62 protein-coding genes (1 of these 62 only partly in view) are annotated in these 54,726 nt (G+C 71.8%); 33 read left to right on the top strand and 29 right to left on the bottom strand.

Going from position 1 to position 54,726, the window contains the following annotated elements:
- Positions 1–183 precede the first annotated feature (183 nt).
- Positions 184–720 carry an SWIM zinc finger family protein gene (locus D0Z08_RS17065; RefSeq protein WP_182481358.1) on the top strand — a complete coding sequence of 179 codons (537 nt, stop codon included), beginning with the start codon at positions 184–186 and terminating at the stop codon, positions 718–720.
- A 31-nt stretch (positions 721–751) separates the two neighbouring features.
- Here D0Z08_RS17065 and D0Z08_RS17070 read toward each other — a convergent pair whose 3' ends face one another.
- On the bottom strand, positions 752–1,588 hold the full coding sequence (locus D0Z08_RS17070; protein WP_118926463.1) for an SDR family oxidoreductase: 837 nt from the start codon (positions 1,586–1,588) through the stop codon (positions 752–754).
- A 101-nt stretch (positions 1,589–1,689) separates the two neighbouring features.
- Between D0Z08_RS17070 and D0Z08_RS17075 the strand changes: the two genes are divergently transcribed.
- Entirely contained in the window at positions 1,690–2,421 is a 732-nt protein-coding gene (locus D0Z08_RS17075; protein WP_118926464.1) for a PaaX family transcriptional regulator C-terminal domain-containing protein, read from the top strand.
- A gap of 21 nt (positions 2,422–2,442) precedes the next feature.
- Here the strand turns inward: D0Z08_RS17075 and D0Z08_RS17080 are convergent, their stop codons facing one another.
- Together D0Z08_RS17080 and D0Z08_RS17085 are read right to left on the bottom strand one after the other, a co-directional pair.
- Positions 2,443–3,201, bottom strand: a complete 759-nt coding sequence (locus D0Z08_RS17080) for a DeoR/GlpR family DNA-binding transcription regulator (RefSeq protein WP_118926465.1) — start codon at positions 3,199–3,201, stop codon at positions 2,443–2,445.
- A 17-nt stretch (positions 3,202–3,218) separates the two neighbouring features.
- Positions 3,219–5,162, bottom strand: coding sequence for a PTS mannitol transporter subunit IICBA (locus tag D0Z08_RS17085; RefSeq protein WP_118926466.1), 1,944 nt, complete (start codon positions 5,160–5,162; stop codon positions 3,219–3,221).
- 183 nt (positions 5,163–5,345) lie between these two features.
- On the opposite strand from D0Z08_RS17085, the gene D0Z08_RS17090 reads away from it, so the two are divergent.
- Entirely contained in the window at positions 5,346–6,404 is a 1,059-nt protein-coding gene (locus tag D0Z08_RS17090) for a zinc-dependent dehydrogenase (protein ID WP_118926467.1), read from the top strand.
- A 26-nt stretch (positions 6,405–6,430) separates the two neighbouring features.
- Here D0Z08_RS17090 and D0Z08_RS17095 read toward each other — a convergent pair whose 3' ends face one another.
- A complete protein-coding gene (locus tag D0Z08_RS17095; RefSeq protein ID WP_118926468.1) occupies positions 6,431–7,147 on the bottom strand; it encodes a PaaX family transcriptional regulator C-terminal domain-containing protein in 717 nt (238 codons plus the stop codon).
- 64 nt (positions 7,148–7,211) lie between these two features.
- On the opposite strand from D0Z08_RS17095, the gene D0Z08_RS17100 reads away from it, so the two are divergent.
- From D0Z08_RS17100 to D0Z08_RS17110, 3 genes are read left to right on the top strand one after another with little or no spacing between them, the layout of a single operon-like run.
- Positions 7,212–8,159, top strand: coding sequence for a crotonase/enoyl-CoA hydratase family protein (locus tag D0Z08_RS17100; protein ID WP_118926469.1), 948 nt, complete (start codon positions 7,212–7,214; stop codon positions 8,157–8,159).
- A gap of 6 nt (positions 8,160–8,165) precedes the next feature.
- Positions 8,166–9,818: an acyl-CoA dehydrogenase family protein gene (locus D0Z08_RS17105; protein WP_118926470.1), complete on the top strand. Its 1,653-nt coding sequence runs from the start codon at positions 8,166–8,168 to the stop codon at positions 9,816–9,818.
- Entirely contained in the window at positions 9,818–10,579 is a 762-nt protein-coding gene (locus tag D0Z08_RS17110; RefSeq protein ID WP_118926471.1) for a crotonase/enoyl-CoA hydratase family protein, read from the top strand. Before D0Z08_RS17105 ends, D0Z08_RS17110 begins: the two co-directional genes overlap by 1 nt.
- Positions 10,580–10,719: 140 nt before the next feature.
- On the opposite strand, the gene D0Z08_RS17115 is transcribed toward D0Z08_RS17110, so the two are convergent.
- Complete coding sequence (locus D0Z08_RS17115) at positions 10,720–11,286, bottom strand: TetR/AcrR family transcriptional regulator (protein ID WP_118926472.1); 567 nt, start codon at positions 11,284–11,286, stop codon at positions 10,720–10,722.
- Positions 11,287–11,368: 82 nt separating this feature from the next.
- Positions 11,369–11,875 carry a hypothetical protein gene (locus tag D0Z08_RS17120; RefSeq protein WP_118926473.1) on the bottom strand — a complete coding sequence of 169 codons (507 nt, stop codon included), beginning with the start codon at positions 11,873–11,875 and terminating at the stop codon, positions 11,369–11,371.
- Between the two features lie 108 nt (positions 11,876–11,983).
- Here D0Z08_RS17120 and D0Z08_RS17125 point away from each other — a divergent pair, with 108 nt between their 5' ends.
- The 4 genes from D0Z08_RS17125 to D0Z08_RS17140 are packed head-to-tail and all read left to right on the top strand — an operon-like array spanning position 11,984 to position 17,421.
- Positions 11,984–13,543, top strand: coding sequence for a carboxyl transferase domain-containing protein (locus D0Z08_RS17125; protein WP_118926474.1), 1,560 nt, complete (start codon positions 11,984–11,986; stop codon positions 13,541–13,543).
- A 14-nt stretch (positions 13,544–13,557) separates the two neighbouring features.
- On the top strand, positions 13,558–15,381 hold the full coding sequence (locus D0Z08_RS17130) for an acetyl/propionyl/methylcrotonyl-CoA carboxylase subunit alpha (RefSeq protein ID WP_118926583.1): 1,824 nt from the start codon (positions 13,558–13,560) through the stop codon (positions 15,379–15,381).
- Positions 15,374–16,327: a hydroxymethylglutaryl-CoA lyase gene (locus D0Z08_RS17135; RefSeq protein WP_118926475.1), complete on the top strand. Its 954-nt coding sequence runs from the start codon at positions 15,374–15,376 to the stop codon at positions 16,325–16,327. The genes D0Z08_RS17130 and D0Z08_RS17135 overlap by 8 nt, the downstream gene beginning before the upstream one ends.
- Complete coding sequence (locus tag D0Z08_RS17140) at positions 16,324–17,421, top strand: hypothetical protein (RefSeq protein WP_118926476.1); 1,098 nt, start codon at positions 16,324–16,326, stop codon at positions 17,419–17,421. The genes D0Z08_RS17135 and D0Z08_RS17140 overlap by 4 nt, the downstream gene beginning before the upstream one ends.
- A 94-nt stretch (positions 17,422–17,515) precedes the next feature.
- On the opposite strand, the gene D0Z08_RS17145 is transcribed toward D0Z08_RS17140, so the two are convergent.
- Positions 17,516–18,220 carry an EcsC family protein gene (locus D0Z08_RS17145; protein WP_118926477.1) on the bottom strand — a complete coding sequence of 235 codons (705 nt, stop codon included), beginning with the start codon at positions 18,218–18,220 and terminating at the stop codon, positions 17,516–17,518.
- A 61-nt stretch (positions 18,221–18,281) separates the two neighbouring features.
- On the opposite strand from D0Z08_RS17145, the gene aat reads away from it, so the two are divergent.
- From aat to D0Z08_RS17175, 6 genes are all read left to right on the top strand, one after another.
- Positions 18,282–19,010, top strand: a complete 729-nt coding sequence (gene aat / locus D0Z08_RS17150) for a leucyl/phenylalanyl-tRNA--protein transferase (RefSeq protein WP_118926478.1) — start codon at positions 18,282–18,284, stop codon at positions 19,008–19,010.
- A gap of 11 nt (positions 19,011–19,021) precedes the next feature.
- The gene (locus D0Z08_RS17155) at positions 19,022–19,519 is read left to right on the top strand and encodes a hypothetical protein (protein ID WP_118926479.1); all 498 of its coding nucleotides are present in this window, start codon (positions 19,022–19,024) and stop codon (positions 19,517–19,519) included.
- Positions 19,520–19,659: 140 nt separating this feature from the next.
- Entirely contained in the window at positions 19,660–20,124 is a 465-nt protein-coding gene (locus tag D0Z08_RS17160; RefSeq protein ID WP_118926480.1) for a hypothetical protein, read from the top strand.
- 209 nt (positions 20,125–20,333) lie between these two features.
- Entirely contained in the window at positions 20,334–20,768 is a 435-nt protein-coding gene (locus tag D0Z08_RS17165; protein ID WP_118926481.1) for a hypothetical protein, read from the top strand.
- 52 nt (positions 20,769–20,820) lie between these two features.
- Complete coding sequence (locus D0Z08_RS17170) at positions 20,821–21,261, top strand: hypothetical protein (RefSeq protein WP_118926482.1); 441 nt, start codon at positions 20,821–20,823, stop codon at positions 21,259–21,261.
- A 59-nt stretch (positions 21,262–21,320) separates the two neighbouring features.
- On the top strand, positions 21,321–21,881 hold the full coding sequence (locus tag D0Z08_RS17175) for a hypothetical protein (protein WP_118926483.1): 561 nt from the start codon (positions 21,321–21,323) through the stop codon (positions 21,879–21,881).
- A 10-nt stretch (positions 21,882–21,891) separates the two neighbouring features.
- On the opposite strand, the gene D0Z08_RS17180 is transcribed toward D0Z08_RS17175, so the two are convergent.
- The 3 genes from D0Z08_RS17180 to D0Z08_RS17190 are packed head-to-tail and all read right to left on the bottom strand — an operon-like array spanning position 21,892 to position 25,620.
- The gene (locus tag D0Z08_RS17180) at positions 21,892–22,221 is read right to left on the bottom strand and encodes a rhodanese-like domain-containing protein (RefSeq protein ID WP_118926484.1); all 330 of its coding nucleotides are present in this window, start codon (positions 22,219–22,221) and stop codon (positions 21,892–21,894) included.
- A gap of 14 nt (positions 22,222–22,235) precedes the next feature.
- Positions 22,236–23,114 carry an Fpg/Nei family DNA glycosylase gene (locus D0Z08_RS17185; protein WP_118926485.1) on the bottom strand — a complete coding sequence of 293 codons (879 nt, stop codon included), beginning with the start codon at positions 23,112–23,114 and terminating at the stop codon, positions 22,236–22,238.
- A gap of 4 nt (positions 23,115–23,118) precedes the next feature.
- Complete coding sequence (locus tag D0Z08_RS17190) at positions 23,119–25,620, bottom strand: helix-turn-helix transcriptional regulator (RefSeq protein WP_118926486.1); 2,502 nt, start codon at positions 25,618–25,620, stop codon at positions 23,119–23,121.
- A gap of 115 nt (positions 25,621–25,735) precedes the next feature.
- Between D0Z08_RS17190 and D0Z08_RS17195 the strand changes: the two genes are divergently transcribed.
- A complete protein-coding gene (locus D0Z08_RS17195) occupies positions 25,736–26,005 on the top strand; it encodes a response regulator transcription factor (protein ID WP_118926487.1) in 270 nt (89 codons plus the stop codon).
- Here the strand turns inward: D0Z08_RS17195 and D0Z08_RS17200 are convergent.
- Positions 25,972–26,463, bottom strand: coding sequence for a helix-turn-helix transcriptional regulator (locus tag D0Z08_RS17200; protein WP_147381449.1), 492 nt, complete (start codon positions 26,461–26,463; stop codon positions 25,972–25,974). The genes D0Z08_RS17195 and D0Z08_RS17200 overlap by 34 nt on opposite strands.
- Positions 26,464–26,546: 83 nt before the next feature.
- Between D0Z08_RS17200 and D0Z08_RS17205 the strand changes: the two genes are divergently transcribed.
- The 4 genes from D0Z08_RS17205 to D0Z08_RS17220 all read left to right on the top strand — a co-directional run bounded on the left by D0Z08_RS17205 (position 26,547) and on the right by D0Z08_RS17220 (position 28,722).
- Positions 26,547–26,801, top strand: a complete 255-nt coding sequence (locus D0Z08_RS17205; protein WP_182481359.1) for a response regulator transcription factor — start codon at positions 26,547–26,549, stop codon at positions 26,799–26,801.
- A 31-nt stretch (positions 26,802–26,832) separates the two neighbouring features.
- Positions 26,833–27,087 (top strand): hypothetical protein, encoded by a 255-nt coding sequence (locus tag D0Z08_RS17210; protein ID WP_118926490.1) that lies wholly within the window; start codon positions 26,833–26,835, stop codon positions 27,085–27,087.
- A gap of 83 nt (positions 27,088–27,170) precedes the next feature.
- Positions 27,171–28,364 (top strand): ATP-binding protein, encoded by a 1,194-nt coding sequence (locus D0Z08_RS17215; RefSeq protein WP_245994065.1) that lies wholly within the window; start codon positions 27,171–27,173, stop codon positions 28,362–28,364.
- 16 nt (positions 28,365–28,380) lie between these two features.
- Positions 28,381–28,722: a DUF2784 domain-containing protein gene (locus D0Z08_RS17220; protein WP_182481360.1), complete on the top strand. Its 342-nt coding sequence runs from the start codon at positions 28,381–28,383 to the stop codon at positions 28,720–28,722.
- A gap of 11 nt (positions 28,723–28,733) precedes the next feature.
- Here the strand turns inward: D0Z08_RS17220 and D0Z08_RS17225 are convergent, their stop codons facing one another.
- The 4 genes from D0Z08_RS17225 to D0Z08_RS17240 all read right to left on the bottom strand — a co-directional run bounded on the left by D0Z08_RS17225 (position 28,734) and on the right by D0Z08_RS17240 (position 34,216).
- Entirely contained in the window at positions 28,734–30,029 is a 1,296-nt protein-coding gene (locus D0Z08_RS17225) for a hemolysin family protein (protein WP_245994066.1), read from the bottom strand.
- Between the two features lie 191 nt (positions 30,030–30,220).
- Entirely contained in the window at positions 30,221–32,053 is a 1,833-nt protein-coding gene (locus D0Z08_RS17230) for a PA domain-containing protein (RefSeq protein ID WP_147381450.1), read from the bottom strand.
- 143 nt (positions 32,054–32,196) lie between these two features.
- The gene (locus D0Z08_RS17235; protein ID WP_245994068.1) at positions 32,197–32,994 is read right to left on the bottom strand and encodes a putative protein N(5)-glutamine methyltransferase; all 798 of its coding nucleotides are present in this window, start codon (positions 32,992–32,994) and stop codon (positions 32,197–32,199) included.
- Position 32,995: 1 nt separating this feature from the next.
- Complete coding sequence (locus D0Z08_RS17240; RefSeq protein WP_182481361.1) at positions 32,996–34,216, bottom strand: GNAT family N-acetyltransferase; 1,221 nt, start codon at positions 34,214–34,216, stop codon at positions 32,996–32,998.
- Positions 34,217–34,361: 145 nt separating this feature from the next.
- On the opposite strand from D0Z08_RS17240, the gene D0Z08_RS17245 reads away from it, so the two are divergent.
- Positions 34,362–34,982 carry a ClpP family protease gene (locus D0Z08_RS17245; protein WP_118926494.1) on the top strand — a complete coding sequence of 207 codons (621 nt, stop codon included), beginning with the start codon at positions 34,362–34,364 and terminating at the stop codon, positions 34,980–34,982.
- A complete protein-coding gene (locus tag D0Z08_RS17250) occupies positions 34,979–35,581 on the top strand; it encodes a ClpP family protease (protein ID WP_118926495.1) in 603 nt (200 codons plus the stop codon). The genes D0Z08_RS17245 and D0Z08_RS17250 overlap by 4 nt, the downstream gene beginning before the upstream one ends.
- A gap of 10 nt (positions 35,582–35,591) precedes the next feature.
- Here D0Z08_RS17250 and D0Z08_RS17255 read toward each other — a convergent pair whose 3' ends face one another.
- Together D0Z08_RS17255 and D0Z08_RS17260 are read right to left on the bottom strand one after the other, a co-directional pair.
- On the bottom strand, positions 35,592–35,828 hold the full coding sequence (locus D0Z08_RS17255; protein WP_118926496.1) for a PspC domain-containing protein: 237 nt from the start codon (positions 35,826–35,828) through the stop codon (positions 35,592–35,594).
- Positions 35,829–35,898: 70 nt separating this feature from the next.
- Positions 35,899–36,195 (bottom strand): helix-turn-helix domain-containing protein, encoded by a 297-nt coding sequence (locus tag D0Z08_RS17260; protein ID WP_118926497.1) that lies wholly within the window; start codon positions 36,193–36,195, stop codon positions 35,899–35,901.
- Positions 36,196–36,233: 38 nt separating this feature from the next.
- On the opposite strand from D0Z08_RS17260, the gene D0Z08_RS17265 reads away from it, so the two are divergent.
- Entirely contained in the window at positions 36,234–37,097 is an 864-nt protein-coding gene (locus tag D0Z08_RS17265; RefSeq protein ID WP_245994071.1) for a glycerophosphodiester phosphodiesterase, read from the top strand.
- A gap of 23 nt (positions 37,098–37,120) precedes the next feature.
- Positions 37,121–38,062, top strand: a complete 942-nt coding sequence (locus tag D0Z08_RS17270; protein WP_118926498.1) for a DUF5926 family protein — start codon at positions 37,121–37,123, stop codon at positions 38,060–38,062.
- A gap of 17 nt (positions 38,063–38,079) precedes the next feature.
- On the opposite strand, the gene D0Z08_RS17275 is transcribed toward D0Z08_RS17270, so the two are convergent.
- From D0Z08_RS17275 to D0Z08_RS17290, 4 genes are all read right to left on the bottom strand, one after another.
- A complete protein-coding gene (locus tag D0Z08_RS17275) occupies positions 38,080–39,132 on the bottom strand; it encodes an adenylate/guanylate cyclase domain-containing protein (protein ID WP_118926499.1) in 1,053 nt (350 codons plus the stop codon).
- A gap of 2 nt (positions 39,133–39,134) precedes the next feature.
- Complete coding sequence (locus D0Z08_RS17280; RefSeq protein ID WP_118926500.1) at positions 39,135–39,500, bottom strand: Crp/Fnr family transcriptional regulator; 366 nt, start codon at positions 39,498–39,500, stop codon at positions 39,135–39,137.
- 73 nt (positions 39,501–39,573) lie between these two features.
- On the bottom strand, positions 39,574–40,797 hold the full coding sequence (locus D0Z08_RS17285) for an arginine deiminase (protein WP_118926501.1): 1,224 nt from the start codon (positions 40,795–40,797) through the stop codon (positions 39,574–39,576).
- Between the two features lie 262 nt (positions 40,798–41,059).
- Positions 41,060–41,890: a prephenate dehydratase gene (locus D0Z08_RS17290; protein WP_118926502.1), complete on the bottom strand. Its 831-nt coding sequence runs from the start codon at positions 41,888–41,890 to the stop codon at positions 41,060–41,062.
- Positions 41,891–41,964: 74 nt separating this feature from the next.
- Here D0Z08_RS17290 and D0Z08_RS17295 point away from each other — a divergent pair, with 74 nt between their 5' ends.
- Entirely contained in the window at positions 41,965–42,354 is a 390-nt protein-coding gene (locus D0Z08_RS17295) for a DUF4446 family protein (protein ID WP_245994072.1), read from the top strand.
- A gap of 21 nt (positions 42,355–42,375) precedes the next feature.
- On the opposite strand, the gene D0Z08_RS17300 is transcribed toward D0Z08_RS17295, so the two are convergent.
- Complete coding sequence (locus tag D0Z08_RS17300) at positions 42,376–43,953, bottom strand: bifunctional phosphatase PAP2/diacylglycerol kinase family protein (protein WP_245994074.1); 1,578 nt, start codon at positions 43,951–43,953, stop codon at positions 42,376–42,378.
- 40 nt (positions 43,954–43,993) lie between these two features.
- Between D0Z08_RS17300 and D0Z08_RS17305 the strand changes: the two genes are divergently transcribed.
- From D0Z08_RS17305 to D0Z08_RS17320, 4 genes are read left to right on the top strand one after another with little or no spacing between them, the layout of a single operon-like run.
- Entirely contained in the window at positions 43,994–44,998 is a 1,005-nt protein-coding gene (locus D0Z08_RS17305) for an aldo/keto reductase (RefSeq protein ID WP_245994076.1), read from the top strand.
- 49 nt (positions 44,999–45,047) lie between these two features.
- Positions 45,048–46,319, top strand: a complete 1,272-nt coding sequence (gene serS, locus D0Z08_RS17310; protein WP_118926504.1) for a serine--tRNA ligase — start codon at positions 45,048–45,050, stop codon at positions 46,317–46,319.
- Positions 46,319–47,155, top strand: a complete 837-nt coding sequence (locus D0Z08_RS17315; protein WP_118926505.1) for an HAD family hydrolase — start codon at positions 46,319–46,321, stop codon at positions 47,153–47,155. Before serS ends, D0Z08_RS17315 begins: the two co-directional genes overlap by 1 nt.
- Positions 47,156–47,184: 29 nt before the next feature.
- Positions 47,185–47,904, top strand: a complete 720-nt coding sequence (locus D0Z08_RS17320; protein ID WP_118926506.1) for a hypothetical protein — start codon at positions 47,185–47,187, stop codon at positions 47,902–47,904.
- Positions 47,905–47,958: 54 nt separating this feature from the next.
- On the opposite strand, the gene D0Z08_RS17325 is transcribed toward D0Z08_RS17320, so the two are convergent.
- From D0Z08_RS17325 to mobA, 4 genes are read right to left on the bottom strand one after another with little or no spacing between them, the layout of a single operon-like run.
- Positions 47,959–48,561 (bottom strand): bacterial proteasome activator family protein, encoded by a 603-nt coding sequence (locus D0Z08_RS17325; RefSeq protein WP_118926507.1) that lies wholly within the window; start codon positions 48,559–48,561, stop codon positions 47,959–47,961.
- Positions 48,562–48,594: 33 nt separating this feature from the next.
- Positions 48,595–49,572, bottom strand: a complete 978-nt coding sequence (locus tag D0Z08_RS17330) for an NAD(P)H-quinone oxidoreductase (protein ID WP_118926508.1) — start codon at positions 49,570–49,572, stop codon at positions 48,595–48,597.
- Between the two features lie 30 nt (positions 49,573–49,602).
- Positions 49,603–49,980 carry a DUF6457 domain-containing protein gene (locus tag D0Z08_RS17335; protein ID WP_118926509.1) on the bottom strand — a complete coding sequence of 126 codons (378 nt, stop codon included), beginning with the start codon at positions 49,978–49,980 and terminating at the stop codon, positions 49,603–49,605.
- 50 nt (positions 49,981–50,030) lie between these two features.
- Positions 50,031–50,615: a molybdenum cofactor guanylyltransferase gene (mobA, locus tag D0Z08_RS17340; RefSeq protein ID WP_245994078.1), complete on the bottom strand. Its 585-nt coding sequence runs from the start codon at positions 50,613–50,615 to the stop codon at positions 50,031–50,033.
- Between the two features lie 63 nt (positions 50,616–50,678).
- Here mobA and D0Z08_RS17345 point away from each other — a divergent pair, with 63 nt between their 5' ends.
- The 3 genes from D0Z08_RS17345 (at position 50,679) to D0Z08_RS17355 (ending at position 52,816) form a co-directional block, all read left to right on the top strand.
- On the top strand, positions 50,679–51,461 hold the full coding sequence (locus D0Z08_RS17345) for a carbon-nitrogen hydrolase family protein (protein WP_118926510.1): 783 nt from the start codon (positions 50,679–50,681) through the stop codon (positions 51,459–51,461).
- 22 nt (positions 51,462–51,483) lie between these two features.
- Entirely contained in the window at positions 51,484–52,524 is a 1,041-nt protein-coding gene (locus tag D0Z08_RS17350) for a hypothetical protein (protein ID WP_118926511.1), read from the top strand.
- Positions 52,525–52,591: 67 nt separating this feature from the next.
- Positions 52,592–52,816, top strand: coding sequence for a biotin/lipoyl-binding carrier protein (locus D0Z08_RS17355; RefSeq protein ID WP_118926512.1), 225 nt, complete (start codon positions 52,592–52,594; stop codon positions 52,814–52,816).
- 80 nt (positions 52,817–52,896) lie between these two features.
- On the opposite strand, the gene D0Z08_RS17360 is transcribed toward D0Z08_RS17355, so the two are convergent.
- The 3 genes in view from D0Z08_RS17360 to D0Z08_RS17370 are tightly spaced (each overlapping or abutting the next) and all read right to left on the bottom strand, a layout consistent with a single transcriptional unit that may run on beyond the window.
- Complete coding sequence (locus tag D0Z08_RS17360; protein ID WP_118926513.1) at positions 52,897–53,448, bottom strand: hypothetical protein; 552 nt, start codon at positions 53,446–53,448, stop codon at positions 52,897–52,899.
- Complete coding sequence (locus D0Z08_RS17365; protein WP_118926514.1) at positions 53,445–54,716, bottom strand: DUF7224 domain-containing protein; 1,272 nt, start codon at positions 54,714–54,716, stop codon at positions 53,445–53,447. The genes D0Z08_RS17360 and D0Z08_RS17365 overlap by 4 nt, the downstream gene beginning before the upstream one ends.
- Positions 54,713–54,726 carry the 3' portion of an ATP-binding cassette domain-containing protein gene (locus tag D0Z08_RS17370; RefSeq protein WP_182481362.1) on the bottom strand. 715 nt of this gene lie beyond the right edge of the window, so 14 of the gene's 729 nt are visible here — the last part of the coding sequence; its start codon lies beyond the right edge, outside the window; the stop codon is at positions 54,713–54,715. The genes D0Z08_RS17365 and D0Z08_RS17370 overlap by 4 nt, the downstream gene beginning before the upstream one ends.

The raw sequence follows: 54,726 nt of genomic DNA on the forward strand, positions 1-54,726 counted from the left end.
GAGGTGGCCGAGGAACTCAACGACCGCCCCCGCGCATGCCTCGATGACCGGTCCCCATCGCAGCTCATGCGACGATGGCGGCAACAACTCATCACTATCTGATTCGCGACGATCGCTGGAAACCGCCCGGCGTACGTCGACCAGGACCTGCGCGCCGGCCGCACCATCGCCCGGCGCGGCGAGGTGGGCGGCATCAGCGTCGCGGCCGGCTCGCTGCTGGCCGCGGTGCGCGAGGGGGACGACGCGTGGACGGTCGAGGTCCGGGTGCCGGTGCTGGCCGACGAGGAACGGCGCTCGTTGGTCGACGTGGTCGCTGCAGAGACCGGACGGATCGCGGCGCTGTTCGCCGGCGAGCTGCCCTACGACCTGGTCGAGCACGCCGAGGAGCTCGGCGTCGAGCTGCTGCCGTACGGCGGGGAGCTGGCCGCGACCTGCACCTGCGACGCCTACCTCGACCCGTGCCGCCACGCGCTCGCGGTGCTCATCCAGACCGGCTGGCTGGTCGACGCCGACCCGCTGGTGCTGCTCGCCGTGCGGGGGCTCGACCGGGAGGCGCTGCTGTCGGAGCTGCACGAGCGGTCGACCGGTCCAGCGGCTGCAGCCGGCGGCGTCACCGACCTCGCCGACGACGTCGAGGTCGCCGCCGATGCCGTCCTCCGGGCTCGACGGCTGGTCGAGCTGATGGAGGCCGGAGCGGAGCTTCCCGAAGGGCTGCTGTGACTGGCGATGGGCCGGGCGTTCGACGAGGAGGTCAGGCCGGCGGGTCGACGAAGATGTCGTACTCGAGGGTGCCGGTGCCGCCGTACTGCCTGAGGTCGGTGACGCCGGCCTCCCGCAGCACGTCGACGTCGACGAAGGTGTTGCCCGTGCACTCGCGTGCGGGTCGGCCGAGGATCGCGACCGCAGCGTCCGCGACGATCTCGGGCGTCCGCGCCTTCTCGATGGCGGCGTCACCACCGAGCAGGTTCTGCACGGCCGCGGTGGCGATCAGGGTCTCCGGCCACAGGCAGTTCGCGGCGATGCCGTGCTCGGCGTACTCCGCTGCCCAGCCGAGGGTCAGCAGGGACATGCCGTACTTGGCGAGGGTGTACGCCGGGTGCGCGCCGAGCCACTGCGGCGACAGGTTCAGCGGCGGCGACAGCGACAGGATGTGCGGGTTGGTGCCCTCGCGCAGGTGCGGCAGGCAGGCCCGGGTCAGCAGGTAGGTGCCGCGGAGCTGGATCGACGTCATCAGGTCGAACCGCTTCACCGGCAGCTCCTCGGTCGACGCCAGTGCGATCGCGGAGGCGTTGTTCACGCAGATGTCGATGCCCCCGAACCGCTCGACCGCCTGCTCGACCGCACGCGCCACCGACTCCTCGTCGCGGACGTCGCCGACGACGGCGAGTGCCTGCCCGCCGGCCTCCTCGATCTCCGCGGCCGCAGTGTGGATCGTGCCGGGCAGGCGGGGGTCGGGAAGGTCCGTCTTCGCCAGGAGTACGACGTTCGCCCCCTGCCGCGCGGCGGCGATGCCGATCGCGAGGCCGATGCCGCGGCTGCCGCCCGACATGATCATGGTGCGGCCGGCAAGTGCCTGTTCAGTGGTCATGCCGCTGGACGTTACAGATGCGCGACGGCCGCGCCAATAGCGTTAGACATAGATCACAACGAACAGGCGACGACTGTCGGCATCGCGTAATATCCCTCCCGATGTCCAAGCCGCTGCTCAAGCCCGTCTCCACCCGCTCCGCCCTGCTGACCGTGCTGCTGGGCGCTGAGGTCGCGACCTTGTCCGCCCGGGAGCTGGTGACGGTCGGCTCCCTGCTCGGCTTCGCCGAACCGACGGTCCGGGTCGCGCTCTCGCGGATGACGGCGGCCGGCGACCTGGTCCGCGGCGACGATGCGGACTACCGGCTGTCCGACCGGCTGCTCGAGCGCCAGCGTCGACAGGACCAGGCGGTCCACCCGCGCACCAAGGCCTGGCGCGGCCAGTGGGAGGTCGTCGTCGTGACCGCGACCGGTCGCTCCGCCGCCGAGCGCGCCGAGCTGCGCGCCGAGCTGACCGGCCTGCGGCTGGCCGAGCTGCGGGAGGGTGTGTGGACCCGGCCGGCGAACCTCCGCCTCGACTGGCCGGCGTCGGTCGACGACGTCGTCACGCGGTTCACGGGCCGCCCGGTCGACGAGCCGGCCGCCCTTGCTGCGGAGCTGTGGGACCTCGATGCCTGGGCCGCCACCGCCCGGGCGCTGCTCGACGCCACCGACACCGCCGACCCGGTGCTGCGCTTCACCGCCTGTGCCACGTCCGGCCGCCACCTGCTCGCCGATCCGGTGCTGCCGTCCGAGCTGCTCCCTGCCGACTGGCCGGGCGACGCCCTGCGTGAGTCGCATCTCGCCTACCGCCAGTGGCTGATCGAGATGCGCCAGGGCCTCGCCGCCGCTTGACCCGGCCGGAGCCTCGACGGGTCAGGCCCGCACGACCTTGGGCCCCAGCGCCTCGAACTCGCGCGCCTGCGCCGACGGCAGCTCGGTGCCGGTCACGATCGTCTCGAAGTCGGCCACCTCGGCGAACCGGCAGAAGTTGGTGATCCCGAACTTGGAGTGGGCGGCGAGGAGGACCGACCGGCGCGACCGTCTGATCGCCGCGTGCTTGACAGCAGCGACAGCCGGGTCGGGCGTCGTCAGCCCGTCGTCGGTCGTGATCCCGTTGGTCCCGATGTAGGCCACGTCGATCACCAGGTCGTGAAGCATGTCGAGAGCCCAGTGGTCGACCGTCGCGAGGGTTCGACCCCGCATCCGGCCGCCGAGGAGCAGGACCGTGACGCTGTCGCTGTCGGCCAGCGCCTCGGCCGCGAGCAGCGACGAGGTCACCACCGTCAGCTCCCTGTCGGCGAGTCGCTCCGCGACGAGGCGCGGGGTGAAGCCCTCGTCGATGTAGGCGGTCTCCGCACCGTGGAGGAGGTCGGCCGCCGCGCCGGCGATCCGGTGCTTCTGGGCGAGGTCCACCCGGCTGCGGTACTCGACGCCGGACTCGAACGCGGCACTCTCGAGCGGGACCGCCCCGCCGTGGACCCGCTTGACGAGGCGACGGGACGCGAGGACCTTGAGGTCCCGTCGGATCGTCTCGGTGGCCACGCCGAGCTCGTCGGCCAGCGGCACCACCTCGACCCGCCCCCGTGCGCGGGTGAACTCGAGGATCTGCGACTGCCTGCTCTCCGAGTCCACGGAGTCATTGTGACGGGTCATCCGCGCACGGAGTCCAACACCGCCTTCACATCCGCCGGGGAGGACGCCGTGCGGAGCCGACCGACCGCCTCGTCGTCGAGGAAGACCTTCGCGATCCGGCCCAGCAGGTCGAGGTGGTCGTTGCCGGCACCGGCGATGCCGACCACGAACTCGGTGGGCTTGCCGTTCCAGTCGATCGTCTCGGGGTAGCGCACGAACGAGATGCCGGTGTGGTTGATCGCGGCCTTCGCCTCGTTGGTGCCGTGCGGGATGGCGAGCAGCTTGCCCATGTGGGTCGACACCGAACGCTCGCGCTCGTGCATCGCGTCGACGTACGACGACTCGACGGCGCCGGTCGACACGAGAAGGGCGCCGGCCTCGGTGATGGCGTCGTCGCGGGTCGTGGCGGTGCCGTCCAGGACGATGGCGTCGAGCGGGAGCACGTCCGCGCCGCCGTCCGCGCCGCCGTCCGCGTTGGTCTGCGTGAGGAGGTCGACGATCTCGTCGTACCGCGGGCTCGCCATGAAGTCGTCCACCGAGACGTGGACCGCCGACGGCGTCTTCTGCCGGGCCCGGTCGGTGAGGTCGCGGTGGGTCACCACGACGCCATGGCTGTCGGTGAGGTTGGCGATGGCCTGGTTGACGACGGTGACGTCGTCGAAGCCGGCGCTCTGGATCTTGCGCCGCAGCACCGAGGCGCCCATCGCGGACGACCCCATGCCGGCGTCGCAGGCGAACACGATGCTGGTGACCCGGTCCCGGACGGCTGTGCCCGTGCCCGTGCCCGTGAGGGCGGACGAGGCGATCGATCGCTTGCCCTTCATCGCCTCCATGCTCGCGGTGGCGTGGACGAGCTCGTCGTCGGCCTCCTCGGCCTTGTCGGTCTTGAGCAGGAACGCAGCCACGAGGAAGGTCACGGCGGCGGCGGCCAGCATCGAGAGGGTGACGCCGACGAAGTTGGCCGTCTGCGCGTAGACCGCGAAGACCGAGCCCGGGGCGGCCGGCGCGCGCAGGCCGACGTCGAACAGCACGTTGACGAAGACACCGGTCATGCCACCGGCGATCATCGCGAGGATCAGCTTCGGCTTCATCAGCACGTAGGGGAAGTAGATCTCGTGGATGCCGCCGAGGAAGTGGATGATCGCGGCGCCGGGCGCGGAGGCCTTGGCCAGGCCCCGGCCGAAGACGGAGTAGGCGAGCAGCAGCCCGAGGCCGGGACCGGGGTTGGCCTCGAGCAGGAACAGCACCGACTTGCCGTGCTCCAGCGCCTCGGTGCCGCCGAGCGGCGTCAGCACGCCGTGGTTGATGGCGTTGTTGAGGAAGAGCACCTTGGCCGGCTCGATGATGAGCGAGGTGAGCGGCAGCAGGTCGTTCTCGACGAGGAAGTCGACCCCGTCGCCGAGGCGGTCGCTGATGAAGGTGACGATCGGGCTCATCACGAAGAACCCGAAGGTGGCGAGGATGCCGCCCCAGATGCCGGCGGAGAAGTTGTTGACGAGCATCTCGAAGCCCGGCCGGATCTTGCCGTCCCACAGGGCGTCGATGTGCTTCATCGTCCAGCCGCCGAGGGGGCCCATGACCATGGCGCCCATGAACATCGGGATCTCGGTGCCGGCGATGACACCCATCGTGGCGATCGCGCCGACCACGCCGCCGCGGGTCTCGTAGACCATCTTGCCGCCGGTGTAGCCGATCAGGATCGGCAGCAGGAACCTGATCATCGGGCCGACGATCCCGCCGCCGTCGAACTCGCCCCAGCCGCCGATCTCGGCGACCCAGCTGCCCGGGTCCTCGCCGACGCCGAGCTTGGTCAGCCAGCCGACCTCGATGAAGAGGGCCGTGATCAGGCCCCACGCGATGAACGCGCCGATGTTCGGCATGACCATGTTCGACAGGAAGGTGCCGAACTTCTGCACGCGTACTCGCACGCCGACTCGCTCGGGCGCTTGGGTGATGGACATCTCGGACTCCTCGGGTTCGGCCGGTGGTGACGCCAGTCACATCGACATGCCCAGTAGAGGCCAAACCGGGCAGAAAAGCAAGAGATCGGGCAGAAATGGGCGGAGAAGAGTGTGGCTTTGTGCCCGAATGGGGTTTACGGTGGGTGCAGCCACCCACGACCTCGCCCCGGAAGGAACCCACCGATGAAGGCCCTGCGCTTCTACGCACCCGACGACGTCCGCCTCGAGGACGTCCCCGAGCCGGAGTGCGGGCCCGACGAGGTCAAGCTGCGGGTCCGCAACTGCTCGACCTGCGGAACTGACGTCAAGATCCTCCACAACGGTCACCAGAACCTCACGCCGCCCCGCACTATCGGGCACGAGATCGCGGGTGAGGTCGTCGAGGTCGGCGCCGAGGTCAACGCGTCGTACGGCAGCGACTGGAAGGTCGGCGACCGCACCCAGGTGATCGCCGCCGTCCCGTGCGGCGACTGCCACGAGTGCCGGAAGGGCTGGATGGCGGTCTGCCAGAACCAGACCTCGATGGGCTACCAGTACGACGGCGGGTTCGCCGAGTACATGATCGTCCCGCGCCAGGTGCTCAAGGTCGACGGGCTGAACCGGATCCCGGACAACGTCGGGTACGACGAGGCCTCCGCGGCCGAGCCGTTCGCGTGCGCCATCAACGCCCAGGAGCTGCTCGGCATCGAGGAGGGCGACACGGTCGTCGTCTTCGGCGCCGGCCCCATCGGCTGCATGCACATCCGGATCGCCCGCGGCGTGCACCGCAGTGGCCCGGTCTACCTCGTCGACGTCAACGCCGACCGGCTCAAGCTGTCGGCGGAGGCCGTCCAGCCGGACGAGGTCATCAACGCGGCGGAGGTCGACGTCGTCGAGCGGGTGATGGAGCTGACCGGTGGGCGCGGCGCCGACGTCGTGATCACGGCAACCGCCGCCAACGTCAGCCAGGAGCAGGCGATCGCGATGGCCGCCCGCAACGGCCGGATCTCGTTCTTCGGCGGGCTGCCCAAGACCGACCCCACCATCACCTGCGACTCCAACGTCGTCCACTACCGCCAGCTGCACATCCACGGCGCCAACGGCTCGGCGCCCGAGCACAACAAGCGCGCGCTCGAGTACATCTCGACCGGCCAGGTGCCGGTCAAGGACCTCATCACCCGGCACATCCCGCTGGCGGACGCGATGACCGCGTTCGAGATCGTCAAGAACGGCGAGGCCATCAAGGTCACCGTCGAGCCCTGACGGCCGCTGATTCCGCCCGGGCCTCGTCACCCGAGCGCGAGAGACCTCAGCTCGTCCTGATAGCTGGCGTACGCCTTGCGCAGCTCCTCGCCCGGCCAGTCGGCCGGGCGCAGCTCGGCGGGCAGCAGCGGATCGTCCAAGAGGTGGCGGACCAGGTGTGCCGCGACGGCCAGCCGGCTCGCGGGCTCGTCGGTGTCGTCGAGGAGCGCGACCAGGCGGCGGCCGTCGGCGGCCCACCCAATGAGGTCCCACAGCTCGGCCGCGAGCGCCGCGGGATCGGCGTCCGGCCGGCTGACGAAGGTCGAGAGGACCGGCTCGTCGGCGTACTCACGAGGCCGGCTGAGGTTCGCCGGCCTCGCCCAGACGCCCTCGCGGAGCTCGGCCAGTCGGTACGACGTCAGCAGGTCCCGCAGCGCTGCCCGGTCGGACGCGGAGCGCCCGGACACGACGACGACGGCCATCTCCCAGGTGCCGTCCCAGGAGGTCTCGGCATCCTCGACCGCCTCGTCCTGCCGCTGCTGACGCCGGACCAGGCGGTCTCCGAGCATGTAGTCACCGACGACGCGACGGAGGTCGCCCGCGGCCACGGCCCGGGTCAGCGCCACCCGGAGGGTCGGCGCGGGGATGCCGAAGTACTCGCCTGCTCGGGCCAGCTCGGCCGGGCTCATCCGGTCGGGATGCCGCCCCAGCAGGAGGCTGAGCACGACCGAGCGGGCCGGGAGCGGTGTGACCTCGACCGACATGGGCTGCACTCTCTCACGCTACATCTCTGGACACAACTGTCGATGAAACTGTAACGTCGCCGGCATGGCAGACGAAGCGCCGTGGAGGCGTCCCGCGCACGAGGGGCCCGACTCGCCGTACGCCGGGGTGCCGATCGACGACTCAGGCGACTCAGCGCCGACGTACCGGACGCTCACCTACGAGGTGGACGGTCGGGTCGCCCGGCTCACGTTCAACCGTCCCGACCATGGCAACGCGATCACCCTCGACACCCCGGTCGAGCTGGCCGCCGCCGTCGAGCGCGCCGACCTCGACCCGCGCGTACACGTGCTCGTGGTCAGCGGCCGCGGCAAGGGGTTCTGCGGCGGCTACGACCTGGGGGCTTTCGCCGAGCAGGCGATCCCCAACCACGACCCGTCGAAGACGTGGGACCCGATGGTCGACTACGCGATGATGAGCCGCTTCACCAAGGGCTACGCGTCGTTGCTGCACGCGAACAAGCCGACGGTCGCCAAGATCCACGGCTTCTGCGTCGCCGGCGGCACCGACATCGCCCTGCACTGCGACCAGATCGTCATCGCCGCGGACGCGAAGATCGGCTACCCGCCGACCCGGGTCTGGGGCGTGCCGAGCGCCGGCCTCTGGGCGCACCGGCTCGGCGACCAGCGCGCCAAGCGGCTGCTGCTGACCGGCGACTGCCTGTCCGGTCGCGAGGCCGCCGAGTGGGGGCTGGCGATCGAGGCTCCCGAGCCCGAGGACCTCGACGCCCGCACCGAGAACCTCGTGCAGCGGATCGCCGCGATGCCGCTCAACCAGCTGATGATGGTCAAGCTCGCGCTCAACTCCGCGCTGCTCGCGCAGGGCGTCCAGAACAGCCAGATGATCTCGACCGTCTTCGACGGCATCTCCCGCCACACCCGCGAGGGCTACTCGTTCGCGGCCCGCGCCGCCGAGGTGGGCTTCAAGAACGCGGTGCGCGAGCGCGACGCGGCGCCGTACGACGACTTCGGGCCTTCCACCAACAAGGGGTGACTGCAAATGACAAGCACGCACGAGGTCTTCAACCAGGTCCCGCCGCTGACCGGGCACAACACCGCCCACGACCCCGCCCTGCGCGAGGGGCTGGAGCGGGAGGGCGCCGGCTGGGCGCTGCCCGAGGTCGACGAGCTGGGGCAGCTCGCCGGCACCGCCGAGGCGCAGGGGTGGGGCCGGCTCGCCGAGCGCGTGCCGCCGCGGCTGCACACCCACGACCGCTACGGCCACCGGGTGGACGAGGTCGAGTACGTCCCGGCGTACCACCAGCTGATGGAGACCGCGATCGGGCACGGCCTGCACGCCGCCCCGTGGGCCGACGACCGGCCGGGGGCGCACGTCGCGCGTGCCGCGAAGTTCATGGTCTGGTCGGTCGACGCGGGTCACGGCTGCCCGATCTCGATGACGTACGCCGTCGTGCCGGCGCTGCGCGCGAACCCCGAGCTCGCCGCGCAGTTCGAGCCGCTGCTCACCAACCGGGAGTACGACCCCGGCCTCCGCGACCCCGCGACCAAGCGCGGCCTGATCGCCGGGATGTCGATGACCGAGAAGCAGGGCGGGTCCGACGTACGGGCCAACACGACGACGGCCACTCCCCAAGGATCGGCAGGGTCCGAGGGCGCGTATGAGCTCGTCGGTCACAAGTGGTTCACGTCGGCGCCGATGTCCGACATGTTCCTGACCCTCGCCCAGGCGCCGGGGGGTCTCTCGTGCTTCCTGGTGCCGCGGGTGCTGCCGGGTGGCGACCGCAACGCGATGCGGTTCCTGCGGCTCAAGGACAAGCTCGGCAACAAGTCGAACGCCTCGTCGGAGATCGAGTACGACGGCGCGACCGGCTGGCTCGTCGGCGAGGAGGGGCGCGGCGTACGGACCATCGTCGAGATGGTCAACATGACCCGGCTCGACTGCGTCATCGGCTCCGCCGCCGGCATGCGCACGTCGCTGGTGATGGCCGCGCACCACGCCCGGCACCGGTCGGCCTTCGGCAAGCCGCTCCTCGAGCAGCCGGCGATGCGCAACGTGCTCGCCGACCTCGCCGTCGAGTCCGAGGCCGCGACGACCGCGATGGTGCGGCTGGCCGGGGCGAACGACCGGGCGATCCGCGGCGACGAGGGCGAGGCCGCCGTACGCCGGCTGGCCCTGGCCGCGACCAAGTACTACGTCTGCAAGCGCGGCCCGATCCACGCCGCGGAGGCGCTCGAGTGCCTGGGCGGCAACGGCTACATCGAGGACTTCGATGCGGCCCGCATCTACCGCGAGCTGCCGCTGCTCTCGATCTGGGAGGGCTCGGGCAACGTCGCTGCGCTCGACGCGCTGCGGGCCATCGCCCGCGAGCCGCAAACGCTGGACGCCTACTTCGAGGAGGTCGGCCTCGCTGCCGGTGCCGACGCCCGCTTCGACGAGGCGCTGGCCCGGCTCCAGAAGGAGTTCACGTCGTTCGACGACATCGAGCTCCGGGCCCGCCGGATCGTCGAGCAGATCGCGTTGGTCTTCCAGGGGTCGCTGCTCCTGCGTCACGCGCCTGCCGCCGTCGCCGACGCGTTCTGCGCCTCGCGGCTCGGCCGCGACTGGGGCGGGGCGCTCGGCACCCTGCCGACCGGGCTCGACCTCGGTCCGATCATCGACCGGGCCCTGGTCGACACCGCGGAGATCGCCTGATGGCAGTCGACGTCGAGCGCCGCGGGCCGGTCACCGTCGTCACGATCGACCGCCCGGAGGTCCGCAACGCCGTCGACACCGAGCACGCGCAGGCGCTGTACGACGCGTTCCTTGCCTTCGACGCCGACCCGGACGCGAGCGTCGCCGTCCTCACCGGTGCCGGGGGCACGTTCTGCGCCGGCGCCGACCTGAAGGCGGTCAGCTCCGGGACGATGAAGGCCGATCCCCCGGGGACCGACGGTCCCGGTCCGATGGGGCCGTCGCGGCTGCTCCTGTCGAAGCCGGTCGTCGCCGCGGTCGAGGGTCATGCCGTCGCCGGCGGGCTGGAGCTCGCGCTGTGGTGCGACCTGCGGGTCGCCGACCCGGACGCCGTCTTCGGGGTCTTCTGCCGCCGCTGGGGCGTGCCGCTGATCGACGGCGGGACCATCCGGTTGCCTCGCTTGATCGGGCAGTCGCACGCGCTGGACCTGATCCTCACCGGTCGCCCGGTCGGTGCCGAGGAGGCGCTGCGGATGGGTCTCGCCAACCGGGTCAGCGCGCCCGGCGCCGCCCTCGACGAGGCGGTCGCGCTGGCCGAGCAGATCGCCGCCTTCCCGCAGACCTGCCTGCAGCAGGACCGCCTGTCGTCGTACGAACAGCACGGCCTGTCCCTCGATCGCGCCCTCGACGTGGAGTGGGTCCACGGCGGCCGGTCGCTCCTCGAGGCGATGACCGGCGCCGCCCGGTTCCGCGACGGCGAAGGCCGCGGCGGGGCGTTCTAACCCCGCCGAAGTGTCACGGTTGGTCGCACGAAATGTCAGGTTTGGCGGCTCGAGGTGCGACACGTCGCGCGACCAAGCTTGATACTTCGCGCGACCAAGAGTGATACCTCGCGCGACCAAGCCTGACACTTCGCGCGCGGCTAGGCGCGGAGGGCGGCGACAGCCATGTCGGCCAGCAGGGTCCGCAGGGCGTCGTCGGAGATCGCGTGCCCGGCGCGCGGCGTGGAGTTGAGCAGGCCGAAGGCGGCCTGAGCGGCGGCGTGGGCGGTGGGCCTGGTGAGGTGCGGCTGCAGCAGCCGGAGCTGGCCGGCGAGCAGGTCGACGTACGACCGCTGCAGCGCGCGGACCTGCTCGCGCGCCTGCTCCGGCAGCGACTCCCAGTCGCGGTCCTGGACGATGATGAGCGGCCGGTGGCCGAGGGCGAACTCGACGTGCCAGTCGACCAGCGCCCGTACGGCGGCGGCGGGCCCGTCGGCCGCCGCCACCCGCTCGCGCCCCACCGCGAGCAGCTGTTCGCTGATCGACACCAGCATCTCGGCGAGCATCGCCTGCTTGTTGGAGAAGTGCTTGTAGAGCGCCGGCCCGGAGATGCCGCAAGCGGCGCCGAGCTCGGCCACCGACACGCCGTGGAAGCCGCGGGCGGCGAAGAGCTCGGCCGCGGTCGCGAGGATCTGCTCGCGGCGGGTGGGCTCCTCGGTGGCGGTCACCCGCCCAGGTTAATGCTCGTTCACCCGCTTCGCGTCAGCCTGTCTCGAACACGTTGCCGTCGTCGAGCCCGCCGAGCGCGCGCTACTGGTCCTTGTCCCGATCGGCTGCGCGGCTCATGGTCTCGCTCTCCGAGCGCACCGTCTTCGCGGCAGAGGGGTCAAGCAGCGGCTCGTCGTCGCCGACCTGGTCGGTGTTCGGCAGCCCGGTGGCAGGGTTGATGCCGATGTCAGGGGCATCGTCGAGCTCGTCGTGCCAATCGTCGGTCGGGTCGGCGCCGCGACCGTGGTGCGCGCTCTCCCGCGAGGCAGCCTTCGGCTCGGTGGTCGACGGCTCCACCGACTCGGCGGGCTGCACCGGCTCCGCCGGCTCGACGTTGCGGTGAGCGCTCTCGTAGAACGTCGTCTTCGAGGACGCGGCCCCGGCGTCGGTCGGGCTTGGTGTCTTCTGGTCGCCGCCAGTGACGGTGGCCGCCAGGTCCCGTGCGTGGCCGGTGACGGCGGTGACGGTCTTGCGCGGATGGATCACCGCGTGGGCCGCCCGCCCGACGACCTCCGAAGCGAGCTTGGTGATGGTGCCGACCGTGGACATGATCTGCTGGCTCCTCTCGTGGACTCCCTTGTCCTCCCGGTACCCGCAGGGACCGGTGCCAGCCCCGACCAGTGGACAGCCGAGGTTAATGATCGTTAACCTCGTGTCATGACCAGCCTCGAGGACCTCACCATCGAGCTGCGCGAGCGGCTCGCGCGGGTGCGGCAGGGCGGCAGCGAGTCCGCGCGCAAGAAGCACACCGACCGCGGCAAGCTGCTCCCGCGCGACCGCGTGGACGGCCTGCTCGACCCGGGCAGCCCGTTCCTGGAGATCGCGCCGCTGGCGGCGTACGGCATGTACGGCGCGCCCGGTGACGACTACGCCGTACCGTCGGCGGGCGTCGTCGCGGGCGTCGGCCGGGTCGGGGGTCGCGACTGCATGGTCGTCGCCAACGACGCGACCGTGAAGGGTGGGACCTACTACCCGATCTCGGTGAAGAAGCACCTGCGGGCACAGACGATCGCGGCCCAGAACAACCTGCCCTGCATCTACCTGGTCGACTCCGGCGGCGCCTTCCTACCGATGCAGGACGAGGTGTTCCCCGACAAGGAGCACTTCGGCCGGATCTTCTTCAACCAGGCCAACATGAGCGCCCGCGGCATCCCGCAGCTGTCCGCAGTCATGGGGTCCTGCACGGCCGGCGGCGCCTACGTCCCGGCGATGTCGGACGAGACCGTGATCGTCCGCAACCAGGGCACGATCTTCCTCGGCGGACCGCCGCTGGTGAAGGCCGCGACCGGCGAGGTCGTCACGGCCGAAGAGCTCGGCGGCGGTGACGTGCACGCCCGTACCTCCGGGGTCGTCGACCACCTGGCCGAGGACGACGCGCATGCCCTCCAGATCCTGCGCGGCATCGTCGACACCCTCCCGGACGCTCGCCGAGCCGGTCGGGGCGCCTCGACAACCTCGGCGGGCGAAGTCGACGAGCCTCACGAGTCGCCGGAGTCCATCTACTCCGTGGTGCCGGCCAGCACGCGGACGCCGTACGACGTGCGCGAGGTGATCCGCCGCCTGGTCGACGGCTCGCGGTTCCAGGAGTTCAAGCAGCTGTACGCCGAGACCCTGGTCTGCGGCTTCGCGCGGATCCACGGCCATCCCGTCGGCATCGTCGCCAACAACGGGATCCTGTTCAGCGAGTCGGCGCTGAAGGGCGCGCACTTCGTCGAGCTCTGCAACCAGCGCGGCATCCCGCTGCTCTTCCTCCAGAACATCAGCGGCTTCATGGTCGGCAAGGACTACGAGAACCGCGGCATCGCCCGCGACGGCGCCAAGCTGGTCACGGCGGTGGCCTGCAGCGTCGTACCCAAGCTCACCGTGGTCATCGGCGGCTCGTTCGGCGCCGGCAACTACGGCATGTGCGGCCGCGCCTACGATCCGCGGTTCCTCTGGATGTGGCCGAACGCCCGGATCTCGGTGATGGGCGGTGACCAGGCGGCCAACGTGCTGGCAACGGTCGCCGGCCGCGAGGACGACCCGGATGTCGCAGCGTTCAAGGCACCCATTCTTGAGCAGTACGAGACGCAGGGCTCGCCGTACTACGCCACCGCCCGGGTCTGGGACGACGGCGTCATCGACCCCGCGGACACCCGGCGGGTGCTCGGGATGGCGCTCGCCGTCACCGCGCACGCACCCGTGCCGGAGCCCTCCTACGGCATCTTCAGAATGTGATCGGGGCGACCGACATGAACATCCAGACCCTGCTGGTCGCCAACCGCGGCGAGATCGCGCTCCGTGTCTTCCGCACCTGCGAGGCCCACGGCATCAGGACCGTCGCCGTCTACACCGATGCCGACGCCACCGCGCCGCACGTCCGCGAGGCCGACGTCGCCGTCCGGGTGCCGTCGTACCTCGACAGCGACGCCGTCGTCGCGGCGGCGAAGGAGGCGGGTGCCGACGCGATCCACCCGGGCTACGGCTTCCTCTCCGAGAACGCCGGCTTCGCGCGCGCCGTCGGTGCCGCCGGCATCACCTGGGTGGGTCCGACCCCCGAGGTGATCGAGCGGATGGGCCGCAAGGACGCCGCCCGCGAGATCGCGGTCGAGGCCGGAGTGCCGGTCGTGCCGTCGTTCCCGCTGGTCGAGGCGCGAGGTGCGCTGGCACCGAGCCTCGAGACCAAGGACTTCCCCCTCCTCGTCAAGGCTGCCGCCGGCGGCGGCGGCAAGGGCATGCGGATCGTCCGCTCCGCGGCCGATCTCGACGACGCCATCGCCGCGGCGAAGCGTGAGTCGGCGAGCGCGTTCGGCGACGACACCATGCTGCTGGAGAAGTACGTCGAACGCGGCCGCCACATCGAGGTCCAGGTGCTCGGCGACACCCACGGCGACGTGATCCACCTGCTCACCCGCGAGTGCTCGGTGCAGCGGCGCCACCAGAAGGTGATCGAGGAGGCGCCCGCACCCCGGCTGCCCGACGACGTCCGCGAGCGGATCCACGCCGCAGCCGTCGAGCTCGCCCGCGCGGTCGGCTACACCAACGCCGGCACGGTCGAGTTCCTCCTCGACGCCGACACGGGCGACTTCTACTTCCTCGAGATGAACACCCGGCTCCAGGTCGAGCACCCGGTGACCGAGGAGGTGACCGGTGTCGACCTGGTCGAGGCCCAGCTGCACGTCGCGGTCGGCGATCCGCTGCGCCACCGGCAGGTCGAGATCGTGCCGCTCGGCCACGCGATCGAGGCCCGCATCTACGCCGAGGACCCCTACGCCGGCTTCCTCCCGCAGGCCGGCACGGCCACGGCCGTCCACTGGTCGTTCCGGGCGCGCGTCGACCACGCGCTCGAGCCCGGCCAGGTCGTGAGCACGTCGTACGACCCCATGCTCGGGAAGGTCGTCGTCTTCGCGCCGGACCGTGAGCGCGCCCGCCGTACCCTCGTCCGCGCGCTCGACGACACCGTCATCCTCGGCCTCACCACCAACACCGGCTTCCTGCGGAGCCTGGCCGCAGGGCAGGAGTTCGAGGACGCCGCGATCGACACCGCCTGGCTCGACCGGGTGGAGATCGCGCCGCCGGACCCGGAGCCCGCCCGGGTCCTGGCCGCCCACGCCTGGCAGCAGGCGCACGCGACGCCCGCCGGCCCGTTCGCGTCCGACGGCTTCCGGCTGGGCGGCCCGCCCGCGCCGGTCCGCGTCGACTTCGAGGACGGGTCGGTCGTGCTGGGAACGCCGCCGAACGAGCACCCGATCTCGATCGTCACGCCGTACGGCGTCGAGCTCGCCCACCAGGGCCAGCGCTATGTCTTCCACCGGCCCGACGCGGCCGCGGACCACGGCGTCGAGGTCGGCAGCGGCACCGTCGTCGCGCCGATGCCCGGCACCGTGCTCGACGTCCGGGTCGCCGAGGGCGCCACCGTGGCGGCTGGTGATGTGCTCGGTGTGGTCGAGGCGATGAAGATGGAGCTCGCGCTCAAGGCGCCGTACGACGGCGTTGTCACCGCCGTCTCCGCCGTCACCGGCGCTCAGGTCGCGCTCGGCGACGCACTGTTCACCGTGGAGGCGTCCGATGAGTGACCTCGCCCTCCCGATGGTGGTCCCCGAACCCGGCCTCCCGCCGAAGGTGACGATCTACGAGGTCGGTCCGCGCGACGGCCTGCAGAACGAGCAGGCGCTGGTGCCGACCGAGGTGAAGGCCGCGTTCGTCCGCCGCCTGCTCGCGGCCGGCCTGCCGATCGTCGAGGCGACCAGCTTCGTGCACCCGAAGTGGGTGCCCCAGCTGGCCGACGCTGCTGAGCTGATGACCGGGCTGACCGCCGAGATCGGCGACACGGCGCGCGACCTTCCCGTCCTGGTTCCCAACGACCGCGGCCTCGACCGGGCGCTCGAGCTGGGGCTGCGCCACGTGGCGGTGTTCGCTTCCGCGACCGAGACGTTCGCGGCCAAGAACCTGAACCGCACGCTCGAGACGCAGTTCGCGATGTTCGAGCCGACCGTCGCACGGGCGGTTGCCTCCGGCGTCGACGTCCGCGGCTACGTCTCGATGTGCTTCGGCGACCCGTGGGAGGGGCCGGTGCCGGTCGACCAGGTGGTCGCCGTCGGCAGGCGGTTGCTCGACCTGGGCTGCCACCAGCTCAGCCTGGGCGACACGATCGGCGTCGCCACCGCCGGCCAGGTCAGGGCGCTCGTCGCGGGCTTCGCCGCCGCCGGAGTGGCCGCCGACCGGCTCGCACTGCACTTCCACGACACCTACGGCCAGGCCCTGACCAACGTGCACGCGGGCCTGCAGGCGGGCGTGACGACGTACGACGCCTCAGCGGGGGGCCTGGGCGGCTGTCCCTACGCGAAGAGCGCCACCGGCAATCTCGCGACCGAGGACCTGGTGTGGTTCCTGACCGGTCTCGGCATCGAGCACGGGGTCGACCTGCGCGCGGTCGTCGACGCCAGCACCTGGATGGCCGGCCACCTCGGGCGGCCCAGCCCGTCGGCCGTGGTGCGCGCGCTGGCACAATCACCTGCATGACCAGGGTCGTTCACCTGCACATCGGTGCGCCGAAGACGGGGACGACCTACATCCAGACGCGGCTGGGGCGCAACACCAAGACCCTCGCGGACCATGGCGTCCACTTCCCGTCGACGTCGCGGCTCTCGCGGCCTGAGCTCTCGCAGTTCCGGGCGGCGCTCGACCTCACCGAGCAGGACTGGGGCGGCGCTCCTGGTCACGCCGACGGCGCCTGGGACGCGCTGATGCGTCGTACCCGCCGGCTCGACGGCAACGTGATCATCAGCCACGAGATCCTCGCGCCCGCACCGGCGAAGGTGATCGAGCGCGCGATGAAGGACCTCTCCGGGAGCGAGGTCCACATCGTCTACTCGGCCCGGGACCTGGCCCGACAGCTGGCCGCCGCCTGGCAGGAGAGCATCAAGCAGGGCCGCTCGTGGACGTTCCGCAAGTTCCTCCGCCGCTCACGGATGGGCAAGCCGTTCATGATGCAGGCGTTCGACATCCCGGACGTGCTCTCGTCGTGGGGATTCGCGGTGCCGCCGGAGCGCATCCACCTCGTCGTCGTACCCGCCAAGGACAGCGCGGCCGCCGACCCGGAGGACAGCCTCTGGACCCGGATGTGCCGGGCGTTCGACATCGACCCGGCGTGGGCGCCGGTCGACAGCGAGGCGACCAACAAGTCGCTCGGCGTCGCCGAGACCCAGGTGCTCCGCCACCTCAACCAGGCGCTGGGCCGCAAGGTCGCTCGCGAGGGGGAGTACGACGACCTGCTCCGCCGGATGGTCGCCGACGGCACCCTGTTCCACCACCGGTCGGCGCCGGTCACCCTCCGGCCCGACAACTACGACTGGGTCGAGGAGCGCACCGAGCGCTCGCTGGAGTGGATCAAGGCGAGCGGCATCGACGTGATCGGCGACCTCGACGAGCTGCGCCCCCGGCGCCCCGATCCCGACAAGGTCTGGCACAACCCCGACCGGGTCAAGAAGCAGGCAGTCACCCGCGCTGCGGTCGGCGCCCTGAGCAGCATGACCGCCGAGGCCGTACGACGCCCCGACCCCCACGGCATTGCCCTCCGCGCAACCCGCGAGCTCAAGCGCCGCCTCGAGCCCTGACCCCGCCGAAGTGTCGATCTTGGTCGGTCGAGGTGTGACACCTCGCGCGACCAAACCTGACACTTCGCGCGACCAACCCTGACACTTCGGCGAATCAGCGGGGCAGCTGGGCCTTGGGGAGGAACTCGCGGTCGGCGTACCGGCCGACCTGCCAGGTGCTGTAGCCGTCGGCTCCGGCGCCGACCAGGCCGCCGACCACCGGCACCCGCTTGCCGAGGGTGGTGGCGAGCCGCTTGCCGATCACGCGGCTGACCAGGTCGGCGGCGACGGCCGAGGTGATCGTGGTGTCGAGCATCGGGTCGTGGGACGGCGCGGTTGCGAGCGCCATCGGCGGCGCGGGCAGCTGCAGCTTCTTCACCATCTTCTTGACCGCGTCCTCGCCGAGGACCGCCACGAGGATCGCGTTGCGCACCCGGGGGTCGTCGAGGTCGTAGCCGCGCAGGTGCGCAATGCCGGCGACCATCCGGCACTGGATCAGCGCCAGCCCGGTGATGTTGGCCGGCGCGATGATGGCCGTCGTGACCAGGCCTCCGAAGTTGGTCACCAGCCCACCGACGCCGGCGTACCGGACGTGGTTCTCGATCAGCTCGTGGATCGCCCGGTCGACGTTGCCGCGCTGCTCGCGCAGCTGGGTCTCCGCCGCCTGGGCGGCGGGCGGCAGCGGGCCGATGCCGGTGATTGCCCGGTCCAGCGCCTGCCGCACGAACGACGAGGTGAGGCCGGGGGCGAGCTCGGTGATCTTCGGGACGACGACGCGAGCGGCTTCCACGGCGATTCCCTTCTTGAGGCTGCGACGCATGGGCAAAGCGTAGGGGTGCCCTGGAGCCCACGGCCGCGCGGACGTCGTACCGTCAGCCCCGATGGACAACCCGACCAACCGCCAGGGGCCGGTCGAGCCGCCGCCGACACCGTGGGAGCTGCCCTCCCTCGAGCAGCTGGCTGCGCTCGAGTCGGAGGACGACCTGGTCGCGGTCGGCGCCGACCTCGCGCCGGGCACCGTGCTGGCGGCGTACCGCCGGGGCCTGTTCCCGATGCCGGAGCCCCGGCTGCGGCTGCGCGCCCGGACCCGGCCCCCGGCCATCGGCTGGTGGTGCCCGGCCGAGCGGGGGGTGCTGCGCCTCGACGGACTGCACGTGTCCCGGTCCCTGCGGCGGTCGGTGCGGGACTTCGAGATCCGGGTCGACACCGCGTTCGACGAGGTCGTTGCCGCGTGCGGCGACCCCCGTCGGCCCGGGGCGTGGATCGACGACGCCATCCGGGCGGCGTACGGCGAGCTGCACCGGCTCGGCTGGGCCCACTCGGTCGAGGCCTGGCAGGACGGCAGGCTCGCGGGCGGTCTGTACGGCGTGGCGCTCGGCGGGCTGTTCGCCGGCGAGTCGATGTTCCACCGGAGCCGGGACGCGTCGAAGGTCGCCCTGGTCGGCCTCGTCGCGCGGCTCACCGACGCCCACGCCGGGCGCCGGTTGATCGACGTCCAGTGGTCCACCCCCCACCTGGCCAGCCTGGGCGTCGAGGAGATCGCACGGCGGGAGTACGTCGAACGCCTCCCCGACCTCCTGGCTACACCCCTCCCGGAGGCCTTCGTCTAGGGTCGGGCCACATGACTCCGCTCAAGCGCTGTACCGCCGCGACCGCGGCCGCCCTGTTCGTCTTCTCCCTGAGCGCCTGCGGGGACGACGGCGATGACAAGGACAACAAGGACTCGTCCTCGGAGCAGGAAGGCCCCGCGGCGGATGCCTCGGAGGAGGACTTCTGCGAGGCGTTCAACGACCCGAGCCTGACGGACGTCGCCGAGGACGACTACGAAGCCCAGGCCGACGCCCTCCACAGCTACGCCGACGCGCTCGAGGACGTCGGCACCCCCGAGGGCATCCCGGACGACGCGCGCAACGGCTACGAGGTCCTGGTCGAGGCCTACCACGAGATCGACGCCGACGACCTCGAGGACGAGGACGCCCAGGCGGACCTCGAGGAGAAGTACAAGGACGACGAGGCCGACATCGAGGCGTTCTTCGCGTACGCCGCCGAGAAGTGCGTCGCCGAGGGCGTGCCGTCGGATGTCCCCACCGACGCTCCCACCGAGTCCCCGTCGGAGTAACGGCGCGACGCGCCGTACGGCCGGACCTCTTCCGGGAACCGAAGGTCCTCAATAGTCTGCCGGGAGCAGGCTCCCTCGGGAGGGCTGCTCCCGCCAGACCCGGTGCACGCGGCGCCGGCGTCGTCCCGAAAGGAAACTCCATGACCCGGATCAAGCGCCCGGCCGCTGCTCTCAGCGCCACCGTGCTTCTCGCGTTCTCCCTCACGGCCTGTGGCGGAGCTCCCACCGACGCCTCGGAAGAGGACTTCTGCAAGGCCCTCGCCGACGTGTTCGAGCCCTTGGTCGCCGCCTCCTTCGAAGATCCGTCGGAGGAGCAGTGGGAGGACATCCAGGACTCCGTCGAGGAGCTCGAGGAGGTCGGCACGCCGGAGGACATCTCCGACGACGAGCGCAACGGCTTCGAGGTCTTCGTCGAGGCCGTCGGCGACGCCGACTACGACGACATCAAGGACGGCGAGGACGGCGAGATCCCCGGTGTCAGCGAGGACGACGAGGCGGACGCCGACAAGTTCTTCGCGTACGGCGCCGAGAAGTGCCCCGAGTCCTTCGGTGTCCCGACCGACGTCCCGACGGACCTCACCGACCTGCCCACGCCGACGGAGTGACCTGAGACCACTCGCACGCGGCCGGTCCCGGTCGGGGCCGGCCGCGCTGTTCTCCGGTCAGCCGTTCCTCGTTCGCCTGTTTCTGGCGGGTGATGCATAGGGTGCGTCCCGATGGGTAGGAACGCGCCGGGCAATCTCGGGGCACCGTCCCGGCCCATACTCGTTCACCCGGTGCTCGCGGCACGGGGTGCCACCCGAAAGGAAATCGCATGACTCGGATCAAGCGTCCCGCCGCCGCCGTTGGCGCGGCCGTGCTGCTCGCCTTCTCCCTCAGCGCCTGTGGCGGAGCCCCGACCGACGCGTCCGAAGAGGACTTCTGCGAGGCCTACAACGGCATCTCCGCCCTCGGCGAAGCCGATGCGGAGGACTACGAGGCCCAGGCCGAGGCTGCCAACGAGTACGCGGACGAGCTCGAAGAGGTCGGCACGCCCGAGGACATCCCGGACGACGCCCGCAAGGGCTTCGAGGTGTATGTCGAGGTGTTCGGCGACCTCAACGCGGACGACCTCGAGGACGAGGACGCGCAGAAGGCGATCGAGGACAAGTACGAGGACGACGAGGACGACGTCGCGGCGTTCAGCGCGTACGCCGGCGAGACCTGCGCCGCCGACGTCGAGCTGCCCGAGGACCCGGCCGCCAGCTGACGGCTCTGCTTGCTGAGACGGCCGGACCCGCGACGTCCCCTAGGGTGCTCGCGTGACACGGATCCCGCTCCCGGCCGCCGTGGCCGCCACCGCCTTGCTCGCCCTCTCCCTGAGCGCCTGCGGGGGTCCTCCCACGGATGCGTCCAAGCCCGCCTTCTGCGAGGTGGCCAACGACCGGTCGTGGGCCGAGGACCTTCCTGACGACGCGGACGGCGAGCAGATCGTCGACGGGTTCGCGTCCTGGTCCGAGGACCTGGAGGAGGTCGGCACTCCGGAGGGCATCCCGGAGGACGCCCGCAAGGGCTTCGAGGTCACCGTCGACTACCTCGGCGACCTCGACCCTGACGACTTCGAGAACCTCGGCGACGCGGCAGAGGTCACGGACGACCTCTCGGAGGACGAGCAGGAGGAGGTCGACGCCTACAACGCGTACGTGGCCGAGACCTGCGTCCCCGACACCACGATCGACGTTCCCGGGCCGACGTCGAGCTGACCGGCACCCGGCCTCGTCGCCGGCGGTCGGGCATTGAGCGGCGTGCGACGATGAAAGGGATGCGCCTCCACCTCCGCTCGCACCTCGCGACCCTCGTTCCGCTGCTGCTTCTCCTACCCACGGCGGTGCTCACGGGCGGCTGCTCCGGCGACAGCGACGCCGACGACGACGGCCCGTCCGTCGTCGCCACCGGACCGGACGAGCAGCCGACGGACGAGGGCACGGACGGGACCTCCGACCCGACGGACGAGCCGACCGACGAGCCGACGAGCGCCCCGCCCGACCTGCCGGACGCTGTGGCGGCGGTGTGCACGCCGTACGCCGAGATGGTCAGCGCCATCAAGGAGGCCGCCGACAGCACCACCGACCGCGACGCGGTCGCGGCGACGATCGGGCCGGTGATGAAGGAGTTCGCGGCGCAGGTGCCGGACCTGCGGCGCCCGCCGGGGTTGTCCGAACGCGCCTGGCGCGGTGTCGGTGCGCTCGCGGAGCTGGTCCTGGAGCTACCCGACGAGCCGACCTACGCCGAGATCGAGGCTGTCGAGGGCAAGCTCAGCCCGGACCAGCGTGAGGCCGTCGGGTCGGCGTTCGACTGGTTCCAGTCGAACTGCGGCCTCTAGCCGGGCGAGGTCAGGCGACGTACGGCGTCGGTCCGGCGCCGACCAGCTCCCGGCCGGCTGCCTGCCAGTCGAGCAGCCCGCCGTCGAGGTTGAAGGCGTCGTGCCCCTGCTGCGCGAGGTAGGCGACGGCCTGTGCCGAGCGCGCGCCCACCTTGCAGACGACGAGGATCTGGCCCTCGGGCATCTCGTCGAGTCGCGACGGGAGCTCGTAGAGCGGGATGTGGACGGAGCCGTCGATGTGGCCGGCGGCCCACTCCTGGTCCTCGCGGACGTCGATGACCGTCAGCTGCTCCGGCAGCGGGTCGGGGATGCCGTCGATCGACACGGTGGGGATGCGCACTCGGGGGACCTCTTCTACTTCAGCAGCTTGCTCATGCGGCGGTCGGCGAGCGGTTTGCCGCCGGTCTGACAGGTGGGGCAGTACTGCAGGCTCGAGTCGGCGAACGAGACCTCGCGCACCGTGTCGCCACACACCGGGCACGCCTGCCCGGTGCGCCCGTGGACGGCGAGGTTCGACTTCTTCTCGGCCTTGAGCTCGCTCGCGGCGAGCCCGCGGGAGCGGTCGACGGCGTCGCCGAGGGTGTCCTTGATCGCGGCGAAGAGGGTCGTGAGCTCGTCGTCGGTCAGCGTGCCGGCGGGCTTGAACGGGCTCATCCGTGCCGCGTGCAGGATCTCGTCGGAGTACGCGTTGCCGATGCCGGCGATCGTGCCCTGGTGGCGCAGCACCCCCTTGAGCTGCTTGCGCCCTTCGGCCTCGAGGATGGTGGCGAGCGCGTCCTTGGTGAAGGCGTCGTCGAGCGGGTCGGGACCGAGCCGGGCGATGCCCGCGACATCGGCAGGGGAGCGGACCAGGTAGAGCGCGAGCGACTTCTTGGTGCCGGCCTCGGTCACGTCCAGTCCCGGCGACAGCCCGTCCTGCTCGTCGAGGACGACCCGGACGGCGAGGGTCGACTTCGTGCTCGGGCGCGGTGGGACGGCCGGCACCTCGTCACGCCACCGGACCCACCCGGCCCGCGCCAGGTGGAACACCAGGTGCAGGCCGCTGGCCTCGATGTCGAGGAACTTGCCGTGCCGTCGTACGTCGTCGACGAGCGTGCCCTCGACCGCCGACAGCGGCGGGTCGTAGGTCTTGAGCGCGCTGAACGCGGCGATGTGGACCTTGGTGATCGCGCGACCGGTCAGCCGACCCCGGAGGTCCAGGGCCAGTGCTTCGACCTCGGGAAGCTCAGGCACCGGATCAGCGTACGACCTGCGACGCCGCGGGCTCGCGACCAGCGGTGACGACGGCGGCAGCCTGGCCGCGGGTGGTCACGCCCAGGGTCGTCATCGCGGTGGAGAGGATGCGGACGACCGTGGGGCGACCGATCCCCAGCCGGCGGGCGATCTCGGCGTTGGTGAGGCCACCGGCGACCAGGTCGACCACCTCCCGCTCGCGGCCGGTGAGGCCCAGGTCGCCGCGCTCGGTGCGCGGCGCGGCCACCCGGTGGCCGAGCAGCCGGAGCGACCGGCGCACCCGCTGCTGGAGCGGCTTGCGGCCGCTGGCCTCGAGCTCGGCGTCCAGGGCGAGGAGGAGGTCACGGGCCCGGTCCTCGTCGCCGGCCCGGCGCAGTGCCTCGCCCTGGGCCCAGCGGCAGAGGAGCGCGGCGCGCACGTAGTACGGCGACCACAACCGGGCGGCCTCCTCGAACCGTGCCGCCGCGGCAGCCGGGTCGGTGTCGAACAGCGACACCCCCTGCTGCTCGGGAAGCGAGCCGGCCGTGAACTCCCGCGTCCGGAACTCGGGGACGGCCCACTGCTCGCCGGCCTCCCAGGTCGCCCAGGCACGGATCCGCTGGGTGAGCGGCACCTCGTCCGAGGCGGTGCCGGGAAGCGCGCTGTCAGCGAGCCGGCGCGCGTCGGCGTTCCGGCCCTCGGCGAGGGCCTGCTCCGCCTGGATCAGGAGGTACGACGCCTGCGCGACGCCCTCGGTCTGCGCACCGACCGCCATGCTCGTGCTGGCGAGGTGTCCCTGGCCGAGGTCGATGAGGGCGTAGATCAGCACCTGCTGGACCTGGTCGCGCGAACGCGGAACCATCGCCCTGCCGAGCAGCTCCGTGGCCGCGGCGACGATGTCCCGTGGCTCGCCGGTGTGGGCCGACGCGTTCACCCGCGACACCTCGAACTGCTCCGCCCAGCCGAGCATCTCCAGCTCGCGGGCCCGGTCGCGCATCCGGTCGATCAGGTCGAGCGCCCGCGACAGCTGGCCGTCGGCCACGTAGGTCTCGGCGATGTTGTTGCCGGCGATCAGCTCGGTCTCAGCGTCACCCTCGGTCACTGCCAGCTCGCCGGCCTTCGTCCACTCTGGCTCCCAGCGGGGGCTGCTGACGTAGTACGACGCCGTCCCCAGCGCCAGGTGCGCCCGGGCACACCGGAGGCCCAGGTCATGGGTGGCGGCCAGTGCGCGCTCGGCCTCGGCCACGGCGCGCTCGGCGTCACCGGCGAACGTCAGGGTCCGCGCGGTCTCGACCCGCACCTCGGCCTCCAGCGCACCGCCGACCCGTTCGGCGCAGCTCAGCGCCTCCTCGATCGCGGCGCGGGCGGCGTCGTCGTCGAGCAGGTACCACCGGGTGCGGGCCCGGATCATCAACGCTCTGGCCCGGGTCGCGTCGTCGTCGTCCTCGACCGCGTCGAGCACAGCCTCGAGCACGGCCTCGGCCGCGCCCGGGTCGGCCGCCCTCTGCAGGGCGTCGGCCGCGTCGAGCCGGAGCTGCACGGTGCCCGGGCCGGTGGAGCACCGGGCGGCCACGGCCAGCAGGTGGGCCCGGATCAGGCCGCGAGCGTTCTCGGCGGCGGCCAGGGCGGCGTCCCGAGCCCGGTCGAGCTCGCCGGCCTGCTCGAGGTGGTGGGCGGCCTCGGCCGGGTCGGCGATGACGGTGCCGAGCTGCAGGTGGCGGAGGCGGAGCCGGTCCGGTGGGAGGTCGCCGATCAGGATGTCGGCGATGGTGGCGTGCCGGATCGAGACCGTCGGCGGCTCACCCGGGCCGCGGCGGACCAGCTGGACGGCGTCGAGCTCGTCGAGGACGGGACGCGGGAAGTAGTCCTGGCGGGCGGGGCGCTGGATCAGCGCCAGCCGCTCGAGCCACTCCACTGCGGTGGGGGACAACCGGGCCACGCGGGCCAGGACCGAGGTGCGCAGGTTCGTGCTTCCCGTCGCGAGCTCGTGCAGGAGCAGCGGGTTGCCCTCGGCCCGCCCGACCACGGCGGCAACGCCTGCGGGGTCCAGGTCCGGACGGACCGAGCGGACGACCTCGAAGGCGTCGCCGGGACCGAGCGCCGGCAGGGGGACCTCGTCGATGCCGTGGTCTGCGAGGTGCTCGGGAAGTCCCTGCTGGCGGCTGGTGAGCAGCATCGTGGTGGTGCCGGCGAGCCGGCCGAGCACGGCGAGGGTGGAGTCGTCGGACCAGTGCAGGTCCTCCACCACGAGGAGTCCCTCGCCGACAATCTCGGCGACCACGGCCGCCACCTGCTCCAGGTCGCCGGACAGGTCGGGCCGGCCGACGGCCCGGGCGAGGGGGAGGAACGGGAGCCAGGTCAGGGTGGAGAGCGCGCCGCCGACGTACGCCGTGGCGTCCTGCTCCGCCGTCAGCGCCTCGACCACCGTGGTCTTGCCCTGGCCGGCATCACCGGTCAGCACGACCGCGCCGCCCTCGTCGATGCGCGCCCGGAGGTCGGACAACAGCGACGCCCGGCCGACCAGCACGCTCGTACCGTAGGCAGTTCCGGTCCGCCCCGTCCCGGTTTCGGCGAAGACACCCGGCCGCAGGTTGGCGCAACTGCAGGATGAACTCGGCTCCCGTACGGCGCACCGTTGACCCATGAGTCAGACCGCGATTCTCCCCCTGATGAACCAGCAGCAGGCCGCCGCCTGGTGGCCCGGGCTCGACCGTCTCACGCGCCGTGAGTGGCAGGTGCTCGAACTCGTCGCCCGGGGCCGCTCCAACGCAGAGATCGCCGCCGAGCTCTGGGTGAGCCTGCCGACCGTGAAGACGCACGTCGCCAAGGTGCTCACCAAGCTCGAGGTGCGCGACCGGGTGCAGGCGGTCGTCGTCGCCTACGAGACCGGCGTCGTCGTACCCGCTCGTTGAGCGCGCCAGGCAGCGATGGCCTGCGCGGTCGTACGAGCGCCGAGCGCGCGTCGTGCGGAGGCGAGCCGGCGGTCCGCCGTACGGCGGGAGAGGTTCAGCCTCTCGGCGGCGGTGCCGAGGGTGAGGCCGTCGGCGAGCAGCTCGAGGAGCTCCCGTGCCTCCTGGCTGATCGGGGGAACCTGCGGAGACTCGGGAGACGGTGCGGTGGGGTGTTCACGGGGGAGCGGGTCGACGCGGACCTCTCCGATGCGGCGCAGGTCCTCGAGCAGCTGCGCCCGCACGCCCTCCGGCGCCTGCGAGGCGTCGACGAGCAGGTCGCTGCCACGGGCCGCGGCCAGCACGATCGAGGACGCGGTGGTGGCGTCGACCAGGGACGCGCGGGTCATCGACCCGGGCGCGACGGTCGCTTCCGCCTCGGCCAGGGCGTGCGTCGTCGTGCACACGACCAGGGACACCACCTCTGCATGGTGCCAGGGTCGGCGCCGGCATGTGGCGCATCTGCACGATGACCGCGCGGGCTCCCGGCGGCAGGGTGGTTGTCGTGCCGGTCTATGAGTTCCGCCCGTCCGCGCCGTGGCTGACGCGGCTCTCGTCGGGGGACGTGGCGGTGCTTCGGCTCTTGGTGGGTGGCCGGACATACGGCGAGATCGCCGAGGAGATGGGGGTCTCGACCTCGGCGGCTCGTGCGCGCGTCGCCGGGCTGGTCGCCAAGATGGGGGTCCGGGACCGGTCGCAGGCCGTGGCCGAGGCCTACCAGAGCGGGTTCGTCCAGCCGGGGGACGCGACTCCCTGGTGACAGGCGGTCCCTGTCGGCGCATGATGGACCGATGACCGCCGTACGTCCGCTGCCGCGGACGGGCTCGATCTTCTTCGACGCCCGCGGCGACGAGCGCGCACTGCGGGTGAGCTGGCACGAGGAGGCCGACCTCGTCGTCGTGTCGCTGTGGCGCGACAACGTCTGCACCGGGTCGTTCCGGTTGGCCGGCGATGACGTCGCCGACCTGGTCGACACGCTGGTCAACGTGCTCCGCCAGCGCCACGCCGTCCCGTCGGTGCGCCCGGCTCTCGGCGACACCGGCTGAGCGCCTTCTGAGCATGGCCCGGCCCGTCGATGCGACACGCTAGGCGAATCTAGGGGCTCTGCTAGAAACGCCGATACGGTCCGATGGTGGACCCGATCCGGAACCCCTACGCGCCCGGAGCCGGCCAGCGACCGCCCGAGCTCGCCGGCCGCGACGAGCAGCTCACCGCCTTCGACGTCGTGCTCGAACGGGTGGCTCGCGGCCGCCCCGAGCGGTCGCTGGTGCTGACCGGTCTGCGCGGAGTCGGGAAGACGGTCCTGCTCAACGCGCTGCGCTCGGCCGCGGTCCGAAAGGGCTGGGGCACCGGCAAGCTCGAGGCACGCCCCGACCAGTCGCTGCGCCGGCCGTTGTCCGGGGCGCTGCACCAGGCCGTGCGCGAGCTCGGCCACCCGAACCCGGACGAGGTCGACCACGTGCTCGGCGTGATCCGCTCGTTCGCCGAGCGCGAGGCCGGCGCGGACGCGAAGCTCAAGGAGAAGTGGAGCCCCGGCATCTCGTCCGCTGCGGTGCGCGGCCGCGCCGACTCCGGCGACATCGAGATCGACCTGGTCGAGCTGCTGTCCGACGTCGGCGGACTCGCGGCCGACAAGGGGCTCGGGGTCGCCGTGTTCATCGACGAGATGCAGGACCTCGGCCCGGCCGACGTCTCAGCGCTTTGCGCGGCCTGCCACGAGCTCAGCCAGAGCGGTCTCCCGGTGATCGTCGTCGGCGCCGGACTGCCGCACCTGCCCGCCGTACTGTCGGCGTCGAAGTCCTACTCCGAGCGGCTGTTCTCCTACCAGCGGATCGACCGCCTCGGCCGCGAGGCCGCCGACCGGGCGCTGGCGGCGCCGGCCGCCGAGGAGGGCGCGGAGTACGACGAAGCTGCGCTCGCCGCGATGTACGACGCCACGGGCGGCTACCCCTACTTCATCCAGGCCTACGGCAAGGCGGTGTGGGACCTGGCGCCGCGCGCGCCGATCACGGCCGACGACGTCACCGTCGCTGCCCCCGAGGCGGAGCGCGAGCTGGCGGTCGGCTTCTTCGGTTCCCGCTACGAGCGGGCCACACCGGGGGAGCGCGACTACCTGCGGGCGATGGCCGACGCCGACGAGGGCATCGACCCGGTCGGCGCAGTGGCCACCGCCGACGTCGCCCTGGTGCTGGGCAAGAAGCCCCAGTCACTCTCACCCGCGCGCGACAGCCTGCTGAAGAAGGGGCTCATCTACTCCGGTGAGCGGGGCAGGATCGCGTTCACCGTGCCCCACTTCGGGCGGTACCTGCGCACCCAGGCCTGAGGCCTACACTCCGAAGGTGCATCGACTCGTGGCGCTGGGGGCGCTGGCCACTCACCTGGTGTTCGTCGGCTTCACCGTTCTCGGTGGCTTCCTCGCCTGCCTGGTCCCGTGGCTCCTCCTGCCCCACCTCGGCGCGGCCCTGTGGGGCGGTCGGATGGCGGCGACCCGGGCGGCCTGCCCGCTGTCGCGCATCGAGAACTGGGGCAGGACCGGCGCGGGTCGGCCCACCCTGGACGAGCGTGGGTTCGTCGCCCACTACTTCGAGGGCCGGTTCTACCCGCGGCGGTGGGCCCGCCGGGTCGAGCTCGTCGTCGGCGGCCTCGTCGTCGGCTCCTGGCTGGCCTTCGCCAACCGCTGACGGGCGCGCGCTCAGGCGCCCTCGTCGGCGGCGATCGCGGTGACGGCGATCCGGGTGACCCGGCGGGCGTCCATGCCCGCGACCTCGAGCCGGGCGGGCCCGATCTCCACGGAGTCGCCGACGTCGGGGACCCGGCCGAGCCGGGCGATGACATAGCCGGCCGCCGTCTGGTAGTCACCGTCGGGCAGCGCGATCCCCGTCGTCTCGGCGAAGTCCTCGATGGTGAGGCCGCCGTCGACGACGGTGCCGGCGCCGAGCTCGTCGAAGGTCGGGGAGGGGCGCTCGTCGTACTCGTCGCGGATGTCGCCGACGACCTCCTCGACCAGGTCCTCGAGCGTCACGATGCCGTCGGTGCCGCCGTACTCGTCGACGACCACGGCGAGGTGCGTCCCGTCCTTGCGCATCGTAGAGACCGTGGGAAGTACCAGGTTGGTGCCGGGGAGGTGCAGGACCTCGCGTTGGACGTCGGCGACGGTGCGCTGGTCGTCGGGCCCGACCACGAGCAGGTCGCGGACGTGGAGGAACCCGGTCACGTCGTCGAAGCTGGCGCCCAGCACCGGGTAGCGCGAGTAGCCCTGCTCCGACGCCCAGCTGACCGCGTCGGCGAGCGGTGTGTCGCCATCGATGAAGACGACGTCGCCGCGCGGCCGCATCACCTCCTTGAGGGTGCTGCGGGTGGCGGAGAAGACGTCGGAGAGGATCTGGCGCTCGTCGTCGCCGAGGCCCTCGTGGGTGCTGACGATGTCGCGGAGCTCGTCCTCGCTGACCGCGTCGTTGGTGGCGTGCGGGTCGCCACCGAGCAGCCGGACCAGCGCGTCCGTCGACACCGAGAGCAGCCAGATCACCGGCCGCATCAGGGTCGCGAACCGGTCCAGCACCGGGCCGGTGGCGAGCGAGACCGGGACCGACCGCTGGAGCGCCAGCCGCTTCGGGACCAGCTCTCCGAGCACGAGCGAGAGGTAGGCGATGACGAGCGTCATCGCGACCAGGGCGAGGGTGTCGGCGAGGTCGCCGTCGACGCCGAGGTCGACGAGGTACGGCGCCACGTCGGGCGCGAGGGTCGACCCACCGTAGGCGGCCGAGAAGAAGCCGGCGACGGTCACGCCGATCTGGACGGCCGACAGGAACCGGTTCGGGTCCCGAGCGATGGCGGCGACTCGCTTGCCGCGCCCGCCCCGCTGGTCGAGCTGGTTGACCTGGCTCTCGCGCAGCGACACGAGCGCGATCTCCGTCGCCGCGAAGACGCCGCCGACGAGGACGAAGACCACGACCAGGCCGAGGTTGACGAAGGTCTGTCCGTCGATCACGCCCGCTCACCCCTGGGCGCCCGTGGGAGTGAACGGAACCGCCTTCGAGCCTCGTCCATGCCCCCGAGTCTAGGAACCCCACCGGGGCGCGTGCCGTCCCAGCGACGATTCTCCCCGGCGGCCGGAGATGAGCCGGGGCCGGACGACATGACGCTGTCGTCCGGCCCCGGCACTCGATGAGGGACGCGTGATCAGCCGCCCGGCTGGTACTGGAAGACGTACAGCCCGAAGTCACGATCACTGGCCAAGACGTACTCCTCGCCGTCCTGGTGGTAGATCTCGACACCCCAGAAGTTGTTGCCGCCGTTGTCGATGAAGGCGCCAACCTCCTTGATGCCGCCGCGACCGTACTCCACCACGCGGAGGCCGCCGGAGTAGTAGGACAGGTAGGCGATCCCGCCGTCAGGGTCCATCGCGACCTCATGGACGGAGAGGTCCCCGAACCCTTCGGCGTAGTCGACGTCCTGAGACTCGGGAATCGCGTAGGTGTCGATCTGGGTGATCGACCCCGTCCCGCCGGTCTTCGGGATGTTGGTGCCGAACAGGCGCACGTAGCCCCAGCCGTCGAACACCGACTTGATCGACGTCGAGGCACTGTCCACGCCGGGCGCCGGCGTGGCCACACTGCAGGACGTGTCGGCCTGGTTCAGCATCTGCAGTCCCGTGGTGCGGGTGACGAACAGGAACGGGATGCCCCCCGAAGCGAGCATCGTGACGAGGGCGTCGCAGCCGGCCGCGTTGTTGAAGACGATGCCGGCGCTGTAGCCCGCCGCAGTGATGTTGTTGAGCTTCTCCTGGAACGGGCAGGCGCCGCGCTCGACCAGAGCGATGCCGCTGCCGCTGGGGGGCGGCTGATCGGCCGTGCACGCGCGACCGACGAACGTGGTGTCACCCTCGATCGGCGAGCCCGGCCGGACGGGCGGGGTCCCGCTCGCGGACACCGCGGTGTACTCGGTGCCGGCGTAGGGGCCGTCATCGATCGTGGCGACGCCACGGAACGGGTTGAAGTCCTCGTCCGTCGCCAGCATGAACTTCCTGTCGGGCGAGAGCTCGTTCTGGTGGGCGTTGCCCTCCGGGGAGATCTCGTGCCCGCGTGCCAGCCGCTCCTCGTCGAGCTGGGCGTAGTCGGTCTCTGCGATCAACGACACGCTGCCCGGACGGGGGTCGGTGACGTCGAGAAGGACGTAGCCGCCGTCCCAGTAGCTCATCGACATCACGTAGCGCTTGCCGACCTGGTAGACCATCATGTCGTGGCTGAAGATCGAGGTGAGGTTGCTCGGTGAGTCCTGGTCGACGCCGAAGCGGGCGACGAGGTCGAGGGTGTCGTTGACCATCACCGGGTTCGTCGGGTCGGTGATGTCCATGATGTCGACGTCCTGGAACTCCTCGTTGTCGACGAGCACGACGTAGGTGCGCCGGTCGAAGACGTTGCGCCAGGCATACATCGAGTGCACGGTGTTGGCGTTGGTGCCGCCGTCCTTGTCCCCGGCGTGCAACGCCAGCGGCTTCGGGTCGCCGGGGTCGGTGACGTCCCACAGTGAGATGCCGCCCACCTTGCCTGGCTGCACCAAGGTGGCGTCACAGGTCTCGTTCTGGTGGATGAGGACGTCGCGCTTGCCGATCTCGATGACCTGCGAGCCCTCGCCCGCGTACGAGCCGGGGCTGGTCGGGATGAAGGAGTCGGTGAGCTCGACCGGGTTGGCGATGTCGCGAATGTCCATCACGTGCACGCCGGCGTCCTCGCAGGTGGGCTCGCGGAATGCCGTCAGGTACGCGTAGCCGTCGTGGGCCGACACGTCGGCGACTCGGCCGGTGTTGCCGGCGCCGCTCGGGTTGGTGACCTCTCCCTTCCCGATCAGGTCGACACCGTCGTTGCGGGCCGGCAGGTGCCCGACGTCGCCGTCGTGCTGCTTGTCGTAGACGACACCTTCCCCTGGGAACTGCTCCTGGAAGCTGCCGCCGCCGCGGTCGTGATCGGGATGCGCGTGGGCCGCGCCCGGGGTCACAAGGACCAGCGACAACACGCTGAGCCCTGCGATCGTCTGAACTGTCCGCTGTCGCGCTGAACTGCGCCTGAAGCGTTCCACCTGCTGCTCCCCTGCTCGAGACCGGCCCCCGGGGTGGGCGACCGCCTCCAGCAAAGTACGCCTCTTTGTGACCCAGGTCACTACCCGAATTCGCCGGCCTCGCAAGTCGCCATGACGACGGTTGCACCGCGTTCCTCGTCGTGGTGGATCGCCGCGCGCAGACCCGCACCAGCGAAGACTCCGGCGGCGGCCTGCGCCTGGTCGGCGCCGGTCTCGACGAGGACCGTCCCGCCGGGGGCGAGCCAGCGAGGGGCGAGCGCGGCGAGCCGTCGTACGACGTCGAGCCCGTCGCCACCGCCGTCCACCGTGTCGCGGGGCTCGTGGTCGCGGGACTCCGGCGGCATCAGGGCGATCGCGGCGGACGGCACGTAGGGAACGTTGGCCACGAGTACGTCGACCCGGCCGCGGAGGCGCTCGGGGAGAGGGGCGTCGAGGTCACCCTCGTGGACGGTCCCGCCGACCGGCTCGAGGTTGCGCCGGGCGCACGCGACCGCGACCGGGTCGAGGTCCGCCGCGTGGAGCTCGACACTCGGATGCCGGCTCCGGATGGCAAGGCCGAGCGCGCCCGACCCGCAGCACAGGTCGACGACCAGGGCTCCCGCAGGCACAACCGCCGCCGCGAGGTCGACCAGGAACGTGGTCCGCTGCCGGGGGATGAACACGCCAGGGTCGAGCACGACCCGTACCCCGGCGAAGTCGACCCAGCCCACGACGTACTCCAACGGCTCGCCGGCGACCCGGCGCAGGACCAGCTTCTCCAGGCGGTCGCCGGATGCCGCCTCCAGCAGCAGCCGCGCCTCGTCCTCGGCGAAGACGCAGCCCGCGGCGCGCAAACGGGCGACCAGTCCGTCGTACGTCTCGGCGTCCAGCACGGTCACCTCAGAAGTAGTCGCGGACGTGCAGCGGCCGACCGGCGCACGCGGCGTCGAGAACCGCGTCGTCCTCGGGCGTCCCGCCCTGGAGGAGGCCGGCCATCCGGATGTTCGCGCAGGTCTGCGCGCCCGACCACAACAGCGCCAGGCCGCCCGGCGTGAACGTCGCGATGTCGCGACCGCCGTTCCCCGGCGCGCAGGCGACGCCGTCGTCGGTGAGGAGCAGGCGGTAGTCGCCCTCGGTGCCTGCAATCGAGTCCTGGTGCACGCGGAACGCGACCTCGGCGCGGAAGCCGGGCCCGGGGAGGGCGGCGAACGCAGCGGGCATGTCGAGCAGTCGCAGCATGTAGGGGCGGCTCTCGACGACCCGCCAGCCGAGCGTCGGCAGCAGCAGGCGAGCGACGTCAGCCCCCGACGTCACCACGTGCACGTGCGGCGCGACGCTGGCGAACGAGCCGAGCAGTCGCCACAGCGCCTGGTAGCCGTCGGCGGTGGTGGCGATCAGGTCGACGACGTCGATCTTCGCTCCGGCGCCGTACCCCCGACCACGGTTCCACAGGCAGTAGCCGACCGGGTCGCCCGCGTCATCGACGGCGAGCGTGACGCCGGTGAACGCGGCCACCAGGGCGTCGTCGGTGGTGAGGAACGAGGGGCCGCGGCGGGTGAGCGGCCCGTTCTGGGCAGCGGCCCAGGTGTCGTAGAGGGCGCGCACGGCCGGCATGTCGGCCACCGTCGCACGGCGGGTCCGTACGCCGACCGGCCGCCGCACCTGCTGCAGCTCGGCGGTCGGGACCTCGACGGTCTCGAGCATGGCGACGACCTCGTAGCCGGCACTGCGGTAGATGCCCGGCGCCGTCGGGTACAGCGTCGAGACGATGTCGCCACGCTCGACCGACGCCGCCAGCACCGCGCGGAAGAGCTCGCGCAGCAGGCCGCCCCCGCGGGCCTCGGCAGCGACCGTGACGCCGGCGATGCCGCTGGTCGGCAGCGTCCGGCCGTGCCACCAGGAGTCGTACTCGCGCCGGAGCATCCGTGCGCTCAACCGGCCCTCGCCGTCGAACGCGCCCCACCAGAGGCGGCCGGCTCCCGGGAAGCCCTCCCGCGTCGGACGGGTCACCCCTTCCGGGATCTCGCCGAACGCCTCGATGCCGAGCGCGGCGGACGCCTCGAAGTCGTCGACGGTGAGTGGCCGGACGGTGGGCCGGGGAATCGCATGGCTCTCGGTCACCGCGCCAGTCTGCGCCATGGCCCGAGCGGCCCGGCACCGATTTTCGTCGGCGGTACGACGAGCCGGGTCGCCGTACTGCTGCGGGCTGATCTGCCGTCAGCAGAGAGCTATTGGGACAGGCGCGCTCCTCGCGCACCGTGGAGCCATGACCACCAACACACCCGACCGACCTCTCCTGATGGTCGACGACCAGCTGACCTCCCAGCTGCTGCGGCAGCGGATCATCGTGCTCGGCCAGGAGGTCGACGACCGCGTCGCGAACCGGCTCTGCGCGGCGCTGCTGCTGCTGTCGGCCGAGGACCCGCACCGCGACATCAGCCTCTACATCAACAGTCCGGGCGGCTCGGTGACCGCGGGGCTGGCGATCTACGACACGATGCGGATGATCCCCAACGACGTGAGCACCCTCGCGATGGGGCTGGCCGCCAGCATGGGCCAGTTCCTGCTGTCGGCCGGTACGCCGGGGAAGCGCTACGTGCTGCCCCACGCCCGCGTGTTGCTCCACCAGGGCTCCGCCGGGATCGGCGGGACCGCGATCGACATCGAGATCCAGGCCGAGAACCTCGAGCACACCAAGCGGGTCCTCATGGGCCTGATCGCCGAGCACACCGGCCAGCCGGTCGAGCGGGTCGAGAAGGACGCGCTGCGCGACCGGTGGTTCACCGCCGAGGAGGCGAAGGACTACGGCTTCGTCGACGAGATCCTCACCGACGTACGGGCGGTTGCCCCCGCGCGGCCGTCGGTGGCGTTCGGGGGTCTGGCATGAGCCAGTACACGATCCCCAGCGTGGTCGAGAAGACCGTGCGTGGCGAGCGGGCGGTCGACATCTACAGCCGGCTGCTGAGCGACCGGATCGTCTACATCGGCACCGAGATCGACGACGGGGTGGCCAACGTGGTGATCGCGCAGCTGCTGCACCTGGAGGCCGACAGCCCCGACAGCCCGATCAGCCTCTACCTCAACTCGCCCGGTGGATCGGTGACGGCGATGCTCGGGATCTACGACACGATGCAGTTCGTCCGTGCCCCGGTGGCCACGACCTGCGTCGGGCAGGCCGCGTCGTCCGCGGCGGTGCTGCTGGCGGCGGGTGCTCCGGGCCGCCGGTCGGTGCTCCCGCGCTCGCGGGTGATCCTGCACCAGCCGTCCGGCAGCGGGCAGGGGACGCTGCCCGACCTGGCCGTGCAGGCCAAGGAGATCGCGCGGCTGCGGGCAACGATGGAGGAGGTGCTCGCGCAGCACACCGGGCAGCCCGTGGCCCGGCTGCGGGAGGACACCGACCGCGACCTCATCCTCGACGCGGCGGGCGCCGTCGCCTACGGGATCGCAGACACGGTGCTCGAGTCGCGGAAGGGCCAGGCGGCGTGACGCCGCGCGGTCACTGCCCTTCGGGGAGCAGGATCCAGGCGGCCAGGTAGACGATGGCCGGCGACCCGAAGCCGAAGATGGTGGCCGCGACCAGGGCGATCCGGATGATGTTGGCGTCGATGCCGGTGTAGTCGGCGAAGCCGCCGCAGACCCCGGTGAGCATCCGGTTGTGACGGCTGCGCACCAGGAGGCTCCGCCCGGTCGGCTGGGCGGGGACCTGCGGGGAGTAGGGCTCGTAGCTGCTCATTGCCCCAGCGTGCCGCGCCCGCGACGTGCGGACATCGGGGATCGACCCTGACCGCCCCCTGATCCGGCGCCTACGCGGCGAGGCAGACCGGTCCGTGCAGCCGCCGCGCGACCCGCAGCGTCAGGTCGGCCATCCGCAACCCGAGCGCACCGGCCACGGCAGCCAGCACCTCGGAGCTCGGCTCCTTGAGGCCGCGCTCGACCTCGGACAGGTACTGCACCGAGATCCCGGCCCGCTGGGCGACGTCGGACAAGGTCCGCTCGCTGCGGTGGCGCTCCTGCCGGATCTCCTCGCCGGCGGCCTCGCGCCACAGCGGCTCGACGGGCGCCGGCGTGGACGGCGCGGGAAACCTGATGACCTCACCCATGGGTCGACGCTAGGCCGGGCCGAGGCACCGTGACAGGGATGTTCGCTCCCGGCGTACGGACGGGATGGTCCTGCGCGGCCACGACCTACGGCATCATTCTCGGCATGCGGCCGCAGGTCGTCGCCCACCGCGGCGCCAGTCACGAGATCGCCGAGCACACCCTGGGCGCGTATCTCCGCGCACTCGACGCCGGTGCCGGCGGGCTGGAGTGCGACGTACGGCTGACCGCCGACGGCCATCTGGTCTGCGTGCACGACCGCGACCTGCGTCGGACGGCGAGCACCCGCGGGCTGGTGTCGACGATGGACCTCGCCGAGCTCAACGAGCTGGACTTCTCCGCGTGGAAGAACCCGTGGGCCGACCTCGACGACGAGGCACCGGACCGCGACGAGGACCTCGGCAAGGTGCTCACCCTCCGCAAGCTGCTGGAGACGGTCGCCGACTACGACCGGCGGGTCGAGGTGGCGATCGAGACCAAGCACCCCACCCGGTTCGGCGGGCTGGTCGAGAAGCGGCTGGTCGAGATGCTGCGCGACTTCGGCTGGGAGACACCCGGGTCGCCGGTGCGGGTGATGAGCTTCTCGTTCACCGCGCTGCAACGCGTGGAGCGGCTGGCGCCCGACGTCGCGCGGGTGCAGCTCATCGACAAGCCGGCGGCGTGGCCGATGCTGCGGCGCGTCGTCGGCAGCGACACGATCATGGGACCGGGCATCAACCTGCTGCGCGAGCACCCGCGGATCGTGGAGAGCATGCGCCGCGGTGACCGGCCGGTCCACGTCTGGACGGTCAACACCGAGCCCGACCTGGACCTGTGCCTGAAGATGGGCGTGCGGGCCGTGATCACCGACCGGCCGGCGTACATCCTCGACCTGCTCGACGGCCGGGGTGAAGTGGCCGGATAGGGCTGCCGATAGGTTCTGGGGCCATGGCCAAGAAGAACCGTGCGAAGACGCGCGCCGCCGAGACCACCGCGCCCGGAGAGGTCGGGCCGCGCCAGCCCTGCCCGTGCGGCTCCGGCAAGCGCTACAAGGCGTGTCACGGCGCCCCGGGCGGCGGCACCGTGTTCGTGAAGCGCCCGTTCGACGGCCTCGCGTCCGAGTGCGACCTGGTCGCGATGCGGGAGCTGGTGCCGGCCGCGTCTGCGGCGCTGCCGCTGACCGGGGAGTACGCCGACCGCGCCGTCCGGGTCTGCACGCTGCTCCCGATGGCCGCCCCTGCCATGGTCCGGGAGAGTGGCGAGGTCTGGCTCGGCCTCCAGGTCCAGCACAGCTTCGGCGACCCCTCGCGCGACCTCGCTGCCGTGCTGCTCGCGGCGCTCGACGCCGAGCCCGGCACGCCCATGGTCGGGCTCACCGAGTCGCCCGGCCAGGGCCCACGGCTGCAGGACCTCGTCGCCGACGAGCCGCTGCAGATCGAGGTGCACGAAGGCTTCGACTTCTGGGTGTCCGACGTCGAGGACTCCCCGGAGCTGGCCGAGGCGCTCGAGCAGGCGCAGGGCGCCACGTCACCGACCGCCCGTCTGGCATCGGTCGCGTCGGCGTACTGGACCCTTCTCGGCGACAAGGAGTTCCTGCGCTGGGTGATGCCCGAGCCCGAGGACGACCTGCTGGACGCGTTCGCGCGGCTGCACGTCGCCGGGGAGGACCGCGTCGTCGACGGCGCCCGCCTCATCGGCATGTTCCGCGCCCACGGCGTCGTCGCGCCGGTCTGGGAGCTCCCGCCGGGCACCGGCGTCGAAGGAGTCGAGGACGCGGCCGCGGAGCTGCGCGCCCGGCTCGACCAGGCGCTCGCCGACGACGCCGAGCTCACGACCGAGGAGCGCTCGGCCCGGGCCGGCCTCGCGAACCGTCAGGTCACGATTCGCTGAACCTCGCTGAGCCCGGCTCAGTCCCTCGGCTGGAGCGCCCAGGTGTGCAGACGGGAGTAGCCCTTCACCGACACCCGGCGCACCCGGCGGAGGCGGTACGGCAACCCGTCGGTGTGCTCGCGATCGGCATCGTCGGTGTCTTCGCTGTCGGAGCCGGTCAGCGCGGCGTACATCCCGCGGTCGATGAGGACCGTGCCCGGCCGCGCGACGCTGGTGAGGCGAGCAGCGATGTTGACGACCGGCCCGAACACGTCGCCGAGGCGGGTGACCACCTCGCCGTACGCCACTCCCGCGCGGACCGCCGGGAACTCGTCGTCGGGGTCGGCCCCGCGCCGGGTCAGCTCCGACGCGATCGCGGCGGCCTCCTCGGCGGTGTCGGCGACGATCAGGACCTCGTCGCCGATGTTCTTGATGATCCGGCCGTTGTGCTCGATCACGGTGTCGAGGGCGGCGGTCTCGAACGCCTCCAGCCAGCCGACGAGCTCGCGGTCGGAGAGGGTCCGCGAGCGTGACGTGTAGCCGACTATGTCGACGAAGCAGACCGCCCGGTTGCTCGCGCGGTCACCATTGCCGGCGACCGCCAGCATCCGGGACGCCGCGTTCAGCACGTGCCGCCGCCAGATGAACGACTGCAGGTCCTCGACCTTCGGCATCACCTCGTCGGCGAGGGCCAGGATGCCGTCGGCCGGGTCGATCCCTGTGTCCAGCGCGGTCTCGGCCAGCAGGCTGACCTGCCACTCGGCCAGGCGGGCGAAGCTGCGGCCCAGCGTCCGGACCAGCCCGTCCTGGCTGTCCTGGGTGATGATGCCGAGGTTGATCAGGGCCTGGGTGTTCTTGAGGGCCTGGACGTCACTGTCGGTGAACGCCCGCTCCTCGGGCTCGGCGTGGGCGAAGCCGAGCAGGTGCCAGAGCTCGCGGGCGGCTTCGAGCGACATGCCCGCCTGCTCGGCCACCTCTACCTGCGTGAGTGCGGGCCGCTCTCCCAGCAGACGCTCCTCGAGAGCGTCGAGCACACCCGGGCCGGCCGACGGTGCGATGGCCGGTTCGGCCGGCGATTCGGGTGCGATCATGTTCAGCTGACGCGGGACTGTGCGACCTCGACCAGGGCCTGGTGGAAGGACGGCATCTCGGCGTCGAGCTTGAGCAGCGTCTCGTCGGTGAGGTGGATCGTGTCGAGCTCGGTCAGCGCGACGATGGTCGCGTTGCGCAGCTTGTGGCCCATGATCGCGGCCTCGCCGACGATGTCACCGGCGCCGAGCTGCGCGATCTCGCTGCCGTCGACCCGAACGGAGACAGTGCCGTCGAGGATGATGTAGGCCTTGTCCGCGGGGGTGTCCTTCCAGATCGGGGACCAGCCCTCCGGAAGGTGCACGCGGCGTCCGACGCCGCTGATCTTTGCGACCTCTTTGGGAGTGAAGTGCTCGAAGAACGTTGCCATGCTGACCCTTTCGGTGCGGTCTCCCCATGAGCGCGGCACCCGCGCTTGGAGTGACCTTATCCGTAACGTGGCGTCAGGGGAGGGGGTCACGCGCGATGGGACAGCTCATGCATCGGGGCCCACCGCGTCCCGACCCCAGCTCGGAGCCGGCGATCCGGATCACCTCGATGCCCGTGTCCTCGAGGCGGCTGTTGGTGCCGTCGTTGCGTTCGTAGGCGACCGCCAGCCGCGGCGCCAGGGCCAGTGTGTTGTTGCCGTCGTCCCACTGCTCCCGCTCCGCCGTCACCGGGTCGAGGCCCGTGTCGATCTGGTGCAGCGTGTCGAGCTGCATCGCCTTGGCGGCCGCGACGAGGAACGGCTCGGGCGAGGCGACCTCCAGCTCGATATGGGTCGGGTGGGTGTCCGCCCGGCGGGTGACGGCGTACGCCGTGAGCGTGTCGGCGACGTTGGGGTACATCACCACCTTGTCGACGTCGACCATCGTGCACACCGTGTCCAGGTGCATCGTCGCCCGCTCCTGGGCGATCGGTACGGCGAGCACGGTCTCCGCCAGCCCCGACTCGAAGACCTGGCGCGCGAACCGCTCGGCGCCCGCGGGCGTCGTACGTTCTCCCACGCCGACGGCGATCACGCCCGGCGACAGCAGGAGCACGTCGCCGCCCTCGACGTGCTCGAAGTGGTGGCCGAGGATCCGCGGACTGGCCGCGAACCGCGGGTGGTGGCGGTAGATCAGCTCGGTCAGCTGGGTCTCGCGCTTGCGGGCCGGCATCGCGAGGGACGTGATGGCGACCCGGTCGCGCACCCAGACCGAGGAGTCACGGGTGAACAGCAGGTTCGGCAGCGGGTCGACGAGGAAGTCGTCGAACGCCAGCAGCGTCGTCACCAGCCCGAAGCCGCCGCGCACCTCGTCGTTGCGGATGCCGGCGGTGAGGTAGACCGAGAGCTCCTCCGGGGTGGCGTCACCGAGGAACCCGCGCAGGTAGACCCGGAGCGTCTCGCCGAGGTCGAGATCGGTCAGCGCCGTCTCGATCGCGATGTCCCTGGCCTCGGGGTCGGCGAGGGTCTCCGTCAGCAGCTCGGTGAGGTAGACGACCTCGACCTCGCGCTCGCGCAGCGCGTCGGCGAACGCGTCGTGCTCGTCCTGCGCGCGGGCCACCCACGGCACGCCGTCGAAGAGCAGCCGGTCGTTGTTGCGGGGCGTGAGCCGCTGGAGCTCGAGGCCCGGGCGGTGCAGCATCACCGTGCGGAGCCGACCCACCTCGCTGTCGACGCCGGGGTTCCCAGGGTTCTCGGTCATGCGGGCACCTTAATGGATTGTCAGACAATCTTCGTGGTCGGCGACGCGGGACGTCATACGTCTCGCACCGCCCGCGGTGCCCACCGTATGACGTCCGCGGTCATTCAGTCGCGCGCTTCGAGGCGCGCCTCGAGTGACGCGACCTGCTGCTTGAGGTCGTCGAGCGAGGCGAGGATGGCCGCGGTCGACTCGTCGAGGACCTGCTCCACCTCCTCTTCCTCGACCTCGGTACGCCGCTCCCCACTGCTCGACGCGCGTCACGTCAGCCCCGGAACGGGTCGGCGGGGTAGACGCCCAGGATCTTGACGTCGGTGGTGAAGAACGCCAGCTCCTCGAGCGCCCGCTTGAGGCCGGCGTCGTCGGGGTGGCCGTCGACCTCGGCGAGGAACTGGGTCGCGGCGAACTCGCCGCCGACCATGTAGCTCTCGAGCTTGGTCATGTTGATGCCGTTGGTGGCGAAGCCCCCGAGCGCCTTGTAGAGCGCGGCCGGGAGGTTGCGGACGTTGAAGACGAAGGTCGTGACGACCGGCCCGTTGTCGCGGGGGGCGGCGACGAAGTCGCGGGAGAGTACGACGAACCGCGTGGTGTTGTGCTCCTCGTCCTCGATGTCGTCGCGGAGGATCTCGAGTCCGTAGATGTCGGCGGCGAGCGGCGGCGCGATCGCGGCCTGGGTGGGGTCGGCAGCCTCGGCGACCTCGCGGGCGGCGCCGGCGGTGTCGCCGGAGATGAGCGGCGTGAGACCGAGCTCGCGGATCACCTTGCGGCACTGGCCCAGCGCGTGCACGTGGCTGTGCACCGTGCGGATGGTGTCGAAGGTCGCTCCGGGCGCCGCCATCAGCGAGAACTCGATGCGCAGGAAGTGCTCCGCCACGATGTGGAGGTCGGACTCCGGCAGGAAGTGGTGGATGTCGGCCACCCGGCCGGCGATCGAGTTGTCGATCGGGATCATCGCCAGGTCGGCGTCGCCGCTGGTCACGGCCGCGAACACGTCCTCGAACGAGGCGCAGGGCACCGACTCCCAGTCCGGGTAGTGCTGCTTGCACACGAGGTGGGAGTTCGCGCCAGGTTCCCCCTGGTAGGCGATGCGAGCCATGCGGCAAGGGTAATGGCGGGTCGCACCGGCCTGCCGCCGCGGCTTCGCCCGTGACACCGCCTAGTTTCTGGAGGGTGCCCACCGTGCTCGCGAGCATCGCCATCTTCGTCGCCCTTCTCGCCCTGGTCGTGGCGTTCCTGACCTATCTCCGGGTGCGGCCGACGGCCGAGGGTGAGCTCCCGGCCGACGTACTCGGCCTGCGCAAGGAGGTGGCCGCGCTCCGCAAGGAGGCTGCAGGCGCGCTGCGGCACCTCGCGGTCGTCCGGTACGACGCGTTCGAGGAGATGGGCGGCCGGCTCTCGTGGTCGCTCGCGCTCCTCGACGACGCGGGCGACGGCGTCGTGCTCACGTCGATCCGCGGCCGCAACGAGGCCCGCACCTACACGAAGTCCGTCACCTCGTGGCGCAGCGACCAGGAGCTGTCACCCGAGGAGACCGAGGCGATCACCCACGCCAAGCCCTGACGTAGGTCGGGGGGCGTTGGCTCAGCGGGGCACGCGGACCAACAGGCGGCCGTGGATGCACTCCATGTGCAGCTCCTTGCCCGGCCCGATCGTGTCGCCGTCGAGCTGGCGGGGCACCTCGAGTGACGCACGGACGACGACGGTCCGGCCGGTGAAGCGGGCGACGGACTCGCCGGCGCGCTCCTCGCGCCGACTGAGCACCCGGACGACGAGCGGGATCCAGCTGAGGAACCGGCGGGGGTAGAGCAGGACGACGTCGAGCTGCCCGTCGTCGATGGCCGCGTTGGGGATCAGGTTCATGCCGCCCTGCAGGCTGCCGACGTTGCCGACGACGCAGGTCCGGGCCCGGTGCTTGGTGAACGGGCCGCCGTCGACCGACACCTCGAGCTTCATGGTCGGGAACATCAGCGCCTTGAGCGCGGAGAGCACGTAGGCCAGCCAGCCGACCTTCTTCTTGATCTCCTCGTTGACGCCCTCCATGATCGCGGCGTCGAAGCCCATCCCGGCCATCACCATGAAGTGGGTGTCCTCGATGCCGTCGCCCGTGGCCTTGACCATGTCGATGGCGCGGTCCTGGCCGTTGATGGCGATGTCGATCGCGGCGCGGATGAAGAGCGGGATGTCGAGGTTGCGGGCGAGCAGGTTGCCGGTGCCCGCCGGCACGATGCCGACGGGGATCCCGGTGCCCGCCAGCTCGGCGCACACCTCCCGCACGGTGCCGTCGCCGCCACAGACGATGACGAGGTCGGCGCCGTCGATCGACGCCTGCTCGGCCTGGCCGGTGCCGGAGTCCTCGACGGTGGTGAAGTACCACCGCGGCTCCTTCCAGCCGGAGTCGAGGGCCATCTGGTTGACGATCGACTGGAACTGCGCGACGTCCTCGACCTTGATCGGGTTGAGGATGACCGCGAGGTCGTTGGTCGACGGGATGGCTTGCGGCAGCGGCAGCGCCTTGGCGGCGTGGCTGCGGGGGAGCGGGTTGTAGAGCGCGACCCCGAGCAGAACCAGCCCCGCGCCGAGCAGGACGCCGCCGGCGAGGTCGGTCCAGTAGTGCCGGCCGAGCAGGATCCGGTCCGCGCAGGCGAGGAGTACGACGGCGACCAGCCCGGCCGCGATCAGCTGCCGGATGTTGGCGCGCCGGACCAGCATCACGACGAGCACCAGCGCCAGGCCGGCGAGGGCGGTGACCTGCGAGGCGTGGCCGGACGGGAACGCGCGGCTGTCGAGCAGGCCCAGGTCGCTCTGCCAGAGCGGCCGGTCGCGCCCGACCAGCAGCTTGACGCCCTGGGTCAGGGCGATCGTTGCCGTCATGACGGCGAGGATCAGGGTGCCGGCGCGGCGGTGGTGCTTGGCGTACATCACGCCGGCGAGGACGAGCGAGTAGACCACGACCGGCAGCAGGTCGAGGGCGATCTCGACCACGCGGAGCGTGTTGTGCAGGCCGTCGCTGTCGTCGGCCCACCGGCGCAGGTCCCGCCCGGAGTCGTCGAGGTCGACGAGCCACGCCCAGTCCAGCGAGACACCCACCGCGAGCACCCCGAACAGGAGCAGGCAGGCGATCCCGAAGATCAGGGGAGTCTGACGAGGGCGGTCCAGCACGCCCGTGAGGCTAAGGCATCCGCCCGCTAACGTCGTACTCGTGAGTAGGGATCCGAGCTCCTCGTCGAGCCCGCCGTTGCGCCGCCTGGGCAGCTCCGGTCTGGTCGTCTCCGCCGTCGGCCTGGGGTGCAACAACCTCGGCCGACCCGGGACGGCGACCGAGTCGCAGGAGGGCACCGACCGCGTGGTCGGCGCCGCCCTGGACGCCGGGATCACGCTGTTCGACGTCGCCGACACCTACGGGGCCCGTCGCGGGCTCTCCGAGGAGCGATTGGGCGACGCGCTGAGCAGCCGGCGCGACCAGGTCGTGGTCGCGACCAAGTTCGGCATGGACATGCACGGGGTCAACGGTCCGGACTTCGGCGCCCGCGGCAGCCGGCGGTACGTCGTCACCGCCGTCGAGTCGTCGCTGCGGCGGCTCGGCACCGACTGGATCGACCTCTACCAGTTCCACACGCCCGACCCGGCGACCCCGATCGACGAGACGCTCAGCGCGCTCGACGACCTGGTGCGCGCCGGCAAGGTCCGCTACGTCGGCCACTCGAACCGGGCCGGCTGGCAGATCGCCGAGGCGGAGTACGTCGCCCGCGAGCTCGGCGTCGAGCGGTTCGTGTCGAGCCAGAACCAGTACAACCTGATCGACCGGCGGGCCGAGCTCGAGGTGCTGCCGGCGTGCCAGGCGTACGGCGTCGGCGTGCTGCCGTACTTCCCGCTCGCCAACGGGCTCCTGACCGGCAAGTACGCCGCCGGCACTGCCCCCGAGGGCACCCGCTTGGGCAAGACCCGCCAGCACCTGCTCGAGGTCGCGACGTCGCCGGAGCTCCGTCGCTACGCCGAGTTCGCCGCATCGCGCGGGGTCAGCGAGGTCACCGTCGCGATCGGCTGGCTGCTGGCCCAGCAGCCGGTGGCCAGCGTGATCGCCGGGGCCACCAGTGCGGAGCAGGTGGCGGCCAACGCCGCGGCCGGGTCCTGGGTGCCCCGGGCCGAGGATCTCGCCGAGCTCGACTCCATCTTTCCGCCACCCGAGCCGATCGCGCCGTACTGAGCCCAATCGAGTTGGATGCCCCCTCGGGGCTCCCGATAGCCTCAGCCCCATGATCGACCCGCGCATCCTCCGCGACGAGCCCGACCGCGTCCGTGCCGCCCAGGCCAAGCGCGGGCTGTCCGTCGAGGTGGTCGACCGCGCGCTCGCCGCCGACACCGCACGCCGTACCGCGATCGCGACGTTCGAGGCGAAGCGGGCCGAGCAGAAGGCCCTCGGCGCGAAGATCCCGAGGGCCGCGCCCGAGGAGAAGCAGCAGCTGCTCGCGCAGACCAAGACGCTCGCCGCGGAGGTCAAGGACGCCGAGGCCGCGCGGGTCGCCGCCGAGGAGGAGTGGAGCGAGATCCTCAAGACGATCCCGAACCTCGCGGCCGACGAGGCGCCGGCCGGCGGAGAGGACGACTACACCGTCATCGAGCACATCGGTACGCCGCGCGACTTTGCGGCCGAGGGCTTCGAGCCGCGCGACCACGTGGAGATCGGCCAGCTGCTCGGCGCGATCGACATCGAGCGCGGCGCCAAGGTGAGCGGCAGCCGTTTCTACTTCCTCACCGGGGTCGGCGCGCAGCTCGAGTTCGCGCTCGTCAACCTGGCGCTCGACCAGGCCCGCGCGGCCGGCTTCACGCAGGTCATCGCGCCCGCCCTGGTGCGGCCGCGGGCGATGGAGGGCACCGGGTTCCTCGGCCAGGCCGCCGACGACGTCTACCGGATCGAGGGGGAGGACCTCTACCTGGTCGGCACCTCGGAGGTCGCGATGGCGGCGTACCACTCCGACGAGATCCTCGACGCCGCCACCCTGCCCCGCCGCTACGCGGCGTTCAGCCCCTGCTTCCGCAAGGAAGCCGGCTCGCACGGCAAGGACACCCGCGGCATCATCCGGGTGCACTGGTTCGACAAGGTCGAGATGTTCGTCTACACCACGATCGAGGAGTCGTACGCCGAGCACCAGCGGCTGCTGGCGTGGGAGAAGGAGTTCCTCGACAAGCTCGAGCTCGCCTACCGGGTGATCGACACCGCCGCCGGCGACCTCGGCCTCTCGGCGATCCGGAAGTTCGACTGCGAGGCCTGGATCCCGACCCAGGGCCGTTATCGCGAGCTGACGTCGACGTCGAACTGCACCGACTTCCAGGCCCGCCGGCTCGACATCAGGGTCCGCGAGGAGGGCCAGACCAAGGCGATCGCCACCCTCAACGGCACGCTGACGGCGATCCCGCGCGCGATCGTGGCGATCCTGGAGACCCACCAGCAGGCCGACGGGTCGGTCCGGGTGCCCGAGGCGCTGCGGCCCTACCTCGGCGGTCTCGAAGAGCTCAAGCCGGTCTGATGCCGAACGGAGCCTGGCAGCCGAAGCTGGTCGCGCTCGACATCGACGGGACCCTGCTCAAGTGGGTGCAGGGAGCCGGCAAGACGCACGAGATCGTGCCGGACGCCGTGCGCGACGCCGTCCACCGGGCGATGGCCGCCGGTACGCACATCGTGCTCGCCTCGGGCCGGGCGCCGCACAGCATGACCGCCATCGCCGAGCAGCTCGGCCTGCGGGACCCGCTCACGCCCGACGGTCGACTGTGGATCGTCGCGTCCAACGGGTCGGTGCTGGTGCGGCACCCACCGATGGAGATCGTGCACGAGGAGACCTTCGACGCCGCACCGGCGGTGCACGCCGTACTCGAGCGGCACCCGGACGCCCTGGTCGCCATCGAGGAGCGGGGCGTGGGCTACCGGGTGTCGGCGCCGTTCCCCGACGGGGAGCTCGGCGGCGAGACCATCGTCACCCAGCTCGAGGACCTGGTCTCCGCTCCGGTCAGCCGTGTGATCATCCGTGACCCGAAGGCGACCGCGGAGGACTTCCTCACGATGGCGGCCGATCTCGGCCTCCACGGCACCGACTACGTCGTCGGCTGGACCGCGTGGCTCGACCTGTCGCCGGTGGGCGTGTCCAAGGCGTCGGGCCTGCGGTACGTCGCCGACGAGCTCGGCATCGGCGCCGAGGACGTGCTCGCGATCGGTGACGGGCGCAACGACATCGAGATGCTGACCTGGGCCGGTCGCGGGGTCGCGATGGGCCAGGCGGTGCAGGAGGTCCACGACGCCGCCGACCACGTCACCGGCCCCGTGGACGAGGACGGCGCCGCGGTCGAGCTGGACCGGTGGTTCGCTTGACCCCGGCCCGTCATGGCTAGGCTGGCGGGGTGATCGCGGTGCTCCGGACGACCCTCTCGATGGTGTTCGTCGTCCTCGCCTGTGCGTTCGCCGCAGCGCCCGCCACTGCCGCGCCGGCGCCGCCGGGGGGCATGGCCGAGTGCAACGAGCTCGACCTGGACGACCCCGCCGCGGTCCGGGCCCGAGCCGACGCCGAGGGCGTGACCGACGTGTTCGCCGGGAAGGTCCTCAAGTCCGAGGCGCGCACCAGCGTCGGCGGCGGCGAGGGCAAGGCCAGCGGCAACAACGGGTCGCCCACGGACGCGCCGCCCAACAACCCCAACACCCGGACGACCGGCTGGGAGCACACCGTCGAGGTCGACTTCCCGTTCCGGAGCGCCCTGCAGCTGGCGGACAAGGTCGTGGTCGTCACTGGGACGGTCGCCGACGAGGGCCTCGGCCGGCTGCGGACGGGCGCGACGTACCTCTTCTTCGCCTCCGGCGAGGAGGGGAAGAACCACCTCGACGCCGGGCCCTGCTCGGGCACCCGGCCACTGCCGGGCGGGCTCACCGCCGAGATCCGCGACAAGGTCAGCAGCGCTCTCGACGAGCCCGCCGGCGAGGACGTCGACTACACCCTCTCCACGCCGGACGACGGCGCCCGCTCGACGCCGTCCCTCGGGCGGCTGGCCGCCCCGGGCGCGGCGCTCGCGCTGCTGGGCGTGCTCGGCCTGCTGCTGCTCGCGCGGATCAGCCGCCGTCGTACCTGAAGTTCCGGCCCCAATTCCGCGGAATTCTGGGCCGTTTCTTCAGGTACGACGCACTCAGAGGTACATGCCGCCCGATCGACCCTCGTCCTGGGCCGGAGGCGCCGGCGGCCCGCCCGGCTGCCCCGGCTGGGCGCCCGGGGCGCCCTGCGCGTGCATGCCCGGGGGCAGCGCCTTCCGGATCTGCTCGAACTGCGCGCGGGCAGCCATCTGCTGCGCGTAGATCGCGGTCTGGATGCCGTGGAAGAGGCCCTCGAGCCATCCGACGAGCTGGGCCTGCGCGATCCGGAGCTCGGCGTCGGACGGGGTTGCGTCCTCCATGAACGGCAGCGAGAGTCGCTCCAGCTCCTCGACCAGCTCGGGCGCCAGGCCCTCCTCGAGCTCCTTGATCGACGCCTGGTGGATGTCGCGGAGTCGCTGGCGGCTCGCGTCGTCGAGGGGCGCCGCCTTCACCTCCTCGAGCAGCTGCCGGATCATGCTGCCGATCCGCATCACCTTCGCCGGCTGCTCCACGAGGTCGGTCAGTGCGCGCTCGCCCTCGTCGTCGGAGTCGCCGTCCTGGTTGGCGACGGCGCTCGCCGGCATCGACGCCACCGGCTGCCCGTCGGGGCCGATGATGACGATCTGTTGCTCAGGGGCCTCGGGAGACTGCTCGCTCATGCGCCCAACACTAATCGGCCCGCGTAGGACCGCTCAGAGGGCGAGCAGCACCTTCCCCGTGTGGGTGCTGTTCTCGACGATCCGGTGCGCCTCGGCGACCTGGTCCAGGGGGAGGACCTCGTGCACGATCGGCCGGACCTGCCCGTCGGCCACCAGCGGCCAGACGTGCTCGACGACGGAGGCGCAGATCGCGGCCTTGCCCTCGACCGGCCGCGACCGGAGGGTGGTGGCGATGACCGCGCCGCGCTTCGCGAGCAGCCGGCCGAGGTCGAGCTCGGCCTTGGCGCCGCCCTGCAGGCCGATGACGACGAGCCGGCCCTCGTCGGCGAGCACGGACACGTTGCGCTCGAGGTACTTCGCGCCCATGTTGTCGAGCACGACATCGGCGCCCCGCCCGTCGGTGTGCGCGCGGACCACGTCGACGAAGTCCTCGTCGCGGTAGCTGATCGCGACCTCGGCGCCCAGCGACCGGCACAGCTCGAGCTTCTCCGCGCTCCCGGCCGTGGTGAACACCCGGGCGCCGAGTGCCGCCGCCAGCTGGATCGCCATCGTCCCGATGCCGCCGGCGCCGCCGTGCACGAGGAACACGTCGCCCTGCTGCAGGCCCGCCACCATGAAGACGTTCGACCAGACCGTGCAGGCGACCTCGGGCAGTGCCGCGGCGGTGACGACGTCGATGCCGTCGGGCAGCGGCATCACCTGCCCCGCCGGTACGACGACGCGGCTGGCGTAGCCGCCACCGGCCAGGAGGGCGCACACCGGTGTCCCGACGGTCCAGCCGGTCACGCCCGCACCGACCGCCGCGATCGTGCCGCTGCACTCGAGCCCGATCACGCCGGACGCACCCGACGGCGGCGGGTAGAACCCTCTCCGCTGCAGCAGGTCCGCCCGGTTGACCGCCGTGGCGGCGACGTCGATGAGCACCTCGCCCGGCCCCGGCTCCGGATCCGGCAGCTCGCTGATGGTCAGGACCTCAGGCCCACCGGGCTCGGTGACGGTGACAGCACGCATGTGCCCCATCCTGCCGACCCGGCCCCACCGTCAGACCAGAAGGTCCTCTTCTTCCTCTGCGTCGACGTCCTCGTCGATCTCCTCGTCGATCTCGTCGAGGTGGGTCAGCTCCTCGGCGACCTCCTCATCGGCCTCGGCGTCGCGGTCCTCGGCGGCAGCGGCGCCCGCCGGGCGGTCCCAGGCCTCCGCCAGGGCCTGCACCTTGGCCGCCATCCGCTCGACCGCTTCCGGGTTGGACTCGTTGGCGCCGGTGGCCACGCCGAGCAGGTAGGCAGTGACTGGCCCGGCGGCCGGGTGCACGTTGTCGTGCGCGACCTCGGCGAGGTCGCCGAGCAGGCTCTCGTCAGCCTCGCTGTCGATATCGAGGAGGTCGCACAGCTCATCGATCCAGTCGTGGAGGTTCACCATCCCAGGGTGACTTTGCAGACGCCCCGTGACAAGACCCGGACCGGGGCGAATCAGACCTCGGGCTCGTCGGCCAGATCCCGCAGATCTGTCCACGAGTCGATATCGCGGTGCTCGTGGCCCAGTGCGGGGACCGAGACGAGATCCAGCGCGTCGAGGAGGCTCGACACCGGGCGGCCGTGCCGCGCCTCGCGGTCCGGCTCCACCTCGGCGAGTCGGGCACTGTCGACGACGAAGGCGAGCTGGCGGCGGAGGTCGGGGTCGACCAGCACCGCGCCGTCGTGCCCGACCGCCGCATCGTGGAGACGCCGGATCGTCGTGGCGGTGATGAACGGCATGTCGACGGCGAGGACGGCCAGCCAGGGGAACGACCGGAGCAGCGAGTCGCGGCCGGTCAGCAGACCGGCCACCGGGCCGCCGTACTGCGGGTCCTCGACGACGAATGTCACCGGGCGGTCCGTCGGCACCGGCTGTCCGACGACGACCACCTCCGCCGCGTCGATCACCGCGTCGAGCGTGTGCTCGAGCAGGCTCCGGCCGCGGATCTCGATGGTCGCCTTGTCGGCGCCACCGAGACGGGTGGCCTGGCCGCCGGCGAGGACGATGGCGGCGAAGCTGGTCAGGCCGGGCTCAATCACCCCTGGAGTCTCGCAAACGCCACCCCTCGCCGGAAGCGTGGCGCGACGGGGGAGACTGAGGGCGTGAGCCACACCACCTTGCGGCTGGCCCTTGTCCAGGCGGCGTCCGGCCTCGACCCCACGGAGAACCGCGAGGCTCTCGACCGGCTCGCACCCGGCGGGCACGACCTGGTGGTCTTCCCGGAGGCGTTCGCCCGCGACTTCGGCGAGGCGGGCTCCGACGTCAGTCCGTACGCCGAGCCGCTCGACGGCCCGTTCGCGACCGAGCTGGCCGGCGTCGCGCAGGCGCGGGCGACCACCGTGGTCGCCGGCATGTTCGAGCAGAGCACAGACCCGGAGCGGCCGTTCAACACCCTCGTCGTGCGCGGCGCCGCCCAGGCGTCGTACCGCAAGGTGCACCTTTACGACTCCTTCGGCTACCGCGAGTCCGACCGGCTCATGGCCGGGCCGATCGCGCCGGTCGTGGTGGAGGTCGGTGGCTGGCAGGTCGGGCTGATGACCTGCTACGACCTGCGCTTCCCCGAGTTCACGCGCAGGTTGGTGGATGCGGGGGCCGAGGTCATCGTGGTCCCGGCCGCCTGGGTCGCCGGGCCGCGCAAGGTCCACCACTGGCGGACGCTGCTGACCGCCCGTGCCATCGAGAACACCGTCTACGTCGCCGCGGTCGGACAGCCGGCGCCGCGCTACACGGGCCACTCGATGGTGGTCGACCCGCTCGGCGAGGTCGTCGCCGAGGCCGGGCCGGGCGACGAGGGCGAGCCGGTCGTCGTCACCGCAGAGGTCGACCGTGCGACGCTCGACTCCGCTCGGGTCACCAACCCGTCGCTGGCCAACCGTCGCCTTTAGCCATGGCCTAGGGTGGGCCGCCGTGTCCCGAACCGCCACCCGCGCCGCCCAGCGGCCCGCTCTGACCGGGCTGCGGCAACGGGTCGCCAGCGTCGCGGCCTCGCCGCTCCCGCTGGTGGCCTGGGCCGCGCTGGTGCTCGGCGGGACCGCGCTGCTCGTCTGCGCGATGGTGCCGGTCGGGCCGGACTGGCTGGGCATCACCGGGTCGGTGACGATCGGGGCGACGTACGCCTGGGCGCTTGCGGCACGGACCGGCGGCCGGCCGGTGATCTTCGGGACGCTCGCGCTGGCGATGGGGCTGATGGCCGCGTGGGTCGACCAGGACCTGCTCTCGACCGGCGCGTCGGTGCTGGTGACCGTGGTCGCCGCCGTCCTCGGGGTGATGGCAACGGTCCCCGCGAAGACGTTCCCCGCGTCGGTCCGTGAGTGCTTGATCGGGATGGGCCTGGCTGCGGTCGGGGCGATGGCGGCGGTCGGGTTCGAGCCGGCGATCGACGTCACGCGGTTCGAGTACCTCGGCCTCGGGCTGGCGCTGATCGGCGCCGAGATCCTCGTCTTCCGGCTCGGCGCCGGACTGCACGGGCTCGGCCGGCGGGGCGTCGCGGTCGTGGCGATCGGCGCCGCGCTCCTGCTGCTGACCCTGCTGTACGCCGAACTGCTGCGCCGTTACGGATCCACCGTGCTGGTCGACTGGCTGCTCGCCCGGGTCGACTGGAGCCGGGAGCACCTCGGGGCCTTCCCGCGCCCGATCTTCGCCGTGCTCGGCGTGCCCGCGCTCGCCTACGGCTGCCACATGCGGGCCCGGCGCCGGCAGGGCTGGTGGGTTTGCGCGTTCGGCGTGGCCGCGACGTCCCCGGTCGCCACGTCGCTCGGCAACCCGGCGGTGGCGCTGAGCGAGGTGGCGCTGTCCGCCGGCTACGGGCTGCTCGTGGGCCTGGTGCTCGCGTACCTCATCATCCGGCTCGACCTGGCGCTGGCCGGCAACGCCGGGCGCCGCAGCCGGAGGGCGGAGGAGGCGGCCGCCGTACGACCGGAGCCGCGCCGTACGGCGGCGCTCCTGTAGGTGCTGGCGCCGCTTTCCCGGCACCCCGGTGTCGGACTACCAGGAGGTAACCCTTAGCGTCGCCACCATGCGCAGCCAGCCGTCGGAGATCAGGGCCGAGATGGTGGCAAACGTGCTCTCCGTCGACGTGGCCGTCGGCGACACGGTCGCCGCCGGGGAGGCCGTGCTGCTGCTCGAGTCCATGAAGATGGAGATCCCGGTGATCGCCGAGACCGGCGGGGTCGTGCAGGCGATCAAGGTCGACGTCGGCGACGTCGTCCAAGAGGGCGACCTGCTCGTCCAGCTCGGCTGACCCAGGCCGTGTCCGTGCTGGTGCAGGAGCGGTTGGCCGAGCGCGAGGCCGAGAAGCCCGAGTAGGGCTCAGGTCCGCGGCTACTGGCGTCGCTGAACCTCCTCCCTGACGGCCGACGCGCCGACGTACGCCAGGCACGACCCGGCGACGACGGCGACGAGCGTGGGCGCCGGAATCGCGAAGGTCGGCCGGGGGAAGTCACCTGCCGCGTGTTGGAGCCACGCGAAGGAGATGGGGAGCAGGGGCACCCAGTACCAGGGACCGGTCAGGGCCACGGTTCCGGCGGCGAGCGAGAGCGCCGCGAGGACGTACGCCGCGACCATCCTCCCGTCCGGCGACAACAGGCAGTAGCCGGCGACCGCGCCCGCTCCGGCGTACGCGAGCGCCAGCCGGGCGAGTGCGATCACCACGGGCGACCGCGTCGCGTGCCGGGTGAGATCGGGCGAGCGGTCGACCAGGGGCTCGGCCATGGTGAGTGCGACCAGCGCGGGCACGAGGGCCCAGCCGTTGAGGCGGTCGGGGAACGTCGGAAGCAGGAACTGGTCGGTCGCCGTGGTCTCGATCAGGAGGACGGCCGCGCCGATCAGGAGGCCGACGCGGCCGACGCCCCACGCCTGGAGTGCGGCGGTCACTGCGGCAGCCGCAGGGCGTTGAGCCGGCAGTCGCTGAGCGCGTCGTACGTCGTCCGCACCCACGGGTGCTGGTCCTCCGCCGGCAGGGCCCACCAATCGGCAAGACCACCCTCGGTCGGCGCGGACGCCTGTCCGTCCTGGACCAGGATCCAGTGGGTCAGCACCCGGTCGATCGTGAACACGACCTCGGGGAGGTCCTCCGGCGAGTCGCTGGAGTAGGCCGGGCAGTCCGCAGGCTGCGCAAGCGACCGTGCGGCGGTCTCGTCGGTCACCGTGGCGCCGAGCTCCTCGTCCGCGAACAGCCGGACGGAGCCCTCGTCGAGGTTGGAGTCGCCGGGGAGCTTCTGCACGAACCTCGCGGGCAACGCGACGCCCGCCGCCACCAGTGGGCCGGCGAGACGCTGCATCCGCGCGGCGAGGTCGTCGAGCGGCCGGGTGGTCTCCTCGAGCATGCAGACCGTCGGCTGCCCGTCCCGGCACTCGTACTCGACGCTCGACGACACGTAGCGCTCGTCGCTGTCGCTGTGGAGCCGGAACAGCGCGGGGATGGCAGCAGCGACCAGCACCGCGCACATCCCGCGATGGACGGTCGACGAGGTGCGGAACAGGTCCCAGTGGGACAGCGCCATCACGGCGACGCCCAGTCCGAGCGCCGCCACGGCCTGTGCGGCGATCGGGTGGATGGCGAAGGTCTCGGCGGACAGCGAGCCGCTCGTGCCGCCGGTGCGGAAGACGCCGGGAACGACGCCGACGCTCGAGAGGATGAAGAGGGTGAAGACCGACACAGCGGCCCACGGTGCCGCCCAGTAGTGCCCGATCCGGCTCCCCATCATGGCGCCGATCGACACCTCGGCACCGAGGACGGCGAGCGCCGGCGGGACGACCCAGAACAGCTCCGGGTAGGTGTGGGCGCCGGCGGCCCAGGCCGCCGTGGTCGTGAGCGCGCAGATGAGGAGGACCGCTGCCGAGGCGAGAGCCCAGACGCCGAGTGCCGGAGCCAGCCACCCGAGCCAGGGGCGTCTCGCCTGACTGAGCAGGTCGGGGACGCCTGACCGGCGCAGGCGGACGTAGACGACGCAGGCGATGCCGGCCGCGACCGGACCCAGCGTCGTGATGCTGAACGTGCCCTGGTCCAGGGCCTTCTTCCAGGACCCGAGCCAGGACAGGTCCCGGTCGAGGACCGGCGGCAGTCCTGCTGTGAACAACGCCGCCGCCGTGAGGAGCCGGACCCGCGCCGTGCCGAGCCACACGCCCTGCGCGCCGATCACGCGTCCGCGA

The sequence above is a fragment of the Nocardioides immobilis genome (assembly GCF_003515065.1).
Taxonomy (GTDB): domain Bacteria; phylum Actinomycetota; class Actinomycetes; order Propionibacteriales; family Nocardioidaceae; genus Nocardioides; species Nocardioides immobilis.

Coding starts and splice junctions, on each gene's coding strand:
- D0Z08_RS17070 (WP_118926463.1), bottom strand. CDS start 1,588: ATGACCACTGAACAGGCACTTGCCGGCCGCACCATGATCATGTCGGGC.
- D0Z08_RS17075 (WP_118926464.1), top strand. CDS start 1,690: ATGTCCAAGCCGCTGCTCAAGCCCGTCTCCACCCGCTCCGCCCTGCTG.
- D0Z08_RS17085 (WP_118926466.1), bottom strand. CDS start 5,162: ATGTCCATCACCCAAGCGCCCGAGCGAGTCGGCGTGCGAGTACGCGTG.
- D0Z08_RS17090 (WP_118926467.1), top strand. CDS start 5,346: ATGAAGGCCCTGCGCTTCTACGCACCCGACGACGTCCGCCTCGAGGAC.
- D0Z08_RS17095 (WP_118926468.1), bottom strand. CDS start 7,147: ATGTCGGTCGAGGTCACACCGCTCCCGGCCCGCTCGGTCGTGCTCAGC.
- D0Z08_RS17100 (WP_118926469.1), top strand. CDS start 7,212: ATGGCAGACGAAGCGCCGTGGAGGCGTCCCGCGCACGAGGGGCCCGAC.
- D0Z08_RS17105 (WP_118926470.1), top strand. CDS start 8,166: ATGACAAGCACGCACGAGGTCTTCAACCAGGTCCCGCCGCTGACCGGG.
- D0Z08_RS17110 (WP_118926471.1), top strand. CDS start 9,818: ATGGCAGTCGACGTCGAGCGCCGCGGGCCGGTCACCGTCGTCACGATC.
- D0Z08_RS17120 (WP_118926473.1), bottom strand. CDS start 11,875: ATGTCCACGGTCGGCACCATCACCAAGCTCGCTTCGGAGGTCGTCGGG.
- D0Z08_RS17125 (WP_118926474.1), top strand. CDS start 11,984: ATGACCAGCCTCGAGGACCTCACCATCGAGCTGCGCGAGCGGCTCGCG.
- D0Z08_RS17130 (WP_118926583.1), top strand. CDS start 13,558: ATGAACATCCAGACCCTGCTGGTCGCCAACCGCGGCGAGATCGCGCTC.
- D0Z08_RS17135 (WP_118926475.1), top strand. CDS start 15,374: ATGAGTGACCTCGCCCTCCCGATGGTGGTCCCCGAACCCGGCCTCCCG.
- D0Z08_RS17140 (WP_118926476.1), top strand. CDS start 16,324: ATGACCAGGGTCGTTCACCTGCACATCGGTGCGCCGAAGACGGGGACG.
- D0Z08_RS17145 (WP_118926477.1), bottom strand. CDS start 18,220: ATGCGTCGCAGCCTCAAGAAGGGAATCGCCGTGGAAGCCGCTCGCGTC.
- aat (WP_118926478.1), top strand. CDS start 18,282: ATGGACAACCCGACCAACCGCCAGGGGCCGGTCGAGCCGCCGCCGACA.
- D0Z08_RS17155 (WP_118926479.1), top strand. CDS start 19,022: ATGACTCCGCTCAAGCGCTGTACCGCCGCGACCGCGGCCGCCCTGTTC.
- D0Z08_RS17160 (WP_118926480.1), top strand. CDS start 19,660: ATGACCCGGATCAAGCGCCCGGCCGCTGCTCTCAGCGCCACCGTGCTT.
- D0Z08_RS17165 (WP_118926481.1), top strand. CDS start 20,334: ATGACTCGGATCAAGCGTCCCGCCGCCGCCGTTGGCGCGGCCGTGCTG.
- D0Z08_RS17175 (WP_118926483.1), top strand. CDS start 21,321: ATGCGCCTCCACCTCCGCTCGCACCTCGCGACCCTCGTTCCGCTGCTG.
- D0Z08_RS17195 (WP_118926487.1), top strand. CDS start 25,736: ATGAGTCAGACCGCGATTCTCCCCCTGATGAACCAGCAGCAGGCCGCC.
- D0Z08_RS17210 (WP_118926490.1), top strand. CDS start 26,833: ATGACCGCCGTACGTCCGCTGCCGCGGACGGGCTCGATCTTCTTCGAC.
- D0Z08_RS17215 (WP_245994065.1), top strand. CDS start 27,171: ATGGTGGACCCGATCCGGAACCCCTACGCGCCCGGAGCCGGCCAGCGA.
- D0Z08_RS17245 (WP_118926494.1), top strand. CDS start 34,362: ATGACCACCAACACACCCGACCGACCTCTCCTGATGGTCGACGACCAG.
- D0Z08_RS17250 (WP_118926495.1), top strand. CDS start 34,979: ATGAGCCAGTACACGATCCCCAGCGTGGTCGAGAAGACCGTGCGTGGC.
- D0Z08_RS17255 (WP_118926496.1), bottom strand. CDS start 35,828: ATGAGCAGCTACGAGCCCTACTCCCCGCAGGTCCCCGCCCAGCCGACC.
- D0Z08_RS17260 (WP_118926497.1), bottom strand. CDS start 36,195: ATGGGTGAGGTCATCAGGTTTCCCGCGCCGTCCACGCCGGCGCCCGTC.
- D0Z08_RS17265 (WP_245994071.1), top strand. CDS start 36,234: ATGTTCGCTCCCGGCGTACGGACGGGATGGTCCTGCGCGGCCACGACC.
- D0Z08_RS17270 (WP_118926498.1), top strand. CDS start 37,121: ATGGCCAAGAAGAACCGTGCGAAGACGCGCGCCGCCGAGACCACCGCG.
- D0Z08_RS17275 (WP_118926499.1), bottom strand. CDS start 39,132: ATGATCGCACCCGAATCGCCGGCCGAACCGGCCATCGCACCGTCGGCC.
- D0Z08_RS17280 (WP_118926500.1), bottom strand. CDS start 39,500: ATGGCAACGTTCTTCGAGCACTTCACTCCCAAAGAGGTCGCAAAGATC.
- D0Z08_RS17285 (WP_118926501.1), bottom strand. CDS start 40,797: ATGACCGAGAACCCTGGGAACCCCGGCGTCGACAGCGAGGTGGGTCGG.
- D0Z08_RS17290 (WP_118926502.1), bottom strand. CDS start 41,890: ATGGCTCGCATCGCCTACCAGGGGGAACCTGGCGCGAACTCCCACCTC.
- serS (WP_118926504.1), top strand. CDS start 45,048: ATGATCGACCCGCGCATCCTCCGCGACGAGCCCGACCGCGTCCGTGCC.
- D0Z08_RS17315 (WP_118926505.1), top strand. CDS start 46,319: ATGCCGAACGGAGCCTGGCAGCCGAAGCTGGTCGCGCTCGACATCGAC.
- D0Z08_RS17325 (WP_118926507.1), bottom strand. CDS start 48,561: ATGAGCGAGCAGTCTCCCGAGGCCCCTGAGCAACAGATCGTCATCATC.
- D0Z08_RS17330 (WP_118926508.1), bottom strand. CDS start 49,572: ATGCGTGCTGTCACCGTCACCGAGCCCGGTGGGCCTGAGGTCCTGACC.
- D0Z08_RS17335 (WP_118926509.1), bottom strand. CDS start 49,980: ATGGTGAACCTCCACGACTGGATCGATGAGCTGTGCGACCTCCTCGAT.
- D0Z08_RS17355 (WP_118926512.1), top strand. CDS start 52,592: ATGCGCAGCCAGCCGTCGGAGATCAGGGCCGAGATGGTGGCAAACGTG.